Consider the following 48,332-nt stretch of genomic DNA (forward strand, 5'->3'; position numbering starts at 1 on the left):
CGCCCTGTCCCGCCCAATCGTGACCGCGTCGCCTTCGCCCGGCACTTTACCGTCGGGCCACGACGCCGGATCGGACCAGCGCGACGGATGGGCCGCGGAAAGCGCTGCCTGCGCGGGCATGTCCATGCGCGCGTGCGTTTCCTCCGCAGCGGCGTGCGCTCCCACACCGAGCATGACGGCTACAGGAAGAAGCAAAGACAGAATGCGCATGATGTTGACCCCTCCCGCGGGACTGCGAGTCCCGTATTTCTTGTTTGAGGTCGCTTTTGTCCTGAACGAGCCGGTTTGCCAAGCGGCCAGCAGGCGTGCGTCGGGCTGGCGGAGATTGGAATGCCGAATGACGGCAATCAAGTTCGCCACGGCCTAAAGCTGCCAGTCCACAACCGGCCATAAGGAGACGTTCTAGATTACGTCTCGCGGTTCAATGCCCGAAGGGTCAGATCCGACCAATTCACGATCAATAACATGCCAAGAGAAAGTGCAGTAACAATCGGCAAATAGAGCCAAGCACCTTCGTAAACAATTAGGACAAGACACGGCGGTACCAACAATCCTGTAAGCCAAGCCAGTGCGCGGATCGTCTTTATTAGGATCGTTCCAAGTTGCACGACCAAACGCTCCGCCGTGGCACTGGCCTGACCAAGATTCGCTGCCTCAACGGCTTCGGCTCTTGAGTCCAACTTGTCGTTCAAAAGCCCCAACAGCCAAATATGCGCGGCGAACAAGGCCAATACGACGATACCGCCGACAAATATCTTAAGGCCTTCAGGCATTGTGTCGATAGATCAGTCACAAACTTCAGCGTCAACGCCTACCATCGAGGCTTGCCCACGAACGGCAGCTTTGCGAGTTTTTCCCCTCGAAAGGCGACAGTCCGCATTCGGCCCAGGTCTTGCCGATTCAATGGTAACCTGCAGATGACCGGTTTCAGGGTCGGTAGAATTTCGTCCGACGGTGGACTTTTGGGGTGAGGAACTGCTGGTCCGCCTCCGCTGCTCCGAATTCTCGCGCTAGTTTCAACCTGGCTAAAAGGCGGTTTGCTATGAGCCACTAACCTGCGAGTTTGGCGCCCAAAGCAAAGGCGCCGGCTAGCGCTCCGGCCATAGCAATGAGCGCGGCCCAAAATTGAGGAGGTTTGAGAGCGCCAACGAGCTCCGAGATTGTCATCTTGGAAGGATCGATGGTGGCTTCAGTGCTCCGATCCGCGGGCAACTTCGGCTGTCGTTGAGACAAACGGTTTCGCCAGCTTTCTAAGACCCCATTGAAGGTGGCGCTATTAAGGGCTGCCGGGTCAACTGCTAGCTCTTGGACAAACCAGTCGTTGCCCTTTTCCAATAAGCCATCACAGCGCAGGTGCTCATCAACAAGGACGAGCAAAGGAAGCCCTTGGGCGTAAGCCATTGCCGCTTCAATCTGGTTCCATGGCGTAGGCAGAGCGACAACCCCAGTTTGCTTTTCTTTGGCTGACCCACGGCGCTCCAGCCCATCTGTAAAATGGTAACGCTCAAGAGCAATGACCACTGTTCCCGCACAGCGGTTCATTAGGTCAACCACAGCACGCAGAGGTGCATCTGCACTGAAAGTATTTCGCCCGATCGTGCAGGGCACGAGGCCGGCGGCGCGCAGCCGAGCCTCGACGGCGCTAACAAACGCCTCTTGGTCAGGGTTCAAGCCAGTCCCGACGCTGACGAAAATTTCCATACCTACTCGTATCAACCATGGCGGATGATGGCAAAGCTTCCGAAAATCGGATGCTCCTCTTCAGCATCAATGAATGGCCGCTAGAGAGTTGCTTGCTAAAGAGCCGCTCCCCGCGCCTTGACCCTTAGAAGCAGACGGTCTGGAATCGGCCCAGCTGTTGCCGTACGCACAGACTTACCGCCCCTTCGTCGGTCGGCAGAAATTTCTCGGGTGTGTGCGACCACACCATTCCAGCAGCTGACGCAAAATCGCACCTAAGAAAAATGTGGTACCCTTGAGGAATGGATGCCTCGAGTCGTGATACCTATTTGCTACCTGGATTGAGGTCGCCTCCGCCCTCTTGCTCCTAAGCCATTGAAAACGTGGTGAGCCCTGCTGGATTCGAACCAGCGACCTACTGATTAAAAGTCAGTTGCTCTACCGACTGAGCTAAGGGCCCGACCGACGGATCGCTTAGGCAGCGGGCGGGGGCCGGTCAACCGGGCGTGAAGCTGGCGCACGGTCAGGCCGGTGATGGGATCGCGCCAGGCGGGGGCGATCGTGGCGGCCGGGGTGAGGACGAAGGCGCGGGTGCGGAACAGCGGGTGGGGGATCGTCAGGTCCGCCGAGGCGTAAGGGCCGCCGCTCCACAGCACCAGGTCGAGGTCGAGCACGCGGGCGCGCCAGCGCTGGCCGCCGGGGCGGCGGCCGAAGTCGCGTTCGATGCGCTTGAGCAGGGCGAGCAGGGCTTCGCGGTCGAGGCTCGTTTCGATCACCGCCGCCGAGTTCGCGTAGCGGCGGATCGAGGGGCCGATGGGCGCGGTCTCGATCACCGGCGCGGCGGCGGTGACGCGCAGGCCTTCGGCCGCCATCCGCTCGAGCGCGGCCGCCAGCACCTGGCGCGGCGGGCCGAAGCGCGGGTGGCGCTGGTTCGAGCCGAGCGCGATCAGGTAGCGGTGGGCAGGTGCGGCCATTCGTGCGGCTTACCCGCTGGCCAGGTGCGTGGAAATCGCTTTCCTACACACCTTCGTTCTGCTTATGTTCTATCCATGCGGACGAACCCCATGCCACCACTCCAGCCGGCTGCGTGGGTCTTTTCGCGCAGGAAATGTGTCACCCGTCGCTCGGCCCGGAAACCCGCGGAAAGGCGTGGTTCCTTGGGCGACACCAGGGTGACAGGGTCCGTAAAGTGTCACCCCGTTTCGCCCGCGCCGGCGCGGGTGCGACTCGCGCTAGATGTCCTCGCAGATCCGCCCGTAGAGTTGCGGGCGGCGGTCGCGGAAGAAGCCCATGCTGGCGCGGTGGCGGCGGGCGGCGGCGAGGTCGAGCTCGACCACCAGCGCGCCGGTGTCCTCGCGGCCGAACTCGGCGAGCCGGTCGCCCCATTCGTTGGTCACGAAGCTGTGGCCGTAGAATCTCTGCCCGCCTTCGTCGCCGATGCGGTTGGCGGCGATCACCGGCATGCAGTTGGAGACGGCGTGGCCGACCATCGCCCGGCGCCACATGCGGTGGGTATCGAAATCGGGCGCCTGCGGCTCGGAGCCGATCGCGGTCGGGTAGAACAGCATTTCCGCGCCCATCAGCGCCATCACCCGCGCGCTTTCGGGGTACCACTGGTCCCAGCAAACGCCGACGCCCACGCGGGTGCCGCAAACGTCCCACACCTTGAAGCCGGTGTTGCCGGGGCGGAAATAGAACTTCTCCTCGTAGCCCGGCCCGTCGGGGATGTGACTCTTGCGGTAGGTGCCGAGGATCTCGCCCGCATCGTCGATCATCGCCAGGGTGTTGTAGTAGTGCTGGCCGTCCTTCTCGAAGAAACTGGTCGGAATGGCGATTTTGAGCGCTTTCGCCAGCTTCTGCATCGCCAGCACCGAGGGATGCTCCCCGGTCGGCCGGGCGAGCACCCAGAAGCGGTCGTCCTCCTCGCGGCAGAAATAGCCGCCGGAAAACAGCTCGGGCGGGAGGACGATCCTGGCGCCCTTCCCCGCCGCTTCTTCCACGAGCGCGGAGACGGCGGCGATGTTGTCGGCCTCGGCCTCGAGGTTGAGGTGCAGCTGCAGCGCGGCGACGGTGAGCGTGTCCATCGGCGCCGATTAGGGCTTCGCTTGCGGGCTGGCAACGATGCGCGCGCGTGCTTATCTCGGCGGCAAAGGAGACCAGCATGAGCGATAACGAAACCGCCATCCTCGCCGGCGGCTGCTTCTGGTGCACCGAGGCGGTGTTCCGCGACGTGGTCGGGGTGAGCGAGGTCGAGAGCGGATACATCGGCGGCACCGTGGCCAACCCGACCTACAAGCAGGTCTGCGGCGGCCAGACCGGCCACGCCGAGGCGATCCGGGTGACTTACGATCCGTCGGCGATTTCCTACGGCGAGATCCTCGACGTGTTCCTCGGCACGCACGACCCGACCCAGCTCAATCGCCAGGGCAACGATGTCGGCACGCAGTACCGCAGCGCGATCTTCCCGCTCGACGAGGCCCAGCGCGCTGAGGCCGAGGCGGCGATCGCGCGCTGGAACGCCGAGCACGAAGGCAGCCGCGCGGTCACCACCATCGAGGGCCCTGCCGTGTGGTACCCGGCCGAGGACTACCACCAGGAATACTGGGAAGGCGAAGGCCAGCGGAATCCTTATTGCCTGGCGACGATCCCGCCCAAGCTGCTGAAACTGCGCAAGAGCTTCCAGGCGAAAGTGAAAGCCTAGGGCGCGCGCCAGCGGGCGACGAAGAATCCGTCGAGGCCGCCCGCTTGGGCGAGCATGCCAGGGTCGGTGCGCAGCCAGCCTTCGGAAGTGGGTTGCAAGCCGGCGGGGAGTTCGGCGGCGGTTATGGGCAAAGGAGCGAGATAGACGTGAGCCGCCTGGTCCTCACCCTCTTCGCGCTCGAGCGAACAGACGGCGTAGACCAGCACCCCGCCGGGCTTGAGCCAGCGCTGGGCGTGTTCGAGCAGGCGGGCCTGGAGCGCGGCCATCTCGGCAATCTGCCTTGGCCCGATGCGGTGGAGCACGTCGGGGTGGCGTCGGCAGGTGCCGGTGGCGGTGCATGGGGCGTCGAGCAGGATCGCGTCGAACGGCTCGGCCGGCTCCCAGGTCAGCGCGTCGGCGATCCAGATCTTGGCGTCGAGCCTGGTGCGCTTGAGGTTGTCGCGCAGGCGGTCGAGGCGCTTGTCGCTCTTGTCGACGGCGGTGACTTGCCAGCCCGCGCTCGCCAGCTGCAGCGCCTTGCCGCCGGGCGCGGCGCACAAGTCGAGCGCGCGGCGGCCCTCGCCCGGGCCGAGCAATCGCGCGGGGAGCGAGGCGGCGAAGTCCTGCACCCACCACGCGCCCTCGCCATAGCCGGGCAGCTCGGCGACCGAGCTGCCGCGCGGCAGGCGGACATGGCCGGGGGCGAGGCTCACGCCGGGGAGCTTGTCGGCCCACTCGCCGGTCGCGCCGGGGTCGCGCAAGGTGAGGTCGAGCGGCGGCGGCTCGGCGAGGTCGGCGGCAATCGCCTCGCCGCGCTCGCCCCAGCGGGCAGTGACCGCGGGCGGCAGAGTCGGCGCGGCCGGCAGGGCGACGCCGCGCTTGTGCAGGGCCGAGAACACTCCGTGCGCCAGCCGCCGCGGCCCGCCGGCGAGCAGCGGCAGCCCGGTGGCGACCACCGCGTGCGGCGGCGTGTCGAACCGCAGCCACTGGGCCAGCATCATCCGCAGGACGGTGCGCGGCTTGGCGTCGTCGGGCAGGTTGTTCCGGGTCGCGCTGTCGATCAGCGCATCGAGATCGATGAGCCAGCGCAAGACCTCGCCGGCGATGGCGCGGGCGAGCGCGCGGTCGGCGGGCGCGCCCACCCCCCGCGTGGCCGCGGCCTCGGCGTTCTCGAGCGTCTCGCCGCGGCGCAGCACCGCGTCGAGCAACTTGAGCGCGGCGCGGCGCGCGGGCAGTCCGGAGGTATCGGGCATCGCGTCGCGCCCTATCCGCGATTGCATCGCGGCGCCAGCGGGCCCATTTCCATGGCATGAGCAAGCGCGCGATCAAGCGGCCCGACGGCTTCAGGAAGCCCGCGCACTGGAGCAGCGATCCGCCGCCCGAGCCCCGGCCCGGTGCGGAAGCCGACGAGGAGCTGAGTCCGACGCGCTATGGCGACTGGGTCAGGAACGGCATCGCCGTCGACTTCTAATCGCGCGCTTCCTTCGCCAGCAGCTTTGCCCAATCGACCTTCACCAGCACGACCAGCGCAACGAGCATCGCCACCTGGATGGCAATCCCGACCGGACTTGTCAGCGTCTCCTTGAACGTGTCGCCCAGCGTCAGGCCTTCGACCGCTTTCGCGCTGCCGGCATAGATCGCGTAAGCGACCAGCCGCCCGGCGAAGAAGGCCAGTGTGAAGGGCAGCAATCGCACCCCCGTGAGTCCCGCCGCCTCGAACAACTGGGCCGACGGCAGCGGCGACAGCGCGAACAGCCCCAGCCCGATGAAACCGCTGCGCCTGTTGCGCTCGAGAGCCTCTCGCGCGGCATTGAGATTGGCCTTGGCCTTCTGCGAGACGTGATGGGCGAGCAGCCGAAATCCATTCGCCAGGGTGAAACGGCCCGAAGCCGCGGCAAGCGCGCCGAGGATCACGATGATCGGAACCGGCAGGCTCGAATTGAGGCCATACAGTACGATGATCGTCCAGGTCGGCGGACCAAATGCGGGCATCAGGTTTACGCCGAAAACGATAGCGAAGAGGATCAGGTATTCGACCGTCATCAAGACGTCAGGCGATCCAGCCGGACAGCTCGCGCCGCACGATCGCTTCGAGCATGTCCATCCCGGCGTCTCCGGCATTGAGGCAGGCCAGCGCGGCGTAGTGCTCGCCGCCCGCGGCGAGGAATTGCTCGCGCCCGCGGATCGCCAGCTCTTCGAGCGTTTCTAGGCAATCGGCCGCGAACCCCGGCGCGGCGATGGCCAGGCGGCGGGTACCCTTCGCGGCCTCCTCGCCTAGCACCGCATCGGTCGCCGGCTCGAGCCACTTGGCGCGGCCAAAGCGGCTCTGGAACGTCGTCACCATGCGCAACCTGGGGCGGGAGAGCGCTTCTTCGAGCAACCGCGCGGTCTTGCGACACTGGCAGTGATAGGGGTCGCCGAGGTGCAGCGTGCGCTCAGGCATGCCGTGGAAGCTGAGCAGGAGGACCTCCGGCTGGAAGGTCAGCGCATCGAGCTGGCGTGAGAGGTCCTTCGCCAGCGCCTCGATATAGAGTGGATCGTCGTGGTAGGCCGGCAGGGTGCGCAGCGCCGGTTGCCAGCGCATCGCCCGCAGCGCATCGGCCGCCTTGTCGACGACCGTGGCGGTCGTCGCCGCCGAGTACTGCGGATAGAGCGGCGCCAGCAGGATACGCTCGCAGCCCCCGGCCACGAGCTTCTCCAGCTCGGCGGCGATGCCCGGGTTGCCGTAGCGCATGGCGTGGGCGACCTTGACCGCCGCGCCCAGACGCTGCTGCAGCTTCGCCGCCTGCTCCCGGGTGATCGCCGCGAGCGGCGAGCCGGCCTCGGTCCACACCTGCTTGTAGGCATGCGCGCTCTTCTTCGGCCGCGTGGTGAGGACGATCCCGCGCAGGATCGGCTGCCAGGCCCACCACGGGATCTCGACGACCCGGCGGTCGGAGAGGAACTCGGCGAGATAGCGCCGCACCGAAGCGGGGTCGGGTGCGTCGGGCGTGCCGAGGTTGAGCAGCAGCAGGCCGATCTCTCCGCTCGCGACCGGCGGGTGATCCTCGGGAAGGTTTCTCGCGCTCATTCTTCGCCCGATAGCAGCGGGAGGCGGCGCACGCGAAGCCCGGTCGCGGAATAGAGCGCGTTGGCGACCGCCGGCCCGACTGGGGCTACTCCGATCTCGCCGGGGTCGAACGGCTCTTCGTCGCTGTCGATCAGCTCGATCGCGATCTCCGGGCAATCGGCCAGGGAGGGCAATTGCAGCGAGGCGAGGCGGCCCGAGGTCGGCAACCCGCGCTCGTAATCGGTCGCCGAGCCGAGCGCGAGGCCAAGGCCGAAGACCAGCCCGCCCTCGATCTGCTGCAAGGCGAGGTCGCGATTGACCACCCGGCCGATATCGACCGCAGCCGCCAGCTTACTCACTCGCACGCCACCCTCGCCGGTGCTCGCGGTGGCGACCAGCGCGATGCGCCCGCCGGTCTTCTCGTCACCCATCCGGTGACAGGCGATGCCTTGGCCGGCGCCGCCGCCGCCACCGCTCCATTCGCCGAGCTGCGCCGCGCGCTGCAGGCAGATCGCCAGCCGCAGGTCCTGCCCGAGCATCGACATTCGAAAGGCGAGCGGCTCCTGGGCGTGCTGGTGGGCGACCTCGTCGATGAAGCTTTCGACCATGAACGCCGTGTAGCCATGTGCGTTGCCGCGCAGGCGGCCGGTCGGCAGGCCGATCGCCACCGGCACGTGATCGACCGCGACGTTGGGGATCGAATAGGCCGGCATCAGGCCTTCGAGCGCCATCGCGTCGGTTTCGCCGTCGACCGCCGCGATCGCCGCCCAGCCGGTCTTGTTGTCGAACAGCCTCCGCCCGAATTCGAGCGCCGAGGGCGGCGTGGCGAGGCGCGCGCGAAAGGTTTCGATGAACCCGGTCGGGGTGGTGGTGCGCGCCGACAGCACCGCGGCGACTGGCGCCCGCGGACGCAGCTCGAGATGCTCCTGCCAGCGCGACCACACCAGCGAGATCGGCCGCCCGGCCTCGCGCGCGATCAGCGCGGCCTCGATTGCGTGATCGTGCTCGAGCCGCCGGTCGAAGCTGCCCCCGGCGGGCATCGGGTAGAGCACGACGTCGCCGAGCCCGAGCCCGAGCGCCTTAGCCGCCGCGCGGCGCGCCCGCTCCGGCGCCTGGCTCGCGAGCCACAACTGGAGCTTGCCGTTCTCGAACCGGGCGGTGCAACTCGCGGTCTCGATCGTGCCGTGCAGGGCCGGGGCGACGTCGTAGCGCGCGGCAATCGTCAGGGCGCCCATCGTCTCGTCGCCCTTGCCGCGGGTGGCGACGCGCTGCGGCTTGCCGCGCCGCACGCCGCGATCGAGCGCCTCGTCGATCTGCGAGCCTTCGATGGCGCGGGCCACCTTGAAGCGCGGAGCCATCTTGTCGAGCGCCTGTTCGGCGGCCCACCAGGTCTCGGCCACGGCGGCGAGCCACCGCTTTCCCTTGACCACCGCCAGGAGCCCGCGCGTGGCCGCGTCTTCCACTTCGAAAGTGGTCAGCTCGGCCTCGTCGAGGGGGCCGTGGCGGATCGCCGCATAGGCCATGTTGGGCAGCCGCACGTCGCCGGCGAACAGGTAGCTGCCGTCGACTTTCGAAGGCAGGTCGAGCCGCGGATACTCCGTTTGCAACGCCTCGGGATCGGGAAACCGGGCGGCCTTCTCGGCCGGGGGCTCGGAGCGCAGCGGCGGCGGATCGGGCGGGTCGTACGCGGCGGCCTCGCGCGCCAGCTCGCCGAAAGTGAGCGTCTTGCCCTGATGCCCAACCAGCCCGCCGCTGGCGTCGCATTCCTCCCAACGGACGTTCCAGCGATCGGCGGCGGCCATGCACAGCAGCGCCCGCGCCGCGGCGGCGGCCTCGCGGCATGGCTGCTCGTGAGCGGCGAGCGTGGTGCCCTCGGCGGTGGCGGTGAACGCCTCGTCCTGCGCCCAGCGCTTGAGCAGCAGGTCGTCGGGATCGTCGGCGAGGAACGGCACCCCGGGGCGCCACAGCGGCGCCCAGCGCGCGGCGAGCGGGAAGTTCGCGTAAGCGCCGCTGATCGGCGCGGGCACGACGGCGACCTGGCGCCAGTCGGCGCCGAGCTCGCCGGCGACGATCTGCGGCAGCAGCGTGGTCACCCCCTGGCCCATCTCGAGCTGCGGCACCGCCACCGCGACCACGCCGTCCGTGCCGATGGAGAGCCAAGCCCCGAACGCGGTCTCGCCCGGCCCGGTCGAAAGCGGCGCGTCGTAGCGGCGCGGCATGAGCGCCCAAGCGACGAGCAGCCCGCCGCCGGCCGCTCCGCCGATCAGCAAGCCTCGCCGCGAAACATGCACCGGCTAGCGACCTGTCTCGTCGAGCCAGGCGGCAAGCCGTTGGGCGATCGCCGCGAAGGCCTGGCCTTGCGAAGTGTCGTTGGCTGCCGGCGGCTGGCCGGTGTCGCTGGCGACGCGAATCTCCATCGCCAGCGGCACGCGGCCGAGGAACGCCTCGCCCAGCGAGCGCGCCGCTGCCTCGGCCCCGCCCGAGCCGAACGGGTCCGACACTTCGCCGCAATGCGGGCAGACATAACCGGCCATGTTCTCGACCAGACCGACGATCGGTACCCCGGCCTGTTTGAACAGGTTGAGTGCGCGGGTGGCGTCGATCAGCGCCAGGTCTTGCGAGGTGGTGACGATGACCGCGCCGGCCGGGCGGAATTTCTGCAGCATGGTCAGCTGGACGTCGCCGGTGCCGGGCGGCAAGTCGACCAGCAAGACCTCGGTGTCGCCCCAGTCGGCGTCCATCATCTGCCCGAGCGCGCTGCCGACCATCGGCCCGCGCCAGGCGATCGCCCGGCCTGGCTCGACCAGCTGGCCCATGCTGAGCAACTTGACGCCGAACTCGGTTTCAACCGGCAACAGCGTCTGCTCGCGCGCCTGCGGGCGTTGGTTCGCGGCATCGAGCAGCGTGGGCTGCGAGGGTCCGTAGACGTCGGCATCGACGACGCCGACCTTGCGCCCCATCCGCGCCAGCGCGACCGCGAGATTGGCCGTCAGCGTCGACTTGCCGACCCCGCCCTTGCCCGAGCCGACCGCGACGATTCGCCGGGTGACCTTGTCGGCCATCAACGCAACGCGCGCGGTGTCGATGCCTTCGAGCCCCTCGAGGCGCGTACGGATCGCCGCCTCGAGCGCTTCGGCGTCGCCCCGCGACAGGCCCGAGGCGTCGACCACCAGCGTCGCCGTGCCATCCTTCAGCGTAATCGTCCTGACGCGGCCGACCGCCTGGGTCGGCAGGGCTTCCCTGATTTCTTGCTCCGTCATGATCAGGCGCCCTAACGCACCTCCCGCCGCCGCGCAGCGAAAACTTGGGACCGCCCCTGTTTTTCCGCAGGGCGATACTTATAAGGGTGTCGATGGAACGAACGGGCGGGCTGATCGAAAGGATCGCGCTGGCGATGGCGGGCAAGCGCAGCCCTTGGGGCAAGGGGCCGTCCGGCGGCGACGAGGACAATGACGGCGAGGCAACCCCTCCGCCGTCGAGCGAAGAGCCGAAAGGCCCGCGCAATCCGTGGCTGCCCGGCGCTGGCGGCGGCGACGAAGAGAAGCCGCGGCGCTCGGCCGGCATCGAGGACATCTTCAAGCATCGCGGCCGCGAAGGCCCGCGTCGTGGCGGACCCGGCGGACCCGGCGGCGGCTTTCGCCTGCCGCAGCGGCCGGACGGCAAGAGCTGGTTCCCGCTCGCCATCGGCGCGATCGTGCTGCTGTGGCTCGCCGTGACCACCACGCATCAGATCGGCCCCAAGGAACAGGGCATCGTCACCACCTTCGGCAAGTACACGAGCACGCTGCACCCCGGCCTGAGCTGGACGCTGCCGTGGCCGCTGCAGCATGTCGACGTCGAGAACACGAGCGAGTTCCGCATCGAAGCCATACCCGCGGGAAGCGGCCAGCAATTGATGCTGACCGGCGACCAGAACCTGGTCGACCTGAGCTACGTGGTGCGCTGGAACATCAAGGACCTGAAGCAATTCCGTTTCCAGCTGCTCAATCCCGAGGACACCGTGAAGGAAGTCGCCGAATCGGCGATGCGCTCGTCCGTGGCCGAGGAATCGCTCGACAGCATCTTTTCCGGCGCCGGCCGCGCCGACACCGAGGCGGCGGTGAGGCTGCGCATGCAGCAGGTCCTCGACGCCTATCGCTCGGGCATCGCGGTCCAGGGCGTGCAAATCAAGAAGACCGACCCGCCGAGCGAAGTGATGGACGCGTTCAAGGACGTCTCGGCCGCGCAGCAGGAAGCGCAAGGTTACGTCAACCAGGCCGAAGCGGTCGCCCAGCAGGTCCTCGCCCGCGCGCAGGGCGACGCCGCCTCGTTCGACAAGGTCTACGTCCAGTACAAGCTGGCGCCCGAAGTGACCCGCCGAAGGATGTATTACGAGACGATGGAGCGTGTGCTGCGCAAGACGGACAAGGTTGTGGTCGAGGCGCCGGGGGTGACGACCTACCTGCCGCTGCCCGAGCTCAAGCGCCGCGCCGAGCCCGATCTCGGCGCCGCACCGGACCAGGGGCAGTAAGATGGAAAGCGTCTGGCAGAACCACAAGCTGAGCCTGATCGCGCTCGCCGTCCTCGTCGTCGCGGCGCTCTCGACGATAATCGTCGTTCCCGAGACCCAGCAGGCGGTGATCATCCGCACCGGCGAACCGATCTCGGTGGTCAACAAGTTCAAACCCAACCAGCCGTACGGCAGGACCGGCGCCGGCATCTGGTGGCGCATCCCGTTCTTCGACCGCGTCGAGTACATCGACAAGCGCGTCCTCTCGCTCGACATGCAGCCGCAGCAGGTGCTGTCGACCGACCAGCTGCGGCTCAACGTGGACGCCTACGCGCGATACCGCGTGATCGATCCGGTGAAGATGGTGCAGACCGCCGGAACGGTCGAGAACGTCGAATCGCAGCTCGCCCCGATCCTCTCATCCGTGGTGCGACAGGAACTAGGGCGCCGCAGCTTCGCTTCACTGCTGACGGCGGAGCGCGGAACAACGATGCAGAACATTCGCAAGCTGCTCGACACCCAGTCGCGCGAGTACGGCGCGCAAGTGATCGACGTGCGGATCAAGCGGGCCGACTTGCCCGATGGTACACCGCTGGAATCGGCGTTTGCCCGCATGCGCACCGCGCGCCAGCAGGAAGCGGCGACGATCCGCGCGCAGGGCCAGCGCAACGCCCAGATCATCCGCGCCACCGCCGACGCCTCGGCCGCCAAGATCTACGCCGACGCTTATGGCAAGGACCCGCAGTTCTACGATTTCTACCGCGCGATGCAGAGCTACGACACGACTTTCGCCGGCGACGGCGGGTCGAGCCAGATCATCATGTCGCCCGACAACGAGTATCTGCGGCAATTCCGCGGCCGCTGAGCGGGCGACATTAAAGCGCGGTTCAGCCTTGGGCGGCTGAAAGGCGACGACATTTGTAATTCTGGGCGCTGCGGCGCCCGTGAAGAGAGGATAAAGAGGACGTGAAGCCCGTGCGCTATTCATACGCCATCACCTCGGCCCTGCTGCTCGGAGGAGCGGCCATCTCGCTCGCAACCGGCTATCCGGCGGGCGCGCAAGTGGCGCAGAACGACGACCGCGCCATAGCTCGCGTCGTGCCCCGCGCCGGCGCCCCGGCGAGCTTTGCCGACCTGACCGCGCAGCTCATGCCGGCGGTGGTGAATATCTCGACCCGGCAGAAGATCACGGTCAGCAGCAATCCGTTTGCCGGCACGCCGTTCGCCGACTTGTTCGGCGGCCAGGGCGGCAGCGCCCAGCCGACCACGCGCGAGGCGCAGTCGCTCGGCTCCGGCTTCTTCATTTCGGCCGACGGCTATGTCGTCACCAACAACCACGTGATCACCGCCGACGGCCAAGGCAAGGTCGAGCAGATTACCGTCACCACATCCGACGGCACCGACTACGAGGCGACACTTGTCGGCAACGACCAGGCCTCGGATCTGGCGGTGCTCAAGATCAAGGGCACCAAGCCGTTCCCGTTCGTGCACTTTGGCGATTCGCGTCATGCGCGCGTGGGCGACTGGGTGATCGCCATCGGGCAGCCATTCGGCCTCAACGGCACGGTCACCGCCGGCATCATCTCCGCAGTGCTGCGTAACACCGGCGGCGGCGCTTACGAGCGCTACATCCAGACCGACGCGAGCATCAACCGCGGCAACTCCGGCGGGCCTCTGTTCGACATGGATGGCGACGTCATCGGCATCAACAACGCGATCTACTCGCCGACCGGCGGCAGCGTCGGCATCGGTTTCGCTATTCCGGCCGAGATCGCCTCGCCGATCGTGCAAAAGCTGATCAATCACGAGGAAATCCTGCGCGGCTACCTGGGCGTGCGCATCCAGCCGGTAACAGGCGACTTGTCCGACGCACTGGGCATTCCCAACAACCGCGGAGAATTCGTCCAGTCGGTCGAAGCCGGTGGGCCGGCCGAGAAAGCCGGCCTGATGGTCGGCGATGTCGTGCTGAGCGTCGGGGGCAAGGAAATCACTCCCGATCAGACGCTGTCGTACATCGTCGCCAACCTCGCGCCGGGTACGCGGGTGCCGATCGCCATCCTGCGCGACGGCAAGCGCTCGACGATCACAGCGACCGTCGGCCGCCGGCCGAGCGAAGACCAGCTCGCCCAGCAGTATTTCGACCCGAACGCCAAGGGCGATAACCAGACGCCGGCCCCGCAGGGCGACACCGGCAGCGGTGTGCTCGAGAAGGCCCTCGGCATCCGTGCGATCCCGCTGACTCCGCAGATCGCCGGCCAGCTCGGCCTCGATCCGACTACCAAGGGGCTCGTGGTGACGGACGTCGACCCGAACTCGGACGCCGGCCAGAAAGGCATGGACCGGGCGACGGTGATCTTTTCCGCCAACGGCCAGCCAGTCACTACCGCGGCCCAGCTCGAAACGATCGTCAAGAGCGCCCAGGCAGCCGGACGCCCGGCGATCCTGCTGCGGGCCCAGGCCCGCGGCGGTCCGGCGATCTCCGTGCCGATCCGTCTGCGCTAACGGCTCACGCACCAGGCAAATACAGGCCGCGCGCGCGGGGAGGGCCACTTCTTTGGTGCAATAGCTACTGCTGCGGCTGATAACCGCGCGGCGTGGCGTTCGGCGCGGGGCGCCTGGGAGCAGGCTCGCGCGGGACGTTGCTGCCGGTCGCGCGTTCGAGGAAATCGTCGCTTGCCGCCTGGGTGGGCAGTCCGGAAACCGGTGGGCTACTGGGTCGACGTTCGGGCTCGGTCGCGTCGGGAGGGGACGAATTTGCGCGCGGCTGTTCGGGTCCCGGCGGCGACACCAGGTTGCCGTTCTCGTCGATGAAATAATAGTCCTGCGGATCGCCCTGCATGTATTCGTCGTCGGGTTCGAGCTGCCAATCGGGCAGCTTGGCTTCGGTCTCGAATTGCTCGACCGGACGATCTTTCACCGCGACCCGCATGAAATCGGAAAAGGCCCGCGCCGGCGCGGTCCCGCCGTAGAGCCCGCCGACCGGCTTGGCATCGTCACGGCCCATCCACACGCCGGTGGTGATCCCGCTCGAGAAGCCGAGAAACCAGCCGTCCTTGTTCGAATTGGTGGTGCCCGTCTTGCCGGCCACCGGCCGGCCGATCTGCGCGGCCCGGCCCGTTCCGGTATTGACGGCGGTCTGCAGCAGGTCGGTGATCCCGGCGGCGACATAGTCGGGGACGAGCTGGCTGCTGCCCTGCGCCTGGTGCTGGTAGAGCACCCGGCCGCCAGCCGTGGCCACCTTGATGATTCCGTAGGGTTCGAGCGACTGCCCCTTGGCGGACACCTCGGCAAAGGCACGGGTCATGTCGAGCACCCGCACTTCGGAAGCGCCGAGGACCATCGAGGGATAAGTCGAGATCGGCGTGGTGATGCCGAAGCGCCGCGCCATCGACGCGACCGTGCCGAAGCCGACTTCGTTGCCAAGCTGTGCGGCGACGGTATTCTTGGAGTAGGCGAACGCGCTGCGCACGTCGATCTCGCCGGCATAGCCGCCCTCGTTCTTCGGACTCCAGCCGTCGATCGTCACCGGCACGTCCTTGACCTTGTCGTCGGGCCTGTAGCCGGCCTCGAGCGCGGCGAGGTAGACGAACAGCTTCCACGCCGAACCGGGCTGGCGCACCGCTTCGGTGGCGCGATTGTAATTTGTCTTCACGTAGTCGGTGCCGCCGACCATCGCCAGGATTGCGCCGTCGCGGTCCATGCTGACGAGCGCCCCTTGCGCGCCCTTGGGCACGTTGGCGTCGATCGCCTTGGTCGCCGCGTTCTGCATCGCAAGGTCGATCGTGGTCCACACCTGGATCGGCTCGGTATTGCCCTCGGGCAGCAGCAGGTCGAGCTGCGGCAGTGCCCAGTCGGTGAAATAGCGGACCGAGTTCTGCCCTTCCTCGCTCTTGAGATGCACCGTGCTGGGATCCACCGCAGCCTCGGAGGCCGAGATCATCCCCTGGTCGCGCATCAGACCGAGCACGACGTTCGCGCGGTCGACGGCGGCATCGACATCGGCAGTCGGCGAGAAGCGGCTCGGCGCCTTGACCATGCCGGCGATGATTGCCGCCTCGGGAACGGTAATCTCGGTGCCCGGATGACTGAAGAACTTTCGGCTCGCTGAATCGATGCCGTAGGCGCCGCCGCCGAAGTAGACCTTGTTGAGGTAGAGCTCGAGGATTTGCTGTTTCGAGAACTTGGTTTCCAGCGCCATCGCCAGCACGGCTTCGCGCAACTTCCGGTCGAAGGTACGGTTGGAGTTTAGGAACACGTTGCGGGCCAGCTGCTGGGTAATCGTCGAGGTCGCCGACAACCGCTTCGACCCGGTCGCCCAGACGTAGACCGCGCGGGCCAGCCCCAGCGGATCGACGCCGAGGTGATGGTAGAAGCGCCGGTCCTCGACGGCGACCATGGCATCCTTCATCGGCTGCGGGATCTGGTTCCAGCTCAGCCATTGCCCGTAGTTCGGCCCCAGCTCGACGATTTCGCTGCCGTCGCGGGCGCGGACGACGATGGTCTGTCCGTTCTGGCTGCCCATCAACGTGGTGTAGCTCGGCATCGAGCGGGCCGCGAAGAACACCGCACAGCCAAGCGCAAATGCAAGGAGGAACGCGAACGAGCCGCCCCAGACGAGCGCGCGGCGGAGCCAAAGGCGCCAGCCCCTGCCGCTGCGCGAAGGCTTCTCCTGCCGCCGCCGCTCGTTTTCGCGTCTTTGCCTGGAGCGCGAGCCCCGCTTGTCAGCCATCTGGCCCTATCAGCCGTCTAATGGGCGCGTCCCGCCGCCCGGTGTTCTAACGCTGCCGTGCATAGGGCAAACAAAACGCAGCGTTAACGGCCAGGCCGCAAGCCGCGCTCAGTTATCCTCCGGCCTGAAATCGAGCGCGGCGCTGTTGATGCAATAGCGCAGCCCGCCTTCCTCCTGCGGGCCGTCGGGAAAGACGTGCCCGAGATGCCCCTCGCAGCGTGCGCAGACAACTTCGGTGCGAACCATTCCGTGGCCGACGTCGCGATGCTCTTCGACGGCGCCGTCCTCGGCCGGCCGGGTGAAGCTCGGCCAGCCGGAACCGGAATCGAACTTGGCGTCGCTCTCGAACAGCGGCTGTCCGCAGGCGGCGCAGACATATTCGCCGGCTGCCTTATTCTTCTCGTACTGTCCGGTAAACGCCCGCTCGGTGCCCTTCTGGCGCAGGATCGCGTACTGCTCCGGGGTCAGTCGCTCACGCCACTCGGCGTCGGACAAGTGCATCTTCTCGGCCATCGGATTCTCCTTCGGCTGAAATATGGGGTCAGGAGTTCGGATCGCTATATCCTGCCGGCGCGGGAATGCCTTCCATCTTCTCGACCAGCAGCGGACGGAAGCTCGGCCGGCTCTTCATCACGCGGTACCAGCCGTGCGCCTCGTCATGCCCCGACCAGTCGATCCCGCCGAGGTAGTCGGCGACCGAGATCTGCGCCGCGGCGGCGAAATCGGCGAGGGTCAGCTGCGCGCCGGCGAGCCAGCGCCGGTTGTCGATCAGCCAGTCGATGTAGTCGAGGTGCTCGTGCGCAAGCCGCATGGTCTCTCTCAGCAGCTTGGAATCCGGCGGCGTGCGCAGGATCAGCCGCTTCTTCATCCGCTCGTGCAGCAGCGGATGGGTAACCTCGCCGAAGAACTGCTCGTCGAACAGCGAGACCAGCCGGCGGATCTCGGCGCGCTGCGCGGCGGTGCCGAGGATCAGCGGCGCCTTGTCGACTGTCTCTTCGAAGAACTCGCAGATCGCCTGGCTGTCGATCAGGGTCAGCGGCTTGCCCGGGTCGCGCAGCACCGGGGTGCGGCCCGCCGGATTGAGCGCATAGAACGCATCGCTACCTTCCCAGGGATTCTCGCGGACAAGCTCGAAGGCCACCCCCTTCTCGCTGAGGGCGAGGCGGACCTTGCGGCTGAACGGACAGAGGGGAAAGCAATGCAATTGCCACATGGCGGCTCGCCATGCCGCAAGGCGCGCGGCGCGTCTACTGCCCGCTTGAAGTTACAGTTTGGAGGCGTCGAGCGAGGCCAGGCAGTTGGGCATCTGCTTGAGTAACTCGGCCGAATCCTGCAGCTTCGCGGCCTCCGCCTGCACCAGCCTGGCGACGGTCTCGTGGTCGAGCCCGGCCTCGTCCATCAGCTGGACCAGGGCGCGCACGAAATACTCGCGGCCGCGAGCTGTGACGTCGGGAAAGGCGAGCGCTTCCTTGTCGCCGGCATGCTGGCGGCCCGAAACGAGCGCAAAGGTCGCCGAGCAATGCAGCAGGGTTTGCTGCGCAACGGTGAGCTGCGGAGCAGGATGCTGGCCGAGCACCGGAGTGGCGGCAAGCGCGAGGGCGGCGGCGATGAGGATGCGCGTCATGGCCACGCTCCTAACCGAGCGAAGCTGAATGGCAACCGTCAGGTCGCAGGCATGGCGTCCATGGTCCGCACCGGATTGCCCGGGCCCGACTCACGACCGGGAAGGAATTCATTGCAAATCTTGCGCCGGGTGAACAGCCAGCGGCCATCGATCCGCGCGAGCTCGTCCTCGTAGATGCCGAAGCTCGGCAAGGCGATCGAGCAGTCCGGGCCGCCGTTGGTCATCTCGAACCAGAAGCCGGTATTCCACGCTCGGTCGCCCTCAACACGGATCGCCTTCTGCGCAACCACGTGGCGCAGATTGGCCGGGTTGCCGCTGCTGTCCTTGAATATCTCACCGATCCGCGCCTTGAACGATAGCGCCTCGGCGCGGATCGCCTCGCGCCCCTTCGCCACGCCCATGGCCCAGTCGAGTTCGCCGTCTTCGGTGAAGCATTCGGCATAAGTGTCGGCGTCGTGGTAATCCATCGCAAAAAGATACCGGGCCATGAGGTCCTCGATCTCCGCGCGGTCGGCGGCGTAGCTCATTTCTTCGAAGCCACCGCCAGCGCGTCCATGTCACGGACGGGGTTGGTCGGGCCCGACTGGCGGCCCTTGAGGAACTCGTTGAGCACGCGGCGCTTGGCGATCAGCCATTTGCCGTCGAGCTTCACGAACTCGTCCTCGTAGATGCCGTAGGTGCCCATCTTCATGGTGTCCTTGGGGCCGTGGTTGGCCATCTCGACCCACAGCGTGCGACCCCAGGCGCGATTGCCCTCGACGCGGATCGACGACTGCAGGATCACGTGGCGCAGGATCGCCGGCTTGCCGTCCTCGGTGTGGTAGAATTCGCCGATCCGCTTGCTGAAGCTGGTCACCGCCGCGCGGATCGCCTCGCGCCCCTTCGAGGTGCCGCTGGCGAATTCGAGCTCGCCGTCGGGGGCGAAGGTCTCAACGTAGGAATCCCAGTCGAAGTAATCGATTGCGAAGAGGTAGCGCGCCATCAGGTCCTCGATCTCGGCGCGATCCTCGGCATAACTCTTGGAATAAGTCGGCTGCTTGGCGTCTGCGGGCATCGAGGCAACTCCGGTCAAGGTGAGAAGGGCGGCGGCGAAGGCCGCGCGGGCGATGGATTTCGGCATGTGATTCTCTCTCCCCGAGGCGCGTTCGCACGCCACAACTGGCGACAACTTTTCGCTTCGCCTTTGTCTATTCGCCACTTACAAACCGCCGCAAGCAGATTCACGAAAGGCCCGCGCCAGACGGGCCCCAAGGGAGAGAGTGAATGGCTATCGCGCCCACCGCCACCGAAATGGTGGTCGAGGCCCAGAATGCGCAGCCCGGATCGAGCGCGCAGCCGTGGCCCCCCGAGGGCGCCGGCTGGTTCGCGCTGGCCGCAATCGTCTTCGCGACTTTCGTGACGTTCTTCGACCAGACGGTGTTCGCCATGCTGGCCGAACGGATCAAGGGCAGCTTCGGCATCTCGGATTCGACGCTCGGCTTCCTGCTCGGACCGGCCAGCGTGATCGCCTACGTGATCGTCGGCATCCCGCTCGCCCGGCTGGTCGACATCTACGCCCGCAAGTATGTCCTGGCGGCGGGCATCGCCGTGCTGGGCCTGATCATGGCGCTCGGCGGCATCGCGCAGAATTTCGGCCAGCTGATCGGCACGCGGCTGTTCGTCGGGGCATCGAGCTCGGCCAACGGCCCCGGCTCGTACTCCCTCCTGGTCGATGCCTTCCGGCCGATGCGCATCCCGCTCGTCTTCGCCCTCCTCCAACTCGGCTATATCGGCGGCAGTTCGCTCGGCAACATCATCGGCGGGCAGATGATCGCGTGGACGGCGACCATGCCGGAGACAATCTCGATACTCGGGATTCCGGCATTCAACTGGCAGCTGGTGCTGGTGATCATCGGCTCGCTCGGTCTTGTCGCCGGCGGCATCCTCCTCCTGGTCCGCGAGCCGCCGCGGCGCAGCCCCGCAGGGGCGCACAAGCTGGTGGCCGAGGACACGGGTTTCGGACGCAAGGTCGCGGCGTTCATGGGTTGGGACGCGGCAGTAGCGATCTGGCAGCGCAAGCAGGTGTTCGTGCCGCTGTTCGCCGCGCTCGCCCTGTCGGCCGTCGAGAGCCAGGGGCTGCCGGCGTGGCGCGTGCCGTTCATCGCCCGCACCTATGGCTGGAACGAGGCGGAGATCGGCGGCCTGCTCGGCACTCTGCTGCTGGTCTCGATGCTCGCCGGCATCTTCGTCGGCGGGCTCTTCGTGACCTGGATGGGCAAGCGCTACAAGGACGCCAACATCCGCGCGACGGCGATCATCTTCGCCTGCACCACGGTGACGACGATATCCGCCCCGCTGATGCCGACCGGCGAGCTGGCTATCGGGGCGATGGCGCTGGGCACCTTCTTCGGCCTTGCCGGGGCGCCGGCTCAGAATGCGGCGATCCAGCGCATCGCGCCGAACGAAAAGCGTGGGCAGGTGAGCGCGCTCTACCTGTTCATGTTCACCTTCTTCGGGGCGATGGGCAGCTTCGTCATCGGCTGGGTCAGCACTTACATCGTCGTCGACGAGAGCCAGGTGTGGAAGGCAATCCTGATCACCGCCGTCATCTTCTTGCCCACTGCCACCTTCTTCATGTTCCGTGGCATTCGGCCCTATCGCGAGGAAGTCGAGCGGCTGGAGAAGCTCGGCCTCTGATCTCCCGTTGACAGCAGCAGGCGATATCTCCCAAATCGTCAGCAACACTTACAAAATTTGGGAGAGTCGTGATGTCCGAAGACAAGCTCGCCGCGCTCGAAGCGAAGCTCGAGGCGATGGACAAGCGCCTGCAGCGGCGCGAGGACGAGCTCGACGTGCGCAAGCTGCAGTTCCTCTATGGTTACCTGATCGACAAATGCATGTACGACCAGGTGATCGAGCTGTTCACCGATGACTGCGAAGTGCGCTTCTTCGGCGGCGTGTGGAAGGGCAAGGAAGGCGCCCGGCGGCTGTATTGCGAGCGCTTCCGCAAGCGCTTCACGCATGACAACAACGGCCCCGTCGACGGCTTCCTGCTCGACCACCCGCAACTGCAGGACATCGTCGACATCGAGCCCGACGGCGTCACCGCCAAGATGCGCGCCCGCTCGACGATGCAGGCCGGCCGCCACAAGGACTACACCGACGAGGCCGCCGGTCTCGGCGTGCGCCAGTGGTGGGAAGGCGGCCTTTACGAGAACACCTACAAGAAGGGCGCCGACGGTAAGTGGCGCATCCACGTGCTCAACTACTTTCCGCACTGGCACGCCGATTTCGACAAGGGATGGGCTTACACCGATCCCGAGTACACCCCGTTCATTCGCACGACCTACCCGAGCGACCCGGCCGGGCCCGACGAGCTGATCGAAGATCACTGGCTATGGCCGACGCACAAGCTGCTGCCGTTCCATATGAAGCACCCGATCACCGGCGAGGAGATGGTCGCCCAGCGCTGGGAAGGCGACAGGAAGCGCGACGAAGAGCGAGCCGCGCGCAACAAGGCCGAAGCCGCGGCGGCGGTGACGGGGTAAGCGTCTTTACCTCGTCATCCCGGACTTGATCCGGGATGACGCCTCCCTTTTTGACCAACTCGCGATCAAGCGGGCCTCCCGGTTCCGCGGGGGCGACGAAGAAAGTTCAACGATGACAAGCTACCCCTCCCTGCACATGATCATCGACGGCGAGAAGGTCTCCGGCGGCGGCCGGCGGACCTTCGACGTGGTCAACCCGGTCACCGGCGAGGCGATCGGCGCGCTGCCGCTGGCCGAGGCCGCCGATCTCGACCGCGCGCTCGAAGTCGCGGCCGAGGGCTTCAGGATCTGGCACAAGTCGACCCCGCAGGAACGCTCGGCCGTGCTGCAGGGCGCCGCGCGGCTGCTCCACGAACGCGCCGACGACATGGCCCGCATCGCCACCATGGAAGAAGGCAAGCCGTTCCCCGAGGCGCGGCTCGAGCTGATGATGGTGGTGCACCTGTTCGAGTTCTACGCCGGCGAGGTCTTCCGCCTCTACGGCCGTGAGCTCGTCCGCCCGGTCGGCATGCGCTCGACGGTGCGCCACGAGCCTGTCGGCCCGGTGGCCGCCTTCGCGCCGTGGAACTTCCCGCTCGGCAACCCGGGGCGCAAGCTCGGCGCGCCGATCGCCGCGGGCTGCTCGGTCATCATGAAGGCCGCCGAGGAAACCCCGGCGAGCGCGCTTGGGGTGCTCCAGGCCCTGCTCGACGCCGGGCTTCCGAAGCAGGTCGCCCAGGCGGTCTTCGGCGTGCCCGACGAGGTCAGCCGCCACCTGCTGGCAAGCCCAGTGATCCGCAAGTTGAGCTTCACCGGCAGCACCGTGGTCGGCAAGCACCTCGCCAAGCTCGCCGCCGACAACATGCTGCGCACCACGATGGAGCTGGGCGGCCACGGCCCGGTTCTGGTGTTCGACGACGTCGACGTCGAGCAGGTCCTGAACGTCGCCGTGGCGGGGAAGTACCGCAACGCCGGCCAGGTCTGCGTCAGCCCCACGCGCTTCATCGTCCAGGAAGATGTGTTCGAGCGCTTCCGCGACGGCTTCGCCGAGCGCGCCAAGGCGGTGAAGGTCGGGGACGGCCTTCTCGATGGCACGCAGATGGGCCCGATGGCCAACAAGCGCCGCCCCGAGGCGATGGACCGGCTGATCGGCAACGCCAGGGACAAGGACGCGACGCTCAATGCGGGCGGGAGCCGCATCGGCAACCAGGGCTTCTTCTTCCAGCCGACGGTGCTCAGCGAAGTGCCGCTCGAGGCCGACATCATGCACGAAGAGCCGTTCGGCCCGGTCGCGCTGATCAACCCCTACAAGGGCGAGGACGAGATGATCGCCGAGGCCAACCGCGTGCCCTACGGCCTGGCGGGCTATGCCTGGACCAACGACGTCAAGCGCCAGCGGCGCCTCGCCGATGCGATCGAGACCGGCATGGTCGGCATCAACAGCCACATGATCGGCGGCGCCGACAGCCCGTTCGGCGGCGTCAAGTGGTCGGGCCACGGCAGCGAGGACGGGCCCGAAGGCGTGCTCGCATGCATGGTGACAAAAGCAGTTCACGAAGGATGACGATGACCCACGAACTCAAGACCGGCGGTGACCGCGGCTACCTGCGCATCGCCACGGAAGAAGCGTTTGCCACCCAGCAGCAGTTCGACGCGATCATGCGGCTGATCAAGGAAGGCCGCGCCGACAAGGGGACCCAAAGCCTGTGGGGCTTCTACGGCACGTCCCCAAGCGAACGGACGACGTTCATCCGCGAGCGCCTGCTCGACCTCGGCGAACTGCGCATCCAGGCGATGGACGACACCGGCATCGACAAGGCGGTGCTGGCGATGACCAGCCCGGGCACGCAAACGCTGTTCGACGTCGAAGAAGCGCGCGAGATCGCCCGCGACGGCAACGACCAGCTCAAGGCCGCGTGCGAAAAATATCCCGACCGCTTTTACGGCATGGCCGCGGTCGCCCCGATCGACCCCGAATGGTCGGCGGGCGAGCTGCGCCGCGCGAAGGAAGAGCTCGGCTTCCACGGCGTGCAGATCAACAGTCACACTCACGGTCACTATCTCGACGAGCCGCAGTTCGACCCGATCCTGCGCGCCTGCGCCGATCTCGACCTGCCGCTATACATCCACCCGCAGGGCCTGCCCGACGACATGATCGGCGACATGGTCGGCGTCGGGCTCGACGGGGCGATCTTCGGTTTCGCGGTCGAGGTCAGCTATCACGCGATGCGCCTGCTCACGACCGGCGTGTTCGACCGCTATCCAAACCTTCAGCTGATGCTCGGACACGGCTGCGAGGGGCTGCCGCACATGCTCTACCGGCTCGACTACATGCACAAGGCGGGCCTCCGGAGCGGACGTTACCCGCGCCTCAAGCCGCTGCAGCACGACCTGTTCCATTACTTCCGCAACAACGTGCTCGCGACCAACAGCGGCCTGCCGTTCGGCCCGGCGATCAAGACGATGATCGAGGTCATGGGCGAGGACCGCGTGATGTACGCGATGGACTATCCCTACCAATACGTGCCCGACGAGGTCCGCTGGATGGACGATCTCGAGATCCCGTTCGAGCAAAAGAAGAAGTTTTTCCAGACAAACGCCGAGCGCTGGTTCAAGCTGTAAGGCGATTCCCAAGGGAGAGAGACGATGACGACCTATGCGGTGACCGGCGCGACGGGCAAGCTCGGCCGGCTGGTGCTCGACGAGATGCTGGAGAAGGTTTCGCCCGGCGATATCGTGGCCCTGGCGCGCGACCCGGCGGCGCTGTCCGACTACGCGATGAAGGGCGTGCAGGTCCGCCAGGCCGACTACGACGATCCGGCGAGCCTCGACGCGGCGCTCAAGGGAGTCGACCGGGTACTGCTGATCAGCGGCAACGCCGTCGGCCAGCGCGGCCGGCAACACGGTAACGTGATCGAGGCGGCGAAGAAGAACGGCGTGAGCTATCTTGCCTACACCTCGATTCTCAACGCCCGGAACTCCAGGCTGGCGCTCGCGCCGGAGCACAAGGAGACCGAGGAAATTCTCGAGAAGGCCGGGATCAACCACGACGTGCTGCGGATGCCGTGGTACTCCGACAACTACGTCGGCGGCCTCGCCCCGGCGATCGAGCAGGGGGCGATCTACGGCGCCGCCGGTAACGGCCGCTTCTCAACCGCGAGCCGCGCCGATCTCGCCGCCGGAGCCGCGGCCGCGCTGGTGAACGGCCAGGGCGGTGACATCTACGAGCTCGCGGGCGACCAGAGCTGGACGATGGACGACTTCGCCGCCGAGGTCAGCAAGCACTCGGGAAAGCCGGTGAAGTACGTCAACCAGAGCGAAGCCGACTTCGCCAAGACGCTCGAAGGCGCGGGCCTGCCGCCGCCGATCGCGGCGATGCTGGCGAGCACGAGTTACCTCGCCGGCCACGGCGAGCTGTACAACGATGAGCGCCAGCTGAGCCGTCTTTCGGGACGGCCGACGACGCCCATCGGCGAGAGCATCAGGCAGGCGTTGGGATGATCCAATCCTCCCCGCCCGGGGAGGTCCTTGGGAGAGGGAGAGACAATGGCTACGATCGCCGAGCAAGCGCCGCCGCAATCGGACCGCGTCAGCCGCGCCGGATGGTACGCGCTCACGCTGGTCGCCTCGGCGCAGGGCCTGAGCCTCCTCGACCGGCAGATCCTTTCGATCCTCGCGCCGTCGATCAAGGCCGACCTGCACATCGGCGATTCCGAGCTCGGCCTGCTCTACGGCACCGTTTTCTCGCTGTTCTACGCTCTGTTCTCCCTGCCGCTCGGGCGGCTGGTCGACGGCTGGATCCGCACGCGACTGCTTTCGATCTGCATCTTCGCCTGGTCGATCTTCGCCGGTCTATCGGCTTTCGCCGGCGGCTTCACGCTGCTGGCGATTTCGCGCCTCGGCGTCGGCATCGGCGAGGCGGCTGCGCAGCCTTCGGCTAACTCGATCATCTTCGACACTTTCCCCCGCTCCAGGCGCGGCACGGCGATGGCATCGATGGGCATCGCCACCGCGCTCGGGCTCGGGCTGTCGATGACGCTCGGCGGAGTGGTCGCGGGCTGGTTCGACGCACGTTTCCCACAAGGCGCGGCCGGCTTCTCCGGCTGGCAGTTCGCTTTCCTCGTCGCCGCGTTGCCCGGACTGCTGCTCGCCTGGCTCATTTCGCGCCTGCCCGAGCCGGTCCGCGGCGGGGTCGACGGCATTCGCTCGCCCGAAGATCCGCACCCGTTCAGGGCCAGCGGCGCGGTGCTCGCCTCGGTCACGCCGGGGATCAACTGGGTCTCGCTGTGGAGCCGCAAGGCGCCGCCACGGCAGTGGGCGATCAACCTGATCGGCCTCGCGGCCATCGCTCTGTTCTGCTGGATCATGACCCAGCTCACCCAGGCGTTTTCCCCACGTCCGCCGACGGACGTGCTCGGCGCGAAAATCGACCCGCATGTGCTGCAATGGTCGGTGGTCGGCTTCGGCGCGTTCGTGATCCTCAACATGTTCCAGTCGCTGCGGCTGACCGACCGGGCGAGCTACAACGTCATCGCGTCTCCTTCGGTGATCCTGCTGATTGTCGTCGCCGGGCTGCAGACCTCGATCAACTACGGGGTGATGGGCTTCACGCCCTCGCTGCTCAACCGCTCCTTCGGGCTCTCGCAGGCGCAGACCGGCCTGCAGTTCGGCCTGCTCTCTGCCGGACTGGCGATGGTCGGGCCGATCGTGGCGGGGCCGCTGTCGGACTGGCTGACGGCACGCATGGGCGGCCGCGGCCGGGTGTGGCTGACGATCTTCTCGCTCGGTATCTCGCCGCTGTTCGGCATATGGACCTACAGCGCGCAGGACCTGACGAGCTTCTACCTGCGCTTCAGCGTGTTCAGTCTGATCCTGACGCTGTGGCTGCCGCCGCTCTATTCGCTGCTCTACGATCTCGTGTTGCCGCGGATGCGCGGGGTGACCAGCTCGATCTTCATCATCATCACCACCCTGCTCGGGCTCGGCATGGGGCCGTACTTCGTCGGCATCGTCTCCGACCGCAACGGCGGCGACCTGGCCCAGGCGATCATCTCGATCAACGTCGTGTGGCTGCCGATCCTCGCCTGCCTGTTCATCGTCCTGTGGCGGGTCAACCGCGACGAGACGACCGTGCTCGACCGCGCCCGCGCCGGAGGAGAACCGATCTAGTGCCCACCGTCCGTGAAGCCGCCTTTGCCGTGTTCGAGCATTTCGGCGTCGACAAACTGTTCGGCAATCCGGGCAGCACCGAGATCCCGATGCTTCGCGCGCTCCCCGTGCCCTACGTCATGGGGCTCAACGAGGCGGTGGTGGTGGCGATGGCCGACGGCTACTCGCGCGCTTCGGGCAAGCCGGCGCTGGTCAACCTGCATAGCGCGGCGGGCACCGGGCATTCGCTCGGGAACCTGTTCACAGCCTTCCGCAACTGCGCCCCGGTAGTGGTCACCGCCGGCCAGCAGGCGCGCTCGATCCTGCCGTTCGACCCGTTCCTCTACAACGAGCGTGCCGCCGAATTTCCGCGACCGTACGTGAAATACTCGATCGAGCCGGCACGCGCCGAGGACGTGCCGCTGGCGCTGATCCGGGCCTTCGTCACCGCGCTGACTCCGCCGATGGGGCCTTGCTACGTCTCGATCCCCGTCGACGACTGGGACCGCGAATGCGAGATGCCCGCGCTGCCCGAGCTGACGCTGGAGACCGTGCCCTCCGCAACCGGCATCGAGCGGCTTGCCGCGTTGCTCGACGGGGCCGAACGGCCTGCGCTGGTGATCGGCACCGGCGTCGCCAATTCCGGCGGCTGGGAGTGTGCGATCCGGCTGGCCGAAAAGGCCGGCTGCGCGGTGTGGGCCGCGCCTTACGCCGCGCGCGAGACGTTTCCCGAAGACCACCCGCAGTTCGCCGGCTTCCTCCCGGCCTGGCGCGACCAGCTGCGCGGCCTGTTGGCTCCGTACGACGCGATCCTCGTCGCCGGGGCGCCGGTGTTCACCTGGCACGTCGAGGGCAGCGGACCACACTTTCCCGAGCATGCCAAGCTGATGGTCCTCAGCGACGATCCGCAGCACCTCGCCGCGCTGCCCGGCGGCGGGGGCGTGCTCGGCAATGTCGCCGAAGGCCTCGCGCTGCTGTGCGAGCGGGCCAACAACCGCGCCTACACCGGCAAGTCGCGCACTTTCGCCGATCCCGAGCCGGCGATGACCGCGGCCTACGTCCTCAAGCGCGTGGCCGCGCTCCGGCCCGCAAACGCTGTGACCGTCGAGGAAGCCCCCACGGCGCGGGGCCCTGAGCACGAGGTCATGCCGATCGTCCGCGAGGGCGGGTTCTACACCTGCGCCAGCGGCGGCCTCGGTTACTCGCTCCCGGCCGCGGTAGGAGTAGCGCTCGGCCAGAACGACAAGGTGATCGCCGTGCTCGGCGACGGCGCGGCGATGTACACCATCCAGGGCCTGTTCTCGGCGGTCGCCGAGAACGCTGATGTCAGCTTCCTGATCCTCAACAACGCCGCCTATGCCGCGCTAACCGGATTCTCCTCCGAGTTTGGGATGAACCACGTGCCGGGCTGCGACTTGTCGGGGCTGGAATTCGTCAAGCTCGCCGAGGGGCACGGGGTCACGGCAAAGCGCGTCGATTCCGTCGAGGAGCTCGACGAAGCGCTAGCGTGGAGCTTCGCGGCGAAGGGCCCGACCCTGCTCGACCTGAGGATCGAGTACGCGGTCCACAAGCACTAGCCCTCGAAGCGCGCCAGCACCTCGCCGCTCCAGCCCATGATCGCCTTGGCGGCGATCTTCCACTGGCCGCCTTCCCTGGCGACCACGTCGCGAATGTGGCCGCACCAGTGGAGGTAGGGATGCGCGGGCGGGCGGTTGATCGTCGCCCAGGCATAGCTGCGGACGATCCAGCGATCCGGTCCGTCGGCTTCGAACACCAGTTGCGCCATCTGGTGCTGGTGGCCGGGAAAGTCTGGCCGCTCGTGGAACTTGAGCACCAGCTTGCGAATCTCCTCGCGCCCCTTGCGTACCTCGAGCTCGCCGCTCGCGGTTTCCTCGGTCGCTTCGGCGTCCTCGGTGAACAGCGCGCAATAGCCGTCGGTGTCGCCGGTATCGAGCGCCCAGCAGTAACGCGCGTAAAGCTCGCGGATCGCCAGCTCGTCTTCGACCGGGGGACGGGTCATGCGGGAACTCCTTGCAAAGCGGCGCGCCGGGCGACGACGCGGGGCGCGGTCTCGCGCAGGAACAGCGCGGTCAGGCCGCCGAACAGGGCGAGACCCATCAGCAGCCACAGCGGCGCCTGCAGGCCATAGATATCGGAGAGCTTGCCGGCGAGCGAGGGCGACAGCACCCCGCCGAGGATCTCGCCCAGGCCCATGACGATCCCGATCGCCGTCGCCGCCTGCCGCGGGCTGACGGACTCGGTCGGCACGGTGGCCATGAACATCGGGAAGATGCCGTTGAACAGCCAGCCGACGAAGAAGATCGTCCCCATCGTCAGCGCCGAGCCGTGGAAGGTCATCACCCCAAGCGGCAGCAGCACGCCCACGAAAGTGGAAACGGCCATCACCGGCCGCCGCCCCACGTAGTCGGAGATGCCCGGCACCAGGAACGCCGCGATCGCAGAGGACACGCCGAGCACCGCCATCAGCCACGCCGCGGTGTCCGGATCGTAGCCGCGCAGCTGGACGAGGATCAGCGGCATGAACGCCCAGGTCACCACCAGGTAGCTGACCAGCAGCACCGCCATCACCGCGCAGGCGATCACATTGCGGTTCGCGAGCGTTTCGAGCAGCGGCGCACGGTCGCCCGCATTGCGCACCTCGGGCTTGGGCAGCGGCCGCTCGATCACGAACAGCGCGACCAACCCGCACGAGATCAGCCCCGGCACGGCGGCGAGGAAGAATCCGCTGCGCCAGCCCCAGGCAAGCGCGATCGGCGTCAGCACCAGCGGCGCGACGGTCGAGCCGAGCAGGCTCGAACCGAGGTTCTGGGCAATGCCCATTGCGACCCCGCGCCGCTCGGGCGTGACCTCGGCGGCGACCATCGCATGGCTGATCGGCATCACCCCGCCTTCGCTGAGGCCCATCAGCAGCCGCGCGCCGAGCAGCATCAGGAACCCGGTCGCCAAGCCCGACGCCACCGAGCACAGCGAGAACACCAGCGTCGAGACGACGATGATCACCTTGCGCCGCGCCACCTTGTCCGACAGCCAGCCGACGAAGATCGCCGCCAGCGCCCAGGTGAACGACAGCGCCGAACCGAGCAGGCCGACCTCCGTATAGCTCAGCCCGAGGTCCGGCTGAATGAACGGCATCAGGAAGTTGAGCGCGTTGCGGTCGAAGAACAGGATGCCGAAGTTGAGGCACAACAGCGTCACCAGCAGCACCTGGTACGCGCGTGTCGATCGTCCTGCCGTCATCGCTCTCCCCTCGCTCCCGCCGGCGCAGGGTGGCGGGTCAAAGGTCGCGAGGCAAGATGCCCTGTGTGCATGGAGTCAATGAGCGTCGGCTACCGGCGGACCTGGCTTCGCGCGTCATTCCGCCGCTGGGCCCGCGAGGCGGTGATCCACTCGCGCACGCCGTTGCCTTCGTGGCAGGCGTATTCGTATATCCGATAGGTATCGTCGCGAAGCCATTCGACCTCGGCGGTCCAAGGCGCGGTGAACACATCGGGGTCGCTGTAGGTGACCTGGTAGGTCAGCGAGCCCGGGCCGGTCATCGTCAGCCGCTCGGTGGTGTGCGCCCGGGGGCCGATCGGCACCGTACCATGCCCCCGTCCGGTGATCGGTGAGCTTGAACGCTTCAGGTGGTCGCCGCTGACGCTGTCGCCGGCAACGATCTGGTTGGTCTCGATCACCAGCGTATTGCCTTCCCAGTGGCCTGAGCTCGCGCCACGCCAGCTGCGCGGCATGGGACGATCGCCGCGGCCGATGGGCACGATGCGCGCGCCGAAGACCTCGAGCTGGAGGGCAACGAAACCCGGCGACTGAAATATGCGCACGCCGTTGTTGTTCGGCCACGGAAGGATCGCCGAATCCACTCCGCGCGCGACGCAGCGGTCGTAGCTGTCGAGGTCGGCCACCCAGTCGATCGGCTGCTTGTCGAGCCAGCTGTTGCGCCCGGCCTTGAACAGCGCTTCGCCTTGCACCGTCATCGGCGGCAGGCGGCCGTTCGCCGGGCTGACGATCAGCGACGTCCGGTGCGCGAACGTCGCCGATTGCACCCACTGCGCCAGGCTGACGGTGCCGTTGGCGTCGACGTCCTCCTGGTAGCCGGCGTCCGACTTCTTCGCCGCGTCCAGTCTCTTGGCGAACTCCTCGTTCGTCAGCCACGCGCGATCCCCCTGCGCGACCGGCCGCTCGAGCGGAATTCCCGCCTCGGCAATCCGATCGGTCGTCCAGGTCGCGCGAAAGTCCGGGTCTCCCCATTGCGTCAGCCTGGGAACGTACGCGGCCCGCTTGGCGTGCGCACTCGCCTCGCCAAGCGTAAGCGCCGCGGCGAGGAGCAGCATGAAAGCAAGGGCCTCCACCGATTGACGGAACGACTTCACTTGGACGCCGCCGTGGCCGCATCCTTCTTCCGTTGCGCGCGCGAAGCGTTGATCATGGTTCGGACCTGCACGTTTCCTTCGTGACAGGCGAATTCGTAGATATGGTACTTGTCGTCCCGCACCCACTCGACCTGGGCTGTCCATGGCGTGGTGAACACGTCGGGGTCGGTGTAAGTCACCTGGTAAACCATCGTGCCGGGACCGGTCATCGTCAGCCGTTCAACCGTGCTCGCCCTGTCGCCGGTCGGAATCGTCGAGTTCGCGCTCGACGGGCTCGCGCCGCGTTGCCACCGGTCGCCGCTGGCGCTGTCGCCAGGATGGATGTTGGCAGTCTCGATCACCAGCGTGCCGCCTTCCCAATGGCCGCGGCTCCGCCCCAGCCAGCCGCGCACCGCTGACGGCCAGGCGGCGCCCCGGCCGATCGGAATGACCCGCAGGCCCTCCATTTCCAGCTGGAACGCGACGAAGCCGGGCGCCTGGAAGATGCGGATACCGTTGTCGCTATCCCGGTCGGTCGGCATCATCGCGGCTGGAAAGCCGCGGGTGATGCAGCGATCGACCGCGTCGAGGTCGGACACCCAGTCGATCGGCTGGCCCCTGTTCCAGCTGGTGCGGCCGGCTTTGAACAGTTCCTCGGCGCGCGGCGTCAGTGGCGGCAGGCGCCCGTTCGCCGGACTGACGATGAGCGAGGTTCGCCGCCCAAACGACGACGTCCGCAGCCATGCGGCGAGGCCGATGGTGTTGTCGGGCATCAGGTGGGCGTCAAAGTCGGTCTTGTCGGCATCCGACTTCTCCGCCTCCGCGACACGCTTGGCGAACCCCTCGTCGCTCAGCCACAGGCGGTCTCCTTGCTTGGCGTCCCGCTCCAGCTCGACTCCGACGTAAGCGAGGTTGTCGCCCGACCAGGTGGCGCGAAAGTCGGGATCGCCCCATGGCGTGCGTTTCGGAGCGTAGGAATGCGGGACGGCCGGCACAGCCCTATCATCTCTCGGCCCCTCGTGCCCGGTTGCCGAGCCCGCCAGCGCCAGCGCGGCGGCCAAAGCGAAGGTTGCGATAAGTCGACCGCGCACGAAAGCCCCCCGGCAGTGCATTCGCTCGCCTATTAGCGCCGGCTCACATCACTCGCCAGACCCACAGCTTGATGCTGCTGGCATAGCGGGCCCCGGCGCAGACGAAGATCGACTTGTTGAGCCAGTCGTAGGGGCCGTCGGGGGCGATGAACTCGGGCACGGTGCGGAAGTAGTATTCGGACGGATCGACGTCCTCGCCGCGGCGCAGCCGGTCCATGACTTCTGCCGGGCCGTGGCGGAGGCCCTTGTTGCGGATCTGGATCAGCGCGCCGTCGTCGGTCTCGATCGCGTAGATCGCGTCGGCCACTGTCACCCCGTCGGGCCGAGTGAGCTGCCAGTCGGCCGAGTTGCCCATCAGCTGGCCGCTGATCTTCGGACCCTTCACGTAGCCGCCGCTCTTGATCGCGATGATCCGCCGCGCGCCGTCGTAGACCGGCCCGATCTCGCGCGGCGCTTCGAGCTCGCCGCCGGCTTCGTAGACGAATTCCAGCTCCGGCTTGATCATGGCCGTGCCGGTACCGGCCAGTTGCCCAGTCCGTCCTCCGGCCTGGCAGCTGCCGCGACCGCTTGGCCCGACTTTCGCTGCGCGCGTGATGCCGCGATCATGTTTCGCACCTGCTGATTACCTTCGTGGCAAGCGAACTCGTACAAGCGATAGCCGGCATTGCGAGTCCATTCGAGCTCGATGGTCAAAGGCGCGGTGAATACCTCCGGATCGGTGTAGGTAACCCGGTAGGCGATCGTGTTCGGCCCGGTCATCGTCAGGCGCTCGACCGCGCTCGCCTGCTCGCTCACCGGAATCGTGATGCTCTTGCGACCCTGCAGCGGCGGGGCGGCGCGCTTGGCGACATCGTTCGCAGCGCTGTCGCCGGCAACCAGGTTGGTCGTCTCGATCACCAGCGTATCGCCTTCCCAGCGGCCGCGGCTCTGCCCCAACCAGCCGCGCACCGCCTGCGGCCACTGCTCACCATGCCCGACGGGGATGATCCGCGTGCCGAGGACTTCCAGTTGCAGCACCACGAACCCCGGCGACTGGAACAGGCGGATGCCGCCGTTGTAGGGAAACGGCAGCATCGAGGTGGGGAAGCCGCGCGACACGCAGCGGTCGTAGCTGTCGAGGTCGGTCACCCAGTCGATCGGCTGCCCGGGTTTCCAGCTCGTCCGCCCTGCGCGATAGAGGACCTCGGCTTGCGGCGTCAGCGGCGGGACGCGGCCGTTGGCGGGGGCGACGAGCAAGGAGGAGCGGCGGGCGAAGGGTGTCGACTGCAACCATTCGGCGAGCCCGCTGGTGCCCTGCTCGACCACGTCCCTGGTCACTCCGGCGTCGGACTTCCTGGCCGCGGCCAGCCGTGCGGCGAATTCCTGGTCGTTGAGCAACAGCCGGTCGCCAAAAGGTTCCGGCCGTTCGAGCGGAATGCCGGCATCGGCGATGCGATCGATCGGCCAGGTTCCCTGCAAGTCGGGATCGCCCCAGGCGGTCCTGCCCGGCGTGTAGGCCGATTTCGCGGCGGCAGCATGCGCCAGCACGATAGCCGAGCCCGTTATCAGGATTTGAAGAGCCAGGTGACGCCGGTTCATTTGCCCTCAGCGACGGCAGTGCGGTCTTGGGAGCTTTTACGCGGCGAAGGCTTGCCTGACCAGCCGAAGTGCCGCGCGTCTCGGCCATTGCCCGCGCGGGGCACGAACCCTAGCGTGGCTGCCAAGCGAATCGCGCGAAAATTGCGCGAGCGCACCCTGAGAGGAGCATAAAATGGCGGCGGACCTTTACGCGGACTACGTGATCGTCGGCGCGGGCAGCGCGGGCTGCGTGCTGGCGGCGCGGCTGACCGAGAGCGGCGAGCACAAGGTGGTGCTGCTCGAAGCCGGCGGCGACGACCGGCCGCTGAAAGAGCCGAGCCAGATCTGGTCGAACCTGATGATCCACACCCCGATCGGCTTCGGCAAGACGCTCAACGATCCCAAGGTCAACTGGCTCTACGAGACCGAGGTCGATGCCGGCACCGGGAACCGGGCGCACAAGTGGCCCAAGGGCAAGGTGCTCGGCGGCTCGAGCTCGATCAACGGCCTGCTCTACGTGCGCGGCCAGTCTGCGGACTACGACAACTGGGCGCAGATGGGCGCGCGCGGATGGAGCTGGGACGAGGTCCTGCCTTACTTCAAGAAGGCGCAGAACCAGGAACGTGGGCCGATCGACACCCACGGCGTCGGCGGCCCGCTCAACGTGTGCGACTTCCCCGAAAAGCACCTCGTCTCCGCCGCGCTGATCGAGGCCTGCCAGGAAGCCGGCATTCCCTATCGCGAGGACCTCAACAACGGCGACCAGGAAGGCTGCACCTGGTTCCAGATGACCGCCAAGAACGGCAAGCGCCACTCGGCCGCGGTTGCCTACCTGCACCCGGCGATGAACCGGCCCAACCTGCAGGTCGAGCTGCGGGCAATGACCACGAAGATCCTGTTCGAGGGCAAGAAGGCCGTGGGCATCGAGTTCATGCAGAACGGCGAGAAGCGCAAGGTCATGGTCGCGCGCGAAGTGATCCTCGCCGCCGGCTCGGTCGAAAGCCCCAAGCTGCTCGAGATCAGCGGGATCGGCCAGGGCGCGCTGCTGCAGGAGCTCGGCGTGCCGGTGATCCACGAGAGCAAGATGGTCGGCGAGAACATGCAGGACCACGTCATGATCGGCTGCCAGGCGCGCCTCAAGGAGGACTGGCACTCGATCAACCACCGCGCGACCGGGCTGAATCTCATCAAGGAGATCGCCAAGTACGGCATCAGCAAGACCGGCATCCTCAGCATGGCGGTGGCCCACGGCTGCGCCTTCGTGAAGAGCCGCAAGGAGCTCGAGCATCCCGACGTGCAGATCCACATGATGGCCGCGTCGATGGACCTTCAGGTGCTCGCCACCACCCAGGCCCTGCAGCTCGAAAAGGAGCCGGGGCTCGCCAGCAACCCCTGCCAGCTGCGCCCGGAATCGCGCGGCTCGATCCATGCCAGGTCGCCCGACGGCATGGTCGCGCCGAAGATCGTGCCGAACTACCTCAGCGACCCGATCGACCAGGAGATGGCGGTCACCCAGCTCAAGATCATCCGCAACATCTGGCAGCAGCCGGCGCTCGAGCCATACATGGCGGCCAAGGGCGACCCGTTCGGCGACAACGATCAACAGATGTTCGAATACGCCAAGATCGCCAGCGGCACCGTCTACCACCCGGTCGGCACCGTCGCGATGGGCGACGAGCGCTATCCGGTGACGCCCGACCTCAAGGTCCGCGGGGTCGAAGGCCTGCGGGTGATCGACGCCAGCGTGTTCCCCAAGATCACCAGCGGCAACACCAACGCCCCGACGATCATGATCGCCGAGAAGGGCGCCGAGATGGTGCTGGCGGAAGCGAAGGAAGCGGTGGCGGTTTGACGTTTCAAGCGCGCGAGACCGCAAGTGGCCCTTCGCTCACATCAGTCGATTCGACTACCAGAATGCGTGCAACAACCCGGCCTTCCGAATGACCGTTTGACTTACCTTGGGCCCCGGCACAAAAATGCGACTTCCACGTCTGGGGTCGCCACATGCACACTACAGTTCGACTGGTCGCTTCTGCGACCTTCATCCTGTTGGCGGCGTGTGGCAGTGGCGGAGGCGTCCAGAGCACGCCCCCACCGATCCCGACTCCCGCGCCAACTCCAACTCCAACTCCAACTCCGACTCCAACTCCCACGAACGCGCTGATTTCGGACCTCAAGGCTGATCAAACATTTACAGGTGAAGCCAGCACCACAAACGTCACGCTGACCTTGCCCGACGGCATCGTGCAATCGAATGCGCAATCACGCGATGCCATTTCAGTCGACTTCGACGCCTCGTCCCAGACGTATACAGTCACGACGGACGGGCGCAGTGCGTCGTTCGGGCCCGCCGAAAGCCAGACGCCGCGTTATGACGGGGAACAGGCCTGGTCCCGCTCGGACTCCACGGGAAGCGAACACCTCACGCTTGTTACCAATCCCTATTTTGGGTCCCAATATGCGAACAAATACGTGGGCATGGGCTATTGGCAGCGCAACGCGCTGACGGCAGGCGTCCAGCAAACCTATTTCGACACCTTCACGTACGGCTTCAACACCGCGGCCGCCAATGTGCCGCGCACCGGCGCAGCGCACTGGCTGACCGATGTATTTGGGCTGCTCTCGATTCCCGGAGTCGAGCTCAAGGTCGTCCAGGGATCGGGAGATTTCCAGGTTGATTTCGCCGATGGTACTTTCCAGACCCTGGCATATCTCAACGAAGGCAACGTCGTGACCGATGGGGGTGCCAGCGGCGCGTTACGGTTCGACGGCGGGGGATCACTGAATTCGACTGGCGGATTTGCTGGGTTGTTCTCCTATGTTTCCCCAAGTGCTCGATTGAACGGCGCGATCGGGGGTTCATTCTATGGCCCGAGCGGCGATGAAATCGGGGGTACCTTCAACGGAAGCGGCAATGGCGCGACATTGACCGGTGCTTTTACCGGCCAGAAATTCGATGTGGGCGCAACTAGCGATGGAATCCCCAACATCAGCCTGACCAACCTGCTCACCCCGCAGCGCCTGTCTGGGCCGTCGATCACGTTCTTCTATCGGCAGAGCAGCACTCCCGGGTTCGAAAATCTCGTTCGGGGCCAATCAGAAGGACAGGTTTCAATCGAACCGGACGGAGTTAAGTCGCTGAATTTCAACAACGGCAGCTACACTCTTGTTCCCAGTGATATTGACACGGTCGGTCCGGCCAATTTTTCGACTTACCGCTCGACGTTCAATGGCGAGCCATTGACGGTATCACTATACAAGACAGGATCCGCCAATGGCGAATTGGCCCTGACCTACGCGAGTTTTGTCGACTGGCGATCGAGCGAGCCGACCACGCTGCCGTCCGGAGACGCCGCGACCAATTATTATCACCAATATTTGGTCTACGGATTTGAAACTCCGACGGGGATCATCGCGGCTCGTACGGGTAGCGCGACCTATTCCGGAGTTGTCTACGGAGCGGGAGCAGCACCGGACGGACGTGCTTTCAACGTGAGCGGGTCCTCATTCTTCGACGTTCGGTTTGATGCCGACACCTATAGCGGCTGGATGCAGCTCCTTGGCAACGAATCAAATGGCACAGTAACCGACTTTGGCCGCTGGACTTTCTCCGGCGCGGCGAACAACAGCATGGTCAGCGCGCCGTTGATCGGACCCGGAGCATTCGATCCTGGCAGCGCGATCTATCCTCGCTTCTACGGACCGACAGGACAGGAGATTGGTGCGACTTTCTGGTTGAAGACCACTCCGGCCCTCGATCCTTCCGGGGTTCAAATAGTCGGCGCAACCCTCGCCAAGTAGTCATGCGCGCATTCATCTGGTTATTTGCTGCCGGCTGCGTTGGAATTCCGGTGAGACCGGCGCTGTCCCATCAGGTAATAAAAGGGCTGTCGGCCTCTGACCTGTTCGATGCTGCTGCCCGAGCGACCGCAGCCGGAAAAAGTGGGGAGGCGCTCGCCATGTATCGGGCACTGGCGAATGACCCCGATCTCGAGGTGCGCTCTGAAGCCCGTTTCCGGATGGGCGGCCTGTTAACCAGGCTCGGCCGAGAGCCTGAAGCGGCGCGCGCCTACCGCGCGATACTTGACGAAAAGCCAAATGCGACGCGAGTTCGTTTCGAATTGGCGCGTCTGCTCGAAAGGATGGGCGACGAGGCAGAAGCGCGACGGGAGCTGCGCCAGGTTCGCGCCGTACCACTACCAGCCGATGTGGCGATGTTTGTCGATCGCTTCGCGGATGCCCTTCGCTCACGCAAGCCAATAGGCGGATCGTTCGAGATCGGCTTTGCCCCAAACTCGAACATCAACCGCGCCACCGACGCCCGCATATTGGAAACCGTTATCGCCCCCCTCACTTTGGACGACGCGGCTCGCGCCCAATCCGGTGTTGGCGTCGAAGGAAGCGGGCAGGCCTATCTTCGCTGGCCCCTCAGCGACGAAGTTAATGTCGTCCCGCGCGTCTCGGGCGAAGGGGAATTTTACCGCAAAAGCGAGTTCGATGACGTTTCCGTGTCTGCACAGGCAGGCATTGAATGGCACGCCGGCAAGGATCGGATCACGCCCTCGGCAGGCAGGACTTGGCGCTGGTTCGGCGGCAAACCCTACGCGACGACTGACACACTATCAGCAGCTTGGGTGCATTCGCTGGGACCAAGGGCGCAATTGACCCTCCGAGGAGGGGCAGGACAAGCATCGTACAAGTTCAACAGGCTACAGTCCGGTGGCCTCTATAATGTTTCTGCCACCGCCGAATTCGCGGTGAGCGCTCGGACTGGCGTTGGTGGCTCGCTTGGAGCAACTCGGCAATCGGCTCGGGATCCGGGCTACGCGACGACATCAGGCTACGTTTCGCTTTTTGGCTGGCGCGAAGCCGGACCGATGACCGTCTACGCTTCATCCACCCTACGCCGGACGTTGGGTGACGCACGCCTATTCCTGTTCGACGACCGGCGACGGGAGTGGTTTGCAAGCGTCAGCGGCGGCGTAACGCTTCGCCAACTTGCGGTCGCTGAGTTTGCTCCGTTCGTACGGGTAACCCTCGAGCGCAACTTTTCGACCGTCGGCATTTACGACTATCGCCGGATGAAGGCGCAAGTCGGACTCACTCGGGCCTTCTAGGCTTTGATTTGACGCCAGCCGAAATTCTACGTCAAATCATGCGGCCTGATCCTCGCCATCTGCTCCGCTGCCTACATCGCTTCGCGCTTGGCAATTCCGTCAATCGACCTCGTCCCGGCCGATAAGCCTTTCCTACACGCCCGCGATCTGAAAGACTCGCGGCGGCTCTTTCCAATCGTCGGTTCCCCTCAATCCCAGGCTCGCTCCGCCCCTTTGGCGCGCGCGAGTCCTGCGCGTGTTTCGTCAACTTGCATCTTGCGCAACACGTCCGGCGGCTCCTCGCGCTGGTGCGACTTTTGTGCGACTTTTGGCTTTGCGCGGCAGCCGGCTTTTCCTCAGGTCAAATCGTCGAGCCTGATCTTCAGCCCCCGCTCCGCCGCCTTCATGGCGTCGCGCCTTAGCTGCTCGATCTTGAGCCGCCCCGGAGGCGCCTCCTCGTCCGGCAGGGCGGCCATGATCGCGGCGTGGATTTCCTCGAAGTCGGGGCCGTGCTCGGGGTGGGTGAGGATCAGGCCGCGTTGCTCGGTCATGCCGTTCAGGATCTTCTGGCCGACCACGTACGGGTCCATGCCTTCCTCGAACGCGGTGCCGAACTGCTCGAGCTCGGCCTGCTCGACCGGGGAGAAGCCGCTCTCGGCGAAGCTGTCGGGGCGCTTGAGCGCGCTGGTCCAGGCGTTGGTCCTGGTCAGCGCCGGGCACACCAGCGAACAGCCGATGCCGTGCGGGGCGAGATTGTAGCGCAAGCTTTCGGTCAGGCCGCGCACGGCGAACTTGCTGGCGGTATAGATGCCCGCCTGCGGCCCCGGGAGGAAGGCGGCCATGCTGGCGACGTTGGTCACGTGGCGGCGGCCCCTGGCGGCCTTGATCTTCGGCAGGAGGCTGACGAGCCCGTTGACCACGCCGCCGAAGTTGACGCCCATGATCCAGTCGTAATCGTCGTAGCTCGCTTCGTCGGTCGGGCCGAACACCGAGACCCCGGCGTTGTTCACCAGCACGTGCACCTCGCCGAAGCGGTCGACGACTTCGTCGGCCACGTCAGCGAAGCGCGCCCGGTCGGTGACATCGAGCTTGCAGTAGAGCGGCTGCTCGTAGCCCTTGCTCTCGAACCAGCGCTCGGTCAGCGCGCGATCGTCCTCGTTGCGGTAACTGAGCGCCAGGCGAAAGCCGTTGTCGGCGAAGGCTTGCGCCACGCCGAGGCCGATCCCGGTCACCGCGCCGGTGATGAAAGCCACACGGCCCTCCCAGGGGCGCCGCTCGTTGCTCATGTCCGAAATCCTCTACCCAAAACAGTCACGTTCGTTAGTAACGCATACAAACATAATCCGGAGAGTCGAGAATGAGCGACGTCGAAGCCCGCCTTGCGGAGCTTGAGCACAAGGTGGGCGTACTGGAGGATATCCAGGCGATCCGCCGCCTTCACTGGGCCTATGGCTACTACATCGATTTCAACCGCCCGGACGAGGTCGCCGACCTGTTCGCCGAGGACGGCGCAGTGGTGTTCCTCAGCGGCGAATACATCGGCCACAAGGGCGTCAAGCGGCTCTACGGCGACTGGATTGCCGGGCGCTTCACCGGCGGCAAGCCGGGACCGGTCAACGGCCTGCTGCTCGACCACTTCCAGATGCAGGACGTGATCACCGTCGCGCCCGACCGCAAGACCGCCAAGGGCCGCTTCCACGGCATCCTGCTCGGCGGCTGGCACGACGACTTTCAGGAGACGCGCGAGGAGATGATGCCGCAGCAGTTCATGGAAGCCGGCATCTACGAGAACGACTACGTCAACGTGGACGGCGTGTGGAAGATCAAGCGGCTCGATTACATGATGCAATGGCAGGCCAACTACGAGGAAGGCTGGGCGCATACCACCGCGCACCTGCAACCGGCCGAGAAGACCTACCCCGAGGACCCGCTCGGCCCCGACCGCCTGCTGCCGCCCGAGCAGCACCGCAAGACCTGGCCCTATCGCCAGGACGTGCCGATGCACTTCGCGCACCCGAAGTTCGGCGCACTGCTGGCGGGGCAGGAGAAGCGGTGAAGCCGGCCGCGGGAGCGCTGCCGTGGGACACCGGGGCGCCGCCGTTCGATCCGCGCGACACGTCGGATCGGGAGGCGCTCTCCGCGCGGCAGGTCGCCGAGCGTTTCATCCAGCTGTTCTACGTCGAGGACAACCCGACCGACGCTTTCACCTGCTGGATGCATCTCGACTACATCCAGCATAACCCCAATGCGCCCACCGGCCGCGATGCGACGCTGGCGATGATGCAGGCGAGCATGGCCCGGCTGCCCGACCTCAGCCACGAGGTGAAGCGGGTCGTCTGGGGGGATGCCGACCTCGTCGCCGTGCACTTCCACTTCCTGCGCGAGAAAGGCACCCGCGGCTATGCGATCGTCGACCTGCTGCGGGTGCAGGACGGCTACATCGTCGAGCATTGGGACGTGATGCAGGAAGTGCCCGATCCGGCGGAAACCAAGAACCCCAACGGGATGTTCTGAGCCGGGTTAGCGCTAACAATGTTGCGCAATTGCATCAGGTTAGCGTGCGCTGACCTCGTGCGCCTCTCCAGCGATTGCAACGATCGTTAATGTATGCACAGCATACCAACGCCGCCGACTCCCCCAGATGGCGGCTCCCAGACTTGGAGAGATCAATGACCGCTGTTTCGCCGCGCCTGCGCGCCGGCTCGCCCCTCATGCTCGGCGCTTCGCTCGCCGCCCTGACCATCGCCGGCCCCGCCTTCGCGCAGGACGCCGCCATGCCGGCCCCGCAGGCTCAGGCACAGGCCGCCAACCCCGATCCCGCCGCCACGACCGACAACAGCCAGGTCAGCAACGAGATCGTCGTCACCGCGCAGTTCCGCGCGCAGAACATCCAGGACACCCCGCTCGCCATCACCGCGGTCAACGCCGCGACCATGGAGGCCAAGAGCCAGACCAACCTCGCGCAAGTCGCCGACAGCGCGCCGAACGTCACCCTCAAGCCGCAAGGCGCCTCGTTCGGCCCGTCGATCGCGGTTTCGATCCGCGGCATCGGCCAGGGCGACTTCAACCCCGCTTACGAGCCCGGCGTCGGCATCTACATCGACGACGTCTACTATCCGCAGCTGACCGGCGCGGTGTTCGACCTGCTCGACCTCGACCGCGTCGAGATCCTGCGCGGGCCGCAGGGCACGCTCTCGGGCCGCAATTCCGAAGGCGGCTCGATCAAGATGTTCACCAAGAAGCCGACCGGCTCGGGCGACGGCTTCGTCGAGGGCACTTACGGCAGCCGCCAGCGCATCGGCATGCGCGCGGGGGTCGACTTCAAGCTGACCGACAACCTCTTCGCCCGCGTCTCGGGGGTCTACAAGCACCAGAACGGCTACGTCGACCAGCTCGACTTCGGCTGCGTCTATCCGGCCGGCGGCCCGGCCACCTTCACCGCCAACGACGGCACCACCAAGCAGACCAATCCCACCGGCGGCATCCCGGCGATCAAGGCCAACGGCGCGTGCCGCGTCGACAAGCTCGGCGAGGTCGGCTACCAGGCGATCCGCGGCGCGCTGCGCTACAACCCGTCGAACGCGGTCGATATCAACCTGACCGCCGAATACATCCACGACAAGCACAGCGCCGCCGGCGAAGTGCTTGCGGCGACCGCCGTGATCGATAACCCGAACACCAACATCGGCACCAACCCGCCGCAATATGCCGGCGGCAGCCCTGGCGTGCCGTACGACAACCGCTTCATCTGCGGGAAGTTCTGCAACTTCTCGTCGTACTCCTCGCCGGCGATCGTCTATCACGGCATCCTGGCGCCCAACCAGCCGCTGCTCGCCACGCAGAACAACAACACCAGCGTCTACGACGGCTACAACCTGGCGGCGAACGCGCACTTCGCGCTGAGCGACATGTTCTCGATCGACAACATCCTCGCCTACCAGAACTGGAAGTCGAAGTTCGGCGTCGACGACGACCTTTCGCCGATCCCGCTGTCGGGCGGCTTCAACAGCCTGACCCACTGGAACTGGAGCGAGGAAATCCGCCTCAACGCCGAACTCGCCAGCAACATCCACGCGGTGCTCGGCGGCTACTGGTTCGAGCAGGAGACCGACTACTTCTCGTACCAGGACCTGCGCTACATCAACGCCGCGCCCGGCCTCGGGCTGTTCCCGCTGCAGTTCATCCAGCCCGACCGGACCCCGGCGCAAGCCAAGGCCGCGTTCGGCAACGTGAACTGGGAGATCGTGCCCGGCCTGACCTTCGACGGCGGCCTGCGCTACACCGACGAGAAGAAGCAGTATCACTACTTCCGCTACAATCCCGACGGCGTGACCATCAACCCGTATGTCGACCCCGTCGGCGCGGTGGCGGGCGCCGGCGCGCCGGGCGCGCTGACCGGCCTCGTCGCGCGCTACCACGGCAACCGCTGGGATTACCGCGCGGCGCTCAACTACCGCTTCTCGCCCGAGGCGATGGTCTACGTGAGCACCGCCACCGGCTTCAAGGGCGGCGGCACCAATCCGCGGCCGTTCTACGCCAGCCAGGCGATCGCGTTCGCCCCCGAAGTGCTGACCAACTACGAAGTGGGTCTCAAGACCGACCTGTTCGACCGCCGGCTGCGCTTCAACGTCGACGCCTTCTACGGCAAGCTGAAGAACGCCCAGGTCGGCGTCTCGGTCTGCCCGGACGGCTCGACCCCGTGCGCCGCGCTGATCAACGGCGGCAACGCGCGTGAATGGGGTGTCGAGGCGGACTTCCTCGCGCGACCGATCGACGGCTTCAGCATCGACGGCTCGCTCAGCTACCTCAACTTCAAGTACACCAAGCTGGCCCCCGGAACGACGATCTCGCTCGACGAACCCTTCGCCGGTTCGCCGAAGTGGAAGTGGACCCTGGGCGCGCAGTTCGAGACCGACCTCGGCAGCTTCGGGTCGCTCACCCCGCGCGTCGATGCGACCTACCAGGACAAGATCTACAGCGGCTTCACCTACAACACGGTGCCGCAGTTCATCGACGCCTACACCTTGCTCAACGCGCGCCTGACCTGGCAGAACGAGGACAAGGACCTGTCGGTGTCGCTCGAGGGGACCAACCTCACCAACAAGTACTACTATGTCACCCTGTTCGACTTGCGCGCCGCCGGCGCCGGGCTCGACAAGGCCCAGCCGGGCCGGCCGCGCGAATGGGCAGTGACGGTCAAGAAGACGTTCTAGCTTCCCTGAGCCGGCGACAATCGAAGGGCGGTCCCGCGGGGCCGCCCTTTCTTTTGGCGGCCGTTTCCAGCACCGGAAAACCTGTTGCCGGCATGCATCATCATCGCCGCATTGGGCTGCCGCGCCGGTCGCGACAATTGCAACGATCGTTAATGTATGTAATGCATACAATCGCTGCCACTCGAGTGCGCGGCCAACGATTCATAAGGGAGAGGTTTCGATGGCATATGCCAATTCGCGCGTCCGGACGCGCACGTCCTTGGTTCTTGGTGCTTCTCTTGCGGCGATGACCCTGGCATCGCCCGCGCTGGCTCAATCGGACGACGCCAAGGCGGCGGGCGACCAAACCGCTCAGTCCGCCGCATCGACGGCGGATGCCGGCGGAAGCGAGATCGTCGTCACGGCCCAGTTCCGCGAGCAGAAGCTCCAGGACACCCCGCTGGCGATTACCGCCGTCAATGCCGCGATGCTCGAGGCGCGCAGCCAGACGGACATCTCGCAAATCACCGCCCAGGCGCCCAACGTGACGCTCAAGCCGCAAGGAGCGGCGTTCGGTCCCTCGCTGGCGGCATCGATCCGCGGCGTCGGCCAGTACGACTTCAACCCGGCGCTCGAGCCCGGTGTCGGCCTCTACGTGGACGACGTCTATTACGCGACGCTCACCGGCGCCATCTTCGACCTGCTCGACCTCGACCGGGTCGAGGTTCTTCGCGGCCCGCAAGGGACCCTGGCAGGCAAGAACTCCATCGGCGGCGCGGTCAAGCTCTACTCGAAGAAGCCGACCGGCGACGGCAGCGGCTACGTCTCGGGCACTTACGGCAGCCGCAACCGGATGGACCTGCGGGCGAGCGCCGACTTCAAGCTGGCGCCGGATCTCTACATGCGCCTGGCGGGTGTCGCCAAAAAGCAGGAAGGCTACGTCAAGCGGCTCGACTTCGGCTGCGTCAATCCGCCCGGCAGCGCGCTCAACCCGGCGGTGGGCGGAGTGCAGCCGACGACGAACGCGGGCAACTGCGTCGTCGCGCGTGACGGCCAGGTGAACTACCAGGCCGTGCGCGGCCAGCTGCGCTACAACCCGAGCGACCGCATCGATATCAACATCATCGGCGATTACACGAACGATGATCGCACCGACGCCGCGAGCATTCTCCTGCAGGCGAACAACGCCAACCCCAACATCCGCGGCAATGCGGTCAACGTGCCGTACGACAGCCGTTTCGTCTGTGGCCGCTATTGCAACTACGCCAGTTACTTCTCGCCTGCCGGCGCCTGGCTTACGCCGCCGGTCGCGGGATACCCGCTGATCGAGACGCGCGGCGACGGCCGGACCAAGTTCAAAGGCTGGGGCCTGTCGGGCCAGGCCGACTTCCAGATCACCGACAGCCTGCAGCTGCAATCGATCACATCCTACCGCGAATACACGCTCCACTTCACCAACGACGACGACGCGTCGCCGCTGTCGATCGGCAACGGCGAAGGTGACCTCGACTACTGGGGCTTCACCCAGGAATTGCGCCTCAACGGGCAAATGCTCAATGACACGCTGAACTGGACGCTCGGCGGTTTCTACCTCGACCAGCGTTCTACGTACGCGACCTTCCAGGACCTGCGCTATGCGCCGATCCCGCTGCAGTTCCAGGGCGACGATCCGGTCAACGCCGATACCAAGGCGGTGTTCGGGGCCGTATCCTGGGAACTGGTCAAGGACCTGACCTTCAACGGCGGCCTGCGCTATACCGAAGAGCACAAGGACTACACCTTCAGCCGCCGCAACCGCGACGGCACGCTCAATCCGTTCCTCGGGGCGCTCGACGGGGTGACCGGCAATTACGACGGCAACCGCGTCGACTGGCGCGCCAACCTGCAATACCGCTTCAGCCCCTCGCTGATGACTTATGCGCAGGTCTCTACCGGCTTCAAGGGCGGCGGCATCGGCCCGCGGCCGTTCAATCCGGCGCAAGTCCGGCCGTTCGGGCCGGAAACGCTGACCGCCTACGAAGTCGGCTTCAAGAGCGACCTGTTCGACCGTGTCGTGCGGTTCAACGGCGCGGCGTTCTATTCCGACTACAAGGACATCCAGCTGACGCTGCTTTCGTGCCCGCAGTTCGGTGGCCCCGGGCCGTGTGCGCTGCCGCAGAATGCCGGCAACGCGCATATCAAGGGTTTCGAACTGGAAACCACGATCGATCCGCGCAACGGGCTGCTGATCGACGGATCGTTCAGCTATCTCGACTTCAAGTACACCTCGATCAACCCGCAAGCCGGCGGGCCCAGCGCACCCGGAGGCGTGCAGGTCGGCATGGTGCCGCCGTACACCCCGGCATGGAAGTGGGCGGTCGGCATCCAGTACGAGATCGACCTCGGCGGTTCCGGTTCGCTGACGCCGCGCTTCGACGCCAACTACCAGTCGAAGATCTGGTCGAACGCGGTCAACAAGCCGAGCAATCAGATCGCCGCCTACACCTTGGCCAACGCACGGCTGACGTGGCGCAACGCCGACCGCGATCTCGAGATCTCGGCCGAGGTGACCAACCTGTTCGACAAGTATTACCTGCTGACCAGCTTCGACCTCACCGGGGCTGGCGCCGGCTTCGTCGGCGCCCAGCCGGCCCGTCCGCGCGAGTGGGCGGTGACGGTCAAGAAGACCTTCTGAGCGCAAGCGCTTTGGAACTCGGGAAGGGCGGCCCCTGTGGCCGCCCTTTCACGTTTGGCGGAACGGCACGGCGAGCGTTGTCCGGGTGGCCGCGCGCCAGAGCCATTCGAGCGGGCCGTAGCGATAGGCGCGGAACCACAGTGCCGCGAGCGCGGCCTGGACGGCGAAGAGCAGCGCTCCGACCAGCGCCAATTGCCCTTGCGACAAGTCGTCCCACAGCCCCAGGCCGAAACCGTAGAGCAGCGGCGCGGCGACCAGCGACTGGCCGACGTAGAGCGTCAGCGTCATCTTCCCCGGGGGCGCCAGCCAGCCCAGCGGTCGCCGCAGCGGGCTCAGCCAGAGAAGCACGAACAGCGCGACCTGGAAGCCGGTGGCGCCGAGCGCGCGCCACTGATCGACCGCCGATTCTAGCGACTGGCGCACCATCGGCGCGCCGCCCGCATCCGCGCCCGCCGGAAGCACAGATGGCCCTGCCCAACGCGCCAGCGCCCACAGCGCCGCAGACACGGCGAGAACCGCGAACCAGCCTGACCGGTGGTGCCCGGCGTCGGCGAACCAGCCGCGCCGCTGGATGACCGTGCCGAGGAAGAACAGTCCGGCGATCTCTACCACCCGGCCGGTTTCGAGATAGTAGGACCACTTGCTCATCATCCCCGGCCCGGCGTTCGCCGCCAGCACCTCGCCGAAGCTGCCGTAAGCCAGCGCGGCGAGGTTGCTGTCCCCGAAGAACAGCGGGTTGGCCTGCGCCCACGCCGCGCCGTGGCTTGCGGCCCAGGCTCGCCCCAGCAGCGGCAACTGGAGGAACAGCAGCGCTGCCAGCGCCAGCAACAACCTGTCGGACCTGACGCGGTCGAACGGGATCAGGATCAGCCCGGCGAGGGCCAGCACCTGCAGGATGTCGCCGCGATAGACCAGCGCGTGGAGCGTGCCGATGGCGAACAGCAGCATGAGCCGCCAGGCGAAGCGCAGCGTAAAGTCCCCGCCCCGCGCCCGCTCGTTGGCCATGATCGTCGCGAAGCTGAAGCCGAACAGCAGCGCGAAGATCGCGAAGGCCTTGCCGGAGAACAGCGCGAACACCGCATCGAACCAGAAGCCCGGCTTGGGATCGAGCCAGTGCAGTTCGAACCGCTCGACGCAATGGACCAGGAACAGCCCGAGCAGCGCGTAACCGCGCAGGGCGTCGACCATCGTGATGCGGTTGCTGGCCTGCATGACCCTCTCCCCTTGACGGAGAGAGGGTCTAACAGGCGTCTTTTGGTAGCGCTACCTTTTAGTCCGCCATCGCCGGGACGGTGCCCCAGACTTCGTCGGCGACATCGACGACGAGGCGGATCTTGTCGGCCTGCTGCTCGGTGGTGATGTCGTTGCCGTGGACGGTGCTGGCAAAGCCGCACTGCGGGCTCAGCGCGAGCTGCTCGATGGGGACGAACCTGGCCGCCTCGTCGATCCG

General features: G+C 66.4%; 43 protein-coding genes, 1 tRNA gene and 1 pseudogene. 19 read left to right on the forward strand and 26 right to left on the reverse strand.

All coding sequences use genetic code 11. From position 1 onward, the window contains the following. The 6 genes from G7B69_RS14575 to aguB form a co-directional block, all read right to left on the reverse strand. On the reverse strand, positions 1 to 351 hold a 351-nt coding region (locus G7B69_RS14575; RefSeq protein WP_166180583.1), incomplete at its 3' end, for a hypothetical protein. Positions 352 to 407: 56 nt separating this feature from the next. Continuing rightward, positions 408 to 773: a hypothetical protein gene (locus G7B69_RS14580; protein WP_166180585.1), complete on the reverse strand. Its 366-nt coding sequence runs from the start codon at positions 771 to 773 to the stop codon at positions 408 to 410. A 277-nt stretch (positions 774 to 1,050) separates the two neighbouring features. Then, positions 1,051 to 1,701, reverse strand: coding sequence for a hypothetical protein (locus tag G7B69_RS14585; RefSeq protein ID WP_166180588.1), 651 nt, complete (start codon positions 1,699 to 1,701; stop codon positions 1,051 to 1,053). A 363-nt stretch (positions 1,702 to 2,064) separates the two neighbouring features. Next, positions 2,065 to 2,140: transfer RNA gene (locus G7B69_RS14590), tRNA-Lys, on the reverse strand. Next, entirely contained in the window at positions 2,103 to 2,654 is a 552-nt protein-coding gene (gene folK / locus G7B69_RS14595) for a 2-amino-4-hydroxy-6-hydroxymethyldihydropteridine diphosphokinase (protein WP_166180656.1), read from the reverse strand. Before folK ends, G7B69_RS14590 begins: the two co-directional genes overlap by 38 nt. A gap of 258 nt (positions 2,655 to 2,912) precedes the next feature. Continuing rightward, positions 2,913 to 3,764 carry an N-carbamoylputrescine amidase gene (aguB, locus tag G7B69_RS14600; protein WP_166180590.1) on the reverse strand — a complete coding sequence of 284 codons (852 nt, stop codon included), beginning with the start codon at positions 3,762 to 3,764 and terminating at the stop codon, positions 2,913 to 2,915. A gap of 77 nt (positions 3,765 to 3,841) precedes the next feature. Between aguB and msrA the strand changes: the two genes are divergently transcribed. Further along, entirely contained in the window at positions 3,842 to 4,381 is a 540-nt protein-coding gene (gene msrA / locus G7B69_RS14605; protein ID WP_166180592.1) for a peptide-methionine (S)-S-oxide reductase MsrA, read from the forward strand. On the opposite strand, the gene G7B69_RS14610 is transcribed toward msrA, so the two are convergent. Then, positions 4,378 to 5,640, reverse strand: a complete 1,263-nt coding sequence (locus tag G7B69_RS14610) for an RsmB/NOP family class I SAM-dependent RNA methyltransferase (RefSeq protein ID WP_243415204.1) — start codon at positions 5,638 to 5,640, stop codon at positions 4,378 to 4,380. The two genes, msrA and G7B69_RS14610, sit on opposite strands and share 4 nt — an antisense overlap. Positions 5,641 to 5,669: 29 nt before the next feature. Between G7B69_RS14610 and G7B69_RS14615 the strand changes: the two genes are divergently transcribed. Beyond that, positions 5,670 to 5,831: a DUF1674 domain-containing protein gene (locus G7B69_RS14615; protein ID WP_166180594.1), complete on the forward strand. Its 162-nt coding sequence runs from the start codon at positions 5,670 to 5,672 to the stop codon at positions 5,829 to 5,831. Here G7B69_RS14615 and G7B69_RS14620 read toward each other — a convergent pair. From G7B69_RS14620 to G7B69_RS14635, 4 genes are read right to left on the reverse strand one after another with little or no spacing between them, the layout of a single operon-like run. Further along, positions 5,828 to 6,403, reverse strand: a complete 576-nt coding sequence (locus G7B69_RS14620) for a hypothetical protein (RefSeq protein WP_166180596.1) — start codon at positions 6,401 to 6,403, stop codon at positions 5,828 to 5,830. The genes G7B69_RS14615 and G7B69_RS14620 overlap by 4 nt on opposite strands. 7 nt (positions 6,404 to 6,410) lie before the next feature. Continuing rightward, entirely contained in the window at positions 6,411 to 7,430 is a 1,020-nt protein-coding gene (gene hemH / locus G7B69_RS14625) for a ferrochelatase (protein ID WP_166180598.1), read from the reverse strand. Further along, complete coding sequence (locus G7B69_RS14630; RefSeq protein WP_166180600.1) at positions 7,427 to 9,700, reverse strand: molybdopterin cofactor-binding domain-containing protein; 2,274 nt, start codon at positions 9,698 to 9,700, stop codon at positions 7,427 to 7,429. Before G7B69_RS14630 ends, hemH begins: the two co-directional genes overlap by 4 nt. Positions 9,701 to 9,703: 3 nt before the next feature. Further along, the gene (locus G7B69_RS14635; RefSeq protein WP_166180602.1) at positions 9,704 to 10,669 is read right to left on the reverse strand and encodes an Mrp/NBP35 family ATP-binding protein; all 966 of its coding nucleotides are present in this window, start codon (positions 10,667 to 10,669) and stop codon (positions 9,704 to 9,706) included. A gap of 92 nt (positions 10,670 to 10,761) precedes the next feature. On the opposite strand from G7B69_RS14635, the gene hflK reads away from it, so the two are divergent. The 3 genes from hflK to G7B69_RS14650 all read left to right on the forward strand — a co-directional run bounded on the left by hflK (position 10,762) and on the right by G7B69_RS14650 (position 14,400). Continuing rightward, positions 10,762 to 11,919: an FtsH protease activity modulator HflK gene (hflK, locus tag G7B69_RS14640; RefSeq protein WP_243415205.1), complete on the forward strand. Its 1,158-nt coding sequence runs from the start codon at positions 10,762 to 10,764 to the stop codon at positions 11,917 to 11,919. Position 11,920: 1 nt separating this feature from the next. Further along, positions 11,921 to 12,763 (forward strand): protease modulator HflC, encoded by an 843-nt coding sequence (gene hflC, locus G7B69_RS14645; protein WP_166180604.1) that lies wholly within the window; start codon positions 11,921 to 11,923, stop codon positions 12,761 to 12,763. A 110-nt stretch (positions 12,764 to 12,873) separates the two neighbouring features. Further along, on the forward strand, positions 12,874 to 14,400 hold the full coding sequence (locus G7B69_RS14650) for a Do family serine endopeptidase (protein ID WP_207786042.1): 1,527 nt from the start codon (positions 12,874 to 12,876) through the stop codon (positions 14,398 to 14,400). 64 nt (positions 14,401 to 14,464) lie between these two features. Here G7B69_RS14650 and G7B69_RS14655 read toward each other — a convergent pair whose 3' ends face one another. The 6 genes from G7B69_RS14655 to G7B69_RS14680 all read right to left on the reverse strand — a co-directional run bounded on the left by G7B69_RS14655 (position 14,465) and on the right by G7B69_RS14680 (position 19,371). Next, complete coding sequence (locus G7B69_RS14655; protein WP_166180606.1) at positions 14,465 to 16,627, reverse strand: transglycosylase domain-containing protein; 2,163 nt, start codon at positions 16,625 to 16,627, stop codon at positions 14,465 to 14,467. Positions 16,628 to 16,735: 108 nt separating this feature from the next. Beyond that, positions 16,736 to 17,140 carry a peptide-methionine (R)-S-oxide reductase MsrB gene (gene msrB / locus G7B69_RS14660; RefSeq protein ID WP_166180608.1) on the reverse strand — a complete coding sequence of 135 codons (405 nt, stop codon included), beginning with the start codon at positions 17,138 to 17,140 and terminating at the stop codon, positions 16,736 to 16,738. 28 nt (positions 17,141 to 17,168) lie between these two features. Continuing rightward, positions 17,169 to 17,840, reverse strand: coding sequence for a glutathione S-transferase family protein (locus G7B69_RS14665; protein WP_166180610.1), 672 nt, complete (start codon positions 17,838 to 17,840; stop codon positions 17,169 to 17,171). Positions 17,841 to 17,891: 51 nt separating this feature from the next. Next, the gene (locus G7B69_RS14670) at positions 17,892 to 18,251 is read right to left on the reverse strand and encodes a hypothetical protein (RefSeq protein WP_166180612.1); all 360 of its coding nucleotides are present in this window, start codon (positions 18,249 to 18,251) and stop codon (positions 17,892 to 17,894) included. A 38-nt stretch (positions 18,252 to 18,289) separates the two neighbouring features. Next, positions 18,290 to 18,778 carry a nuclear transport factor 2 family protein gene (locus G7B69_RS14675; RefSeq protein ID WP_166180614.1) on the reverse strand — a complete coding sequence of 163 codons (489 nt, stop codon included), beginning with the start codon at positions 18,776 to 18,778 and terminating at the stop codon, positions 18,290 to 18,292. Further along, positions 18,775 to 19,371, reverse strand: a complete 597-nt coding sequence (locus G7B69_RS14680) for a nuclear transport factor 2 family protein (protein ID WP_166180616.1) — start codon at positions 19,369 to 19,371, stop codon at positions 18,775 to 18,777. The genes G7B69_RS14675 and G7B69_RS14680 overlap by 4 nt, the downstream gene beginning before the upstream one ends. Before the next feature lie 143 nt (positions 19,372 to 19,514). Between G7B69_RS14680 and G7B69_RS14685 the strand changes: the two genes are divergently transcribed. From G7B69_RS14685 to mdlC, 7 genes are all read left to right on the forward strand, one after another. Then, entirely contained in the window at positions 19,515 to 20,927 is a 1,413-nt protein-coding gene (locus G7B69_RS14685) for an MFS transporter (RefSeq protein ID WP_166180618.1), read from the forward strand. A 71-nt stretch (positions 20,928 to 20,998) separates the two neighbouring features. Next, positions 20,999 to 21,778 carry a nuclear transport factor 2 family protein gene (locus G7B69_RS14690; protein ID WP_166180620.1) on the forward strand — a complete coding sequence of 260 codons (780 nt, stop codon included), beginning with the start codon at positions 20,999 to 21,001 and terminating at the stop codon, positions 21,776 to 21,778. A gap of 112 nt (positions 21,779 to 21,890) precedes the next feature. Continuing rightward, positions 21,891 to 23,321, forward strand: coding sequence for an NAD-dependent succinate-semialdehyde dehydrogenase (locus tag G7B69_RS14695; RefSeq protein WP_166180622.1), 1,431 nt, complete (start codon positions 21,891 to 21,893; stop codon positions 23,319 to 23,321). A 2-nt stretch (positions 23,322 to 23,323) separates the two neighbouring features. Further along, on the forward strand, positions 23,324 to 24,379 hold the full coding sequence (locus G7B69_RS14700) for an amidohydrolase family protein (protein ID WP_166180624.1): 1,056 nt from the start codon (positions 23,324 to 23,326) through the stop codon (positions 24,377 to 24,379). A 24-nt stretch (positions 24,380 to 24,403) separates the two neighbouring features. Next, on the forward strand, positions 24,404 to 25,258 hold the full coding sequence (locus G7B69_RS14705; protein WP_166180626.1) for an SDR family oxidoreductase: 855 nt from the start codon (positions 24,404 to 24,406) through the stop codon (positions 25,256 to 25,258). A 45-nt stretch (positions 25,259 to 25,303) separates the two neighbouring features. Then, complete coding sequence (locus G7B69_RS16730; RefSeq protein ID WP_207786040.1) at positions 25,304 to 26,926, forward strand: MFS transporter; 1,623 nt, start codon at positions 25,304 to 25,306, stop codon at positions 26,924 to 26,926. Beyond that, entirely contained in the window at positions 26,926 to 28,482 is a 1,557-nt protein-coding gene (gene mdlC / locus G7B69_RS14710) for a benzoylformate decarboxylase (protein ID WP_207786041.1), read from the forward strand. Before G7B69_RS16730 ends, mdlC begins: the two co-directional genes overlap by 1 nt. Here the strand turns inward: mdlC and G7B69_RS14715 are convergent. The 6 genes from G7B69_RS14715 to G7B69_RS14740 form a co-directional block, all read right to left on the reverse strand. Beyond that, a complete protein-coding gene (locus G7B69_RS14715) occupies positions 28,479 to 28,925 on the reverse strand; it encodes a nuclear transport factor 2 family protein (protein ID WP_166180630.1) in 447 nt (148 codons plus the stop codon). The genes mdlC and G7B69_RS14715 overlap by 4 nt on opposite strands. Further along, positions 28,922 to 30,163, reverse strand: coding sequence for an MFS transporter (locus G7B69_RS14720; RefSeq protein WP_166180632.1), 1,242 nt, complete (start codon positions 30,161 to 30,163; stop codon positions 28,922 to 28,924). Before G7B69_RS14720 ends, G7B69_RS14715 begins: the two co-directional genes overlap by 4 nt. 89 nt (positions 30,164 to 30,252) lie before the next feature. Then, positions 30,253 to 31,254 (reverse strand): hypothetical protein, encoded by a 1,002-nt coding sequence (locus G7B69_RS14725; RefSeq protein WP_166180634.1) that lies wholly within the window; start codon positions 31,252 to 31,254, stop codon positions 30,253 to 30,255. A gap of 35 nt (positions 31,255 to 31,289) precedes the next feature. Next, positions 31,290 to 32,267: a hypothetical protein gene (locus G7B69_RS14730; RefSeq protein ID WP_166180636.1), complete on the reverse strand. Its 978-nt coding sequence runs from the start codon at positions 32,265 to 32,267 to the stop codon at positions 31,290 to 31,292. Between the two features lie 139 nt (positions 32,268 to 32,406). Next, on the reverse strand, positions 32,407 to 32,868 hold the full coding sequence (locus G7B69_RS14735) for a DUF3237 domain-containing protein (RefSeq protein WP_166180638.1): 462 nt from the start codon (positions 32,866 to 32,868) through the stop codon (positions 32,407 to 32,409). After that, entirely contained in the window at positions 32,865 to 33,941 is a 1,077-nt protein-coding gene (locus G7B69_RS14740; RefSeq protein WP_166180640.1) for a hypothetical protein, read from the reverse strand. The genes G7B69_RS14735 and G7B69_RS14740 overlap by 4 nt, the downstream gene beginning before the upstream one ends. 172 nt (positions 33,942 to 34,113) lie before the next feature. Between G7B69_RS14740 and G7B69_RS14745 the strand changes: the two genes are divergently transcribed. The 3 genes from G7B69_RS14745 (at position 34,114) to G7B69_RS14755 (ending at position 39,037) form a co-directional block, all read left to right on the forward strand. After that, positions 34,114 to 35,772 (forward strand): GMC family oxidoreductase, encoded by a 1,659-nt coding sequence (locus tag G7B69_RS14745; protein ID WP_166180642.1) that lies wholly within the window; start codon positions 34,114 to 34,116, stop codon positions 35,770 to 35,772. Positions 35,773 to 35,924: 152 nt separating this feature from the next. Continuing rightward, complete coding sequence (locus tag G7B69_RS14750; protein WP_166180581.1) at positions 35,925 to 37,721, forward strand: HupA family protein; 1,797 nt, start codon at positions 35,925 to 35,927, stop codon at positions 37,719 to 37,721. A gap of 2 nt (positions 37,722 to 37,723) precedes the next feature. Next, complete coding sequence (locus G7B69_RS14755) at positions 37,724 to 39,037, forward strand: surface lipoprotein assembly modifier (RefSeq protein WP_166180644.1); 1,314 nt, start codon at positions 37,724 to 37,726, stop codon at positions 39,035 to 39,037. A gap of 335 nt (positions 39,038 to 39,372) precedes the next feature. Here the strand turns inward: G7B69_RS14755 and G7B69_RS14760 are convergent, their stop codons facing one another. Next, positions 39,373 to 40,302 carry an SDR family NAD(P)-dependent oxidoreductase gene (locus tag G7B69_RS14760; RefSeq protein ID WP_166180646.1) on the reverse strand — a complete coding sequence of 310 codons (930 nt, stop codon included), beginning with the start codon at positions 40,300 to 40,302 and terminating at the stop codon, positions 39,373 to 39,375. A gap of 71 nt (positions 40,303 to 40,373) precedes the next feature. Here G7B69_RS14760 and G7B69_RS14765 point away from each other — a divergent pair, with 71 nt between their 5' ends. The 4 genes from G7B69_RS14765 (at position 40,374) to G7B69_RS14780 (ending at position 46,882) form a co-directional block, all read left to right on the forward strand. Next, a complete protein-coding gene (locus G7B69_RS14765) occupies positions 40,374 to 41,072 on the forward strand; it encodes a nuclear transport factor 2 family protein (protein ID WP_166180648.1) in 699 nt (232 codons plus the stop codon). Continuing rightward, positions 41,069 to 41,530, forward strand: a complete 462-nt coding sequence (locus G7B69_RS14770) for a nuclear transport factor 2 family protein (protein WP_166180650.1) — start codon at positions 41,069 to 41,071, stop codon at positions 41,528 to 41,530. The genes G7B69_RS14765 and G7B69_RS14770 overlap by 4 nt, the downstream gene beginning before the upstream one ends. A gap of 155 nt (positions 41,531 to 41,685) precedes the next feature. After that, entirely contained in the window at positions 41,686 to 44,229 is a 2,544-nt protein-coding gene (locus G7B69_RS14775) for a TonB-dependent receptor (protein ID WP_243415206.1), read from the forward strand. 286 nt (positions 44,230 to 44,515) lie between these two features. Further along, positions 44,516 to 46,882: a TonB-dependent receptor gene (locus tag G7B69_RS14780; protein WP_243415207.1), complete on the forward strand. Its 2,367-nt coding sequence runs from the start codon at positions 44,516 to 44,518 to the stop codon at positions 46,880 to 46,882. Positions 46,883 to 46,930: 48 nt separating this feature from the next. On the opposite strand, the gene G7B69_RS14785 is transcribed toward G7B69_RS14780, so the two are convergent. Continuing rightward, positions 46,931 to 48,094, reverse strand: a complete 1,164-nt coding sequence (locus G7B69_RS14785; protein ID WP_166180654.1) for a DUF418 domain-containing protein — start codon at positions 48,092 to 48,094, stop codon at positions 46,931 to 46,933. Positions 48,095 to 48,152: 58 nt separating this feature from the next. Further along, positions 48,153 to 48,332, reverse strand: a pseudogene (locus tag G7B69_RS14790) (hypothetical protein); the annotation flags it as partial.

It is taken from the genome of Croceibacterium segetis, from assembly GCF_011320115.1.
In the GTDB taxonomy this organism is placed as follows: Bacteria; Pseudomonadota; Alphaproteobacteria; order Sphingomonadales; family Sphingomonadaceae; genus Croceibacterium_B; species Croceibacterium_B segetis.

Excerpts from the sequence above, each read along its gene's own strand:
- G7B69_RS14635 (WP_166180602.1), bottom strand. The coding sequence starts at position 10,669 with ATGACGGAGCAAGAAATCAGGGAAGCCCTGCCGACCCAGGCGGTCGGC.
- G7B69_RS14675 (WP_166180614.1), bottom strand. The coding sequence starts at position 18,778 with ATGAGCTACGCCGCCGACCGCGCGGAGATCGAGGACCTCATGGCCCGG.
- G7B69_RS14785 (WP_166180654.1), bottom strand. The coding sequence starts at position 48,094 with ATGCAGGCCAGCAACCGCATCACGATGGTCGACGCCCTGCGCGGTTAC.
- G7B69_RS14610 (WP_243415204.1), bottom strand. The coding sequence starts at position 5,640 with ATGCAATCGCGGATAGGGCGCGACGCGATGCCCGATACCTCCGGACTG.
- msrB (WP_166180608.1), bottom strand. The coding sequence starts at position 17,140 with ATGGCCGAGAAGATGCACTTGTCCGACGCCGAGTGGCGTGAGCGACTG.
- G7B69_RS14615 (WP_166180594.1), top strand. The coding sequence starts at position 5,670 with ATGAGCAAGCGCGCGATCAAGCGGCCCGACGGCTTCAGGAAGCCCGCG.
- G7B69_RS14685 (WP_166180618.1), top strand. The coding sequence starts at position 19,515 with ATGGCTATCGCGCCCACCGCCACCGAAATGGTGGTCGAGGCCCAGAAT.
- G7B69_RS14725 (WP_166180634.1), bottom strand. The coding sequence starts at position 31,254 with ATGCTGCTCCTCGCCGCGGCGCTTACGCTTGGCGAGGCGAGTGCGCAC.
- G7B69_RS14765 (WP_166180648.1), top strand. The coding sequence starts at position 40,374 with ATGAGCGACGTCGAAGCCCGCCTTGCGGAGCTTGAGCACAAGGTGGGC.
- hflC (WP_166180604.1), top strand. The coding sequence starts at position 11,921 with ATGGAAAGCGTCTGGCAGAACCACAAGCTGAGCCTGATCGCGCTCGCC.
- G7B69_RS14750 (WP_166180581.1), top strand. The coding sequence starts at position 35,925 with ATGCACACTACAGTTCGACTGGTCGCTTCTGCGACCTTCATCCTGTTG.
- folK (WP_166180656.1), bottom strand. The coding sequence starts at position 2,654 with ATGGCCGCACCTGCCCACCGCTACCTGATCGCGCTCGGCTCGAACCAG.
- G7B69_RS14585 (WP_166180588.1), bottom strand. The coding sequence starts at position 1,701 with ATGGAAATTTTCGTCAGCGTCGGGACTGGCTTGAACCCTGACCAAGAG.
- G7B69_RS14755 (WP_166180644.1), top strand. The coding sequence starts at position 37,724 with ATGCGCGCATTCATCTGGTTATTTGCTGCCGGCTGCGTTGGAATTCCG.
- hemH (WP_166180598.1), bottom strand. The coding sequence starts at position 7,430 with ATGAGCGCGAGAAACCTTCCCGAGGATCACCCGCCGGTCGCGAGCGGA.
- G7B69_RS14740 (WP_166180640.1), bottom strand. The coding sequence starts at position 33,941 with ATGAACCGGCGTCACCTGGCTCTTCAAATCCTGATAACGGGCTCGGCT.
- aguB (WP_166180590.1), bottom strand. The coding sequence starts at position 3,764 with ATGGACACGCTCACCGTCGCCGCGCTGCAGCTGCACCTCAACCTCGAG.
- G7B69_RS14690 (WP_166180620.1), top strand. The coding sequence starts at position 20,999 with ATGTCCGAAGACAAGCTCGCCGCGCTCGAAGCGAAGCTCGAGGCGATG.
- G7B69_RS14670 (WP_166180612.1), bottom strand. The coding sequence starts at position 18,251 with ATGACGCGCATCCTCATCGCCGCCGCCCTCGCGCTTGCCGCCACTCCG.
- G7B69_RS14620 (WP_166180596.1), bottom strand. The coding sequence starts at position 6,403 with ATGACGGTCGAATACCTGATCCTCTTCGCTATCGTTTTCGGCGTAAAC.
- msrA (WP_166180592.1), top strand. The coding sequence starts at position 3,842 with ATGAGCGATAACGAAACCGCCATCCTCGCCGGCGGCTGCTTCTGGTGC.
- G7B69_RS14735 (WP_166180638.1), bottom strand. The coding sequence starts at position 32,868 with ATGATCAAGCCGGAGCTGGAATTCGTCTACGAAGCCGGCGGCGAGCTC.
- hflK (WP_243415205.1), top strand. The coding sequence starts at position 10,762 with ATGGAACGAACGGGCGGGCTGATCGAAAGGATCGCGCTGGCGATGGCG.
- G7B69_RS14580 (WP_166180585.1), bottom strand. The coding sequence starts at position 773 with ATGCCTGAAGGCCTTAAGATATTTGTCGGCGGTATCGTCGTATTGGCC.
- G7B69_RS14715 (WP_166180630.1), bottom strand. The coding sequence starts at position 28,925 with ATGACCCGTCCCCCGGTCGAAGACGAGCTGGCGATCCGCGAGCTTTAC.
- G7B69_RS14700 (WP_166180624.1), top strand. The coding sequence starts at position 23,324 with ATGACCCACGAACTCAAGACCGGCGGTGACCGCGGCTACCTGCGCATC.
- G7B69_RS14665 (WP_166180610.1), bottom strand. The coding sequence starts at position 17,840 with ATGTGGCAATTGCATTGCTTTCCCCTCTGTCCGTTCAGCCGCAAGGTC.
- G7B69_RS14775 (WP_243415206.1), top strand. The coding sequence starts at position 41,686 with ATGACCGCTGTTTCGCCGCGCCTGCGCGCCGGCTCGCCCCTCATGCTC.
- G7B69_RS14705 (WP_166180626.1), top strand. The coding sequence starts at position 24,404 with ATGACGACCTATGCGGTGACCGGCGCGACGGGCAAGCTCGGCCGGCTG.
- G7B69_RS14655 (WP_166180606.1), bottom strand. The coding sequence starts at position 16,627 with ATGGCTGACAAGCGGGGCTCGCGCTCCAGGCAAAGACGCGAAAACGAG.
- G7B69_RS14745 (WP_166180642.1), top strand. The coding sequence starts at position 34,114 with ATGGCGGCGGACCTTTACGCGGACTACGTGATCGTCGGCGCGGGCAGC.
- G7B69_RS16730 (WP_207786040.1), top strand. The coding sequence starts at position 25,304 with ATGGCTACGATCGCCGAGCAAGCGCCGCCGCAATCGGACCGCGTCAGC.
- G7B69_RS14780 (WP_243415207.1), top strand. The coding sequence starts at position 44,516 with ATGACCCTGGCATCGCCCGCGCTGGCTCAATCGGACGACGCCAAGGCG.
- G7B69_RS14695 (WP_166180622.1), top strand. The coding sequence starts at position 21,891 with ATGACAAGCTACCCCTCCCTGCACATGATCATCGACGGCGAGAAGGTC.
- G7B69_RS14720 (WP_166180632.1), bottom strand. The coding sequence starts at position 30,163 with ATGACGGCAGGACGATCGACACGCGCGTACCAGGTGCTGCTGGTGACG.
- G7B69_RS14680 (WP_166180616.1), bottom strand. The coding sequence starts at position 19,371 with ATGCCGAAATCCATCGCCCGCGCGGCCTTCGCCGCCGCCCTTCTCACC.
- G7B69_RS14760 (WP_166180646.1), bottom strand. The coding sequence starts at position 40,302 with ATGAGCAACGAGCGGCGCCCCTGGGAGGGCCGTGTGGCTTTCATCACC.